The organism is Deinococcus yavapaiensis KR-236 (genome assembly GCF_003217515.1).
Taxonomy (GTDB): Bacteria; Deinococcota; Deinococci; order Deinococcales; family Deinococcaceae; genus Deinococcus_A; species Deinococcus_A yavapaiensis.
In genome coordinates, this window is sequence record NZ_QJSX01000002.1 from 21242 (window position 1) to 77698 (window position 56457).

General features: G+C 65.5%; 57 protein-coding genes (1 of these 57 running past the window's edge). 29 read left to right on the plus strand and 28 right to left on the minus strand.

Going from position 1 to position 56457, the window contains the following annotated elements:
- Both DES52_RS22770 and DES52_RS02535 read left to right on the plus strand, forming a co-directional pair.
- On the plus strand, positions 1-1322 hold a 1322-nt coding region (locus DES52_RS22770), incomplete at its 5' end, for a putative Ig domain-containing protein (protein ID WP_211317846.1).
- Positions 1323-1850: 528 nt separating this feature from the next.
- Complete coding sequence (locus DES52_RS02535) at positions 1851-2924, plus strand: mannose-1-phosphate guanylyltransferase (protein WP_245900595.1); 1074 nt, start codon at positions 1851-1853, stop codon at positions 2922-2924.
- Positions 2925-3065: 141 nt separating this feature from the next.
- On the opposite strand, the gene DES52_RS02540 is transcribed toward DES52_RS02535, so the two are convergent.
- From DES52_RS02540 to DES52_RS02550, 3 genes are read right to left on the minus strand one after another with little or no spacing between them, the layout of a single operon-like run.
- Complete coding sequence (locus tag DES52_RS02540; protein ID WP_110885226.1) at positions 3066-4184, minus strand: glycosyltransferase family 4 protein; 1119 nt, start codon at positions 4182-4184, stop codon at positions 3066-3068.
- Positions 4181-5317, minus strand: a complete 1137-nt coding sequence (locus DES52_RS02545; protein WP_110885227.1) for a glycosyltransferase family 4 protein — start codon at positions 5315-5317, stop codon at positions 4181-4183. Before DES52_RS02545 ends, DES52_RS02540 begins: the two co-directional genes overlap by 4 nt.
- Positions 5314-6603: an O-antigen ligase family protein gene (locus tag DES52_RS02550; RefSeq protein ID WP_110885228.1), complete on the minus strand. Its 1290-nt coding sequence runs from the start codon at positions 6601-6603 to the stop codon at positions 5314-5316. Before DES52_RS02550 ends, DES52_RS02545 begins: the two co-directional genes overlap by 4 nt.
- On the opposite strand from DES52_RS02550, the gene DES52_RS02555 reads away from it, so the two are divergent.
- On the plus strand, positions 6602-7042 hold the full coding sequence (locus tag DES52_RS02555) for a hypothetical protein (RefSeq protein ID WP_110885229.1): 441 nt from the start codon (positions 6602-6604) through the stop codon (positions 7040-7042). The two genes, DES52_RS02550 and DES52_RS02555, sit on opposite strands and share 2 nt — an antisense overlap.
- Before the next feature lie 67 nt (positions 7043-7109).
- Here the strand turns inward: DES52_RS02555 and DES52_RS02560 are convergent, their stop codons facing one another.
- The 3 genes from DES52_RS02560 to DES52_RS02570 form a co-directional block, all read right to left on the minus strand.
- A complete protein-coding gene (locus tag DES52_RS02560) occupies positions 7110-7664 on the minus strand; it encodes a hypothetical protein (RefSeq protein ID WP_110885230.1) in 555 nt (184 codons plus the stop codon).
- Positions 7665-7755: 91 nt separating this feature from the next.
- Positions 7756-8562, minus strand: a complete 807-nt coding sequence (locus DES52_RS02565) for a CPBP family intramembrane glutamic endopeptidase (RefSeq protein WP_110885231.1) — start codon at positions 8560-8562, stop codon at positions 7756-7758.
- Positions 8559-9335 (minus strand): DUF1616 domain-containing protein, encoded by a 777-nt coding sequence (locus tag DES52_RS02570; protein WP_110885232.1) that lies wholly within the window; start codon positions 9333-9335, stop codon positions 8559-8561. The genes DES52_RS02565 and DES52_RS02570 overlap by 4 nt, the downstream gene beginning before the upstream one ends.
- Positions 9336-9631: 296 nt before the next feature.
- On the opposite strand from DES52_RS02570, the gene DES52_RS02575 reads away from it, so the two are divergent.
- Positions 9632-10360: an MIP/aquaporin family protein gene (locus DES52_RS02575; RefSeq protein ID WP_110885233.1), complete on the plus strand. Its 729-nt coding sequence runs from the start codon at positions 9632-9634 to the stop codon at positions 10358-10360.
- Positions 10361-10363: 3 nt separating this feature from the next.
- Here the strand turns inward: DES52_RS02575 and DES52_RS02580 are convergent, their stop codons facing one another.
- On the minus strand, positions 10364-11185 hold the full coding sequence (locus tag DES52_RS02580; protein ID WP_110885234.1) for a class I SAM-dependent methyltransferase: 822 nt from the start codon (positions 11183-11185) through the stop codon (positions 10364-10366).
- Positions 11186-11263: 78 nt separating this feature from the next.
- Positions 11264-11950, minus strand: coding sequence for an ArsR/SmtB family transcription factor (locus DES52_RS02585; protein WP_110885235.1), 687 nt, complete (start codon positions 11948-11950; stop codon positions 11264-11266).
- A gap of 22 nt (positions 11951-11972) precedes the next feature.
- Here DES52_RS02585 and DES52_RS02590 point away from each other — a divergent pair, with 22 nt between their 5' ends.
- A complete protein-coding gene (locus DES52_RS02590; RefSeq protein WP_281268553.1) occupies positions 11973-13370 on the plus strand; it encodes an MFS transporter in 1398 nt (465 codons plus the stop codon).
- 9 nt (positions 13371-13379) lie between these two features.
- Here the strand turns inward: DES52_RS02590 and DES52_RS02595 are convergent, their stop codons facing one another.
- From DES52_RS02595 to DES52_RS02605, 3 genes are all read right to left on the minus strand, one after another.
- Positions 13380-14561 carry an MFS transporter gene (locus tag DES52_RS02595; protein WP_110885237.1) on the minus strand — a complete coding sequence of 394 codons (1182 nt, stop codon included), beginning with the start codon at positions 14559-14561 and terminating at the stop codon, positions 13380-13382.
- 123 nt (positions 14562-14684) lie between these two features.
- The gene (locus DES52_RS02600) at positions 14685-15398 is read right to left on the minus strand and encodes a hypothetical protein (RefSeq protein ID WP_110885238.1); all 714 of its coding nucleotides are present in this window, start codon (positions 15396-15398) and stop codon (positions 14685-14687) included.
- On the minus strand, positions 15395-16438 hold the full coding sequence (locus DES52_RS02605) for a hypothetical protein (RefSeq protein ID WP_110885239.1): 1044 nt from the start codon (positions 16436-16438) through the stop codon (positions 15395-15397). Before DES52_RS02605 ends, DES52_RS02600 begins: the two co-directional genes overlap by 4 nt.
- A 193-nt stretch (positions 16439-16631) precedes the next feature.
- Between DES52_RS02605 and DES52_RS02610 the strand changes: the two genes are divergently transcribed.
- On the plus strand, positions 16632-17453 hold the full coding sequence (locus DES52_RS02610; protein WP_245900597.1) for a GNAT family N-acetyltransferase: 822 nt from the start codon (positions 16632-16634) through the stop codon (positions 17451-17453).
- Here the strand turns inward: DES52_RS02610 and DES52_RS02615 are convergent.
- The 3 genes from DES52_RS02615 to DES52_RS02625 form a co-directional block, all read right to left on the minus strand.
- A complete protein-coding gene (locus DES52_RS02615) occupies positions 17435-18934 on the minus strand; it encodes a sensor histidine kinase (protein ID WP_211317847.1) in 1500 nt (499 codons plus the stop codon). The two genes, DES52_RS02610 and DES52_RS02615, sit on opposite strands and share 19 nt — an antisense overlap.
- Positions 18935-19160: 226 nt before the next feature.
- Positions 19161-19688, minus strand: coding sequence for an ankyrin repeat domain-containing protein (locus tag DES52_RS02620; protein ID WP_110885241.1), 528 nt, complete (start codon positions 19686-19688; stop codon positions 19161-19163).
- Positions 19689-19702: 14 nt separating this feature from the next.
- Positions 19703-19912, minus strand: a complete 210-nt coding sequence (locus DES52_RS02625) for a hypothetical protein (protein ID WP_110885242.1) — start codon at positions 19910-19912, stop codon at positions 19703-19705.
- Positions 19913-20007: 95 nt separating this feature from the next.
- On the opposite strand from DES52_RS02625, the gene DES52_RS02630 reads away from it, so the two are divergent.
- Complete coding sequence (locus DES52_RS02630; RefSeq protein ID WP_110885243.1) at positions 20008-20547, plus strand: macro domain-containing protein; 540 nt, start codon at positions 20008-20010, stop codon at positions 20545-20547.
- Between the two features lie 179 nt (positions 20548-20726).
- On the opposite strand, the gene DES52_RS02635 is transcribed toward DES52_RS02630, so the two are convergent.
- Positions 20727-21599 carry a hypothetical protein gene (locus DES52_RS02635; RefSeq protein ID WP_110885244.1) on the minus strand — a complete coding sequence of 291 codons (873 nt, stop codon included), beginning with the start codon at positions 21597-21599 and terminating at the stop codon, positions 20727-20729.
- A gap of 175 nt (positions 21600-21774) precedes the next feature.
- On the opposite strand from DES52_RS02635, the gene DES52_RS02640 reads away from it, so the two are divergent.
- Together DES52_RS02640 and DES52_RS02645 are read left to right on the plus strand one after the other, a co-directional pair.
- On the plus strand, positions 21775-22407 hold the full coding sequence (locus DES52_RS02640; RefSeq protein WP_110885245.1) for a LysE family translocator: 633 nt from the start codon (positions 21775-21777) through the stop codon (positions 22405-22407).
- Between the two features lie 81 nt (positions 22408-22488).
- Positions 22489-22989: a GNAT family N-acetyltransferase gene (locus tag DES52_RS02645; RefSeq protein WP_110885246.1), complete on the plus strand. Its 501-nt coding sequence runs from the start codon at positions 22489-22491 to the stop codon at positions 22987-22989.
- A gap of 153 nt (positions 22990-23142) precedes the next feature.
- On the opposite strand, the gene pulA is transcribed toward DES52_RS02645, so the two are convergent.
- Positions 23143-26841, minus strand: coding sequence for a pullulanase-type alpha-1,6-glucosidase (gene pulA / locus DES52_RS02650; protein WP_245900599.1), 3699 nt, complete (start codon positions 26839-26841; stop codon positions 23143-23145).
- A gap of 81 nt (positions 26842-26922) precedes the next feature.
- A complete protein-coding gene (locus tag DES52_RS02655; protein WP_146237169.1) occupies positions 26923-27954 on the minus strand; it encodes a phosphodiester glycosidase family protein in 1032 nt (343 codons plus the stop codon).
- Between the two features lie 46 nt (positions 27955-28000).
- On the opposite strand from DES52_RS02655, the gene DES52_RS02660 reads away from it, so the two are divergent.
- Positions 28001-28702, plus strand: coding sequence for a YqhA family protein (locus DES52_RS02660; protein ID WP_245900601.1), 702 nt, complete (start codon positions 28001-28003; stop codon positions 28700-28702).
- Here DES52_RS02660 and DES52_RS02665 read toward each other — a convergent pair.
- Positions 28668-29006: a hypothetical protein gene (locus DES52_RS02665; RefSeq protein ID WP_110885505.1), complete on the minus strand. Its 339-nt coding sequence runs from the start codon at positions 29004-29006 to the stop codon at positions 28668-28670. The two genes, DES52_RS02660 and DES52_RS02665, sit on opposite strands and share 35 nt — an antisense overlap.
- 74 nt (positions 29007-29080) lie before the next feature.
- Here DES52_RS02665 and ygfZ point away from each other — a divergent pair, with 74 nt between their 5' ends.
- From ygfZ to DES52_RS02680, 3 genes are all read left to right on the plus strand, one after another.
- Complete coding sequence (ygfZ, locus tag DES52_RS02670; RefSeq protein WP_110885249.1) at positions 29081-29950, plus strand: CAF17-like 4Fe-4S cluster assembly/insertion protein YgfZ; 870 nt, start codon at positions 29081-29083, stop codon at positions 29948-29950.
- Positions 29947-30399 carry a hypothetical protein gene (locus DES52_RS02675; RefSeq protein WP_110885250.1) on the plus strand — a complete coding sequence of 151 codons (453 nt, stop codon included), beginning with the start codon at positions 29947-29949 and terminating at the stop codon, positions 30397-30399. Before ygfZ ends, DES52_RS02675 begins: the two co-directional genes overlap by 4 nt.
- A 175-nt stretch (positions 30400-30574) precedes the next feature.
- Positions 30575-31675, plus strand: coding sequence for an acyltransferase family protein (locus DES52_RS02680; protein ID WP_110885251.1), 1101 nt, complete (start codon positions 30575-30577; stop codon positions 31673-31675).
- A gap of 109 nt (positions 31676-31784) precedes the next feature.
- On the opposite strand, the gene fmt is transcribed toward DES52_RS02680, so the two are convergent.
- The 4 genes from fmt to cdaA are packed head-to-tail and all read right to left on the minus strand — an operon-like array spanning position 31785 to position 35074.
- Positions 31785-32708, minus strand: a complete 924-nt coding sequence (gene fmt / locus DES52_RS02685) for a methionyl-tRNA formyltransferase (RefSeq protein ID WP_110885252.1) — start codon at positions 32706-32708, stop codon at positions 31785-31787.
- The gene (def, locus tag DES52_RS02690) at positions 32705-33328 is read right to left on the minus strand and encodes a peptide deformylase (RefSeq protein WP_110885253.1); all 624 of its coding nucleotides are present in this window, start codon (positions 33326-33328) and stop codon (positions 32705-32707) included. Before def ends, fmt begins: the two co-directional genes overlap by 4 nt.
- 49 nt (positions 33329-33377) lie before the next feature.
- Positions 33378-34322 (minus strand): CdaR family protein, encoded by a 945-nt coding sequence (locus tag DES52_RS02695; protein ID WP_110885254.1) that lies wholly within the window; start codon positions 34320-34322, stop codon positions 33378-33380.
- Positions 34319-35074 (minus strand): diadenylate cyclase CdaA, encoded by a 756-nt coding sequence (cdaA, locus tag DES52_RS02700; RefSeq protein WP_110885506.1) that lies wholly within the window; start codon positions 35072-35074, stop codon positions 34319-34321. The genes DES52_RS02695 and cdaA overlap by 4 nt, the downstream gene beginning before the upstream one ends.
- A 249-nt stretch (positions 35075-35323) precedes the next feature.
- Between cdaA and DES52_RS22775 the strand changes: the two genes are divergently transcribed.
- Complete coding sequence (locus tag DES52_RS22775) at positions 35324-36526, plus strand: hypothetical protein (RefSeq protein ID WP_110885507.1); 1203 nt, start codon at positions 35324-35326, stop codon at positions 36524-36526.
- 43 nt (positions 36527-36569) lie between these two features.
- Here the strand turns inward: DES52_RS22775 and tsaE are convergent, their stop codons facing one another.
- From tsaE to DES52_RS02735, 4 genes are read right to left on the minus strand one after another with little or no spacing between them, the layout of a single operon-like run.
- Complete coding sequence (gene tsaE, locus DES52_RS02710; RefSeq protein WP_110885255.1) at positions 36570-36989, minus strand: tRNA (adenosine(37)-N6)-threonylcarbamoyltransferase complex ATPase subunit type 1 TsaE; 420 nt, start codon at positions 36987-36989, stop codon at positions 36570-36572.
- Positions 36986-38959: a coiled-coil domain-containing protein gene (locus tag DES52_RS02715; RefSeq protein WP_110885256.1), complete on the minus strand. Its 1974-nt coding sequence runs from the start codon at positions 38957-38959 to the stop codon at positions 36986-36988. Before DES52_RS02715 ends, tsaE begins: the two co-directional genes overlap by 4 nt.
- 56 nt (positions 38960-39015) lie before the next feature.
- Positions 39016-40614 carry a hypothetical protein gene (locus DES52_RS22485; protein ID WP_146237170.1) on the minus strand — a complete coding sequence of 533 codons (1599 nt, stop codon included), beginning with the start codon at positions 40612-40614 and terminating at the stop codon, positions 39016-39018.
- Positions 40611-41396, minus strand: coding sequence for a roadblock/LC7 domain-containing protein (locus tag DES52_RS02735; protein ID WP_110885260.1), 786 nt, complete (start codon positions 41394-41396; stop codon positions 40611-40613). Before DES52_RS02735 ends, DES52_RS22485 begins: the two co-directional genes overlap by 4 nt.
- A gap of 92 nt (positions 41397-41488) precedes the next feature.
- On the opposite strand from DES52_RS02735, the gene DES52_RS02740 reads away from it, so the two are divergent.
- Positions 41489-42676 carry a glycine C-acetyltransferase gene (locus DES52_RS02740; RefSeq protein WP_110885261.1) on the plus strand — a complete coding sequence of 396 codons (1188 nt, stop codon included), beginning with the start codon at positions 41489-41491 and terminating at the stop codon, positions 42674-42676.
- Positions 42677-42738: 62 nt separating this feature from the next.
- Here DES52_RS02740 and DES52_RS02745 read toward each other — a convergent pair whose 3' ends face one another.
- Positions 42739-43206 (minus strand): universal stress protein, encoded by a 468-nt coding sequence (locus tag DES52_RS02745; protein WP_110885262.1) that lies wholly within the window; start codon positions 43204-43206, stop codon positions 42739-42741.
- Between the two features lie 67 nt (positions 43207-43273).
- Between DES52_RS02745 and DES52_RS02750 the strand changes: the two genes are divergently transcribed.
- Together DES52_RS02750 and DES52_RS02755 are read left to right on the plus strand one after the other, a co-directional pair.
- Entirely contained in the window at positions 43274-43720 is a 447-nt protein-coding gene (locus tag DES52_RS02750; RefSeq protein ID WP_110885263.1) for a MarR family winged helix-turn-helix transcriptional regulator, read from the plus strand.
- On the plus strand, positions 43721-45331 hold the full coding sequence (locus DES52_RS02755; protein ID WP_110885264.1) for an MDR family MFS transporter: 1611 nt from the start codon (positions 43721-43723) through the stop codon (positions 45329-45331). It begins immediately after the preceding gene.
- A 656-nt stretch (positions 45332-45987) separates the two neighbouring features.
- Here the strand turns inward: DES52_RS02755 and DES52_RS22490 are convergent.
- Positions 45988-46254 carry a hypothetical protein gene (locus DES52_RS22490; protein WP_146237171.1) on the minus strand — a complete coding sequence of 89 codons (267 nt, stop codon included), beginning with the start codon at positions 46252-46254 and terminating at the stop codon, positions 45988-45990.
- A gap of 195 nt (positions 46255-46449) precedes the next feature.
- Between DES52_RS22490 and DES52_RS02760 the strand changes: the two genes are divergently transcribed.
- From DES52_RS02760 to DES52_RS02815, 12 genes are all read left to right on the plus strand, one after another.
- On the plus strand, positions 46450-47481 hold the full coding sequence (locus tag DES52_RS02760; RefSeq protein WP_110885265.1) for an aminoglycoside phosphotransferase/kinase family protein: 1032 nt from the start codon (positions 46450-46452) through the stop codon (positions 47479-47481).
- A gap of 54 nt (positions 47482-47535) precedes the next feature.
- Complete coding sequence (locus DES52_RS02765; RefSeq protein ID WP_110885266.1) at positions 47536-49155, plus strand: stalk domain-containing protein; 1620 nt, start codon at positions 47536-47538, stop codon at positions 49153-49155.
- Between the two features lie 226 nt (positions 49156-49381).
- Positions 49382-49657 (plus strand): helix-turn-helix domain-containing protein, encoded by a 276-nt coding sequence (locus tag DES52_RS02770; protein ID WP_110885267.1) that lies wholly within the window; start codon positions 49382-49384, stop codon positions 49655-49657.
- A 248-nt stretch (positions 49658-49905) separates the two neighbouring features.
- Positions 49906-50553 carry a MarC family protein gene (locus DES52_RS02775; protein ID WP_110885268.1) on the plus strand — a complete coding sequence of 216 codons (648 nt, stop codon included), beginning with the start codon at positions 49906-49908 and terminating at the stop codon, positions 50551-50553.
- A 111-nt stretch (positions 50554-50664) separates the two neighbouring features.
- The gene (locus tag DES52_RS02780) at positions 50665-51210 is read left to right on the plus strand and encodes an HNH endonuclease (RefSeq protein WP_245900603.1); all 546 of its coding nucleotides are present in this window, start codon (positions 50665-50667) and stop codon (positions 51208-51210) included.
- A 40-nt stretch (positions 51211-51250) separates the two neighbouring features.
- A complete protein-coding gene (locus tag DES52_RS02785) occupies positions 51251-51901 on the plus strand; it encodes a peptidylprolyl isomerase (protein ID WP_245900605.1) in 651 nt (216 codons plus the stop codon).
- Positions 51898-52911, plus strand: a complete 1014-nt coding sequence (gene ltaE, locus DES52_RS02790) for a low-specificity L-threonine aldolase (protein ID WP_110885270.1) — start codon at positions 51898-51900, stop codon at positions 52909-52911. The genes DES52_RS02785 and ltaE overlap by 4 nt, the downstream gene beginning before the upstream one ends.
- Before the next feature lie 64 nt (positions 52912-52975).
- Positions 52976-53920 (plus strand): CPBP family intramembrane glutamic endopeptidase, encoded by a 945-nt coding sequence (locus tag DES52_RS02795; protein WP_110885271.1) that lies wholly within the window; start codon positions 52976-52978, stop codon positions 53918-53920.
- A complete protein-coding gene (locus DES52_RS02800; protein WP_110885272.1) occupies positions 53917-54339 on the plus strand; it encodes a YkvA family protein in 423 nt (140 codons plus the stop codon). The genes DES52_RS02795 and DES52_RS02800 overlap by 4 nt, the downstream gene beginning before the upstream one ends.
- Positions 54340-54351: 12 nt before the next feature.
- Positions 54352-55167, plus strand: a complete 816-nt coding sequence (locus DES52_RS02805) for an ABC transporter permease (RefSeq protein ID WP_110885273.1) — start codon at positions 54352-54354, stop codon at positions 55165-55167.
- A gap of 1 nt (position 55168) precedes the next feature.
- Positions 55169-55978, plus strand: coding sequence for an ABC transporter permease (locus DES52_RS02810; RefSeq protein WP_245900607.1), 810 nt, complete (start codon positions 55169-55171; stop codon positions 55976-55978).
- A 2-nt stretch (positions 55979-55980) separates the two neighbouring features.
- Positions 55981-56457, plus strand: partial view of an ABC transporter ATP-binding protein gene (locus DES52_RS02815; RefSeq protein ID WP_110885274.1) — the 5' end (the start) only. The gene runs 504 nt beyond the window's last position; the window shows 477 of its 981 coding nt (coding positions 1-477); it begins with the start codon at positions 55981-55983; its stop codon lies off the right edge, out of view.

Sequence of the window (56457 nt, forward strand, 5' to 3'; positions counted from 1 at the left end):
CGCCGTCGTTCACGCAATCCGGCTCGTACACCATCCGCTTCACGTCCAACGACGGCAAGACGAGCAGCCAAGCGCAAGACGTGACGATCAACGTCGCGAACGTGAACCAAGCGCCGACGCTCAACACCATCACCACCCCGCAAGCAGCGAACGAAGGCCAAGCGCTGAACTTCACGGTGAGCGGCAGCGACCCGGACGGCACGACGCCCACCTACACGGCGACGTACCTGATCGGTGGCGTGGCGCAAGCCAACCTGCCCACGGGTGCGTCGTTCAACACCACGACGGGCGCGTTCAACTGGACGCCGTCGTTCACGCAGTCCGGCTCGTACGTCATCCGCTTCCGTTCCACGGACGGTTCGTTGACCAGCCAAGCGCAAGACGTGACGATCAACGTCGCGAACGTGAACCAAGCGCCGACGCTCAACACCATCACCACCCCGCAAGCAGTGAACGAAGGCCAAGCGCTGAACTTCACGGTGAGCGGCAGCGATCCGGACGGCACGACCGTCTCGTACACCGCTGAGTACCTGATCGGCGGCGTGGCGCAAGCCAACCTGCCCACGGGCGCGTCGTTCAACACCACGACGGGCGCGTTCAACTGGACGCCGTCGTTCACGCAGTCCGGCTCGTACACCATCCGCTTCCGTTCCACGGACGGTTCGTTGACCAGCCAAGCGCAAGACGTGACGATCAACGTCGCGAACGTGAACCAAGCGCCGACGCTCAACACCATCACCACCCCGCAAGCAGTGAACGAAGGCCAAGCGCTGAACTTCACGGTGAGCGGCAGCGACCCGGACGGCACGACGCCCACCTACACGGCGACGTACCTGATCGGTGGCGTGGCGCAAGCCAACCTGCCCACGGGCGCGTCGTTCAACACCACGACGGGCGCGTTCAACTGGACGCCGTCGTTCACGCAGTCCGGCTCGTACGTCATCCGCTTCCGTTCCACGGACGGTTCGTTGACCAGCCAAGCGCAAGACGTGACGATCAACGTCACCGACGTCGCGGTCGTTGCGCCGCAATGGCGCCTGTACTCGGTCGGACAGAACATGAAGTCGGAAAGCTACGCGGGCGGCGTCGTCAAGGCAGGCATGGGCGCGTCTTACGCCAACTTGGTCATCAACCACTTCCTCAACCTTGCTGACTGCCAGGCCAACGCGAACGTATGGGATCCCCGGAGCTCCGTCATCCTGGATGCCACGGGTGCGTGGTCGACGAACATCAACAAGCCGGCTGGCACGACCCTGTGGGCGCGCTTCGTCGACAGCAACAACGTGGCTGTGAGCGCATGCTCGTCCGCAACCCTTCCGTAATCGTCCCTCAAGAGGGCTCAGCTTATATTGAAGTCGTTAGGAGAGTGAGGCCGTGGTAGAACAAGGAAGCGAAAACAAGACGGTGCGAACCGCATCTGTCGAGATGGAGTCGTACGAAGCGCCGAAGCTGGAGTTCCTGGGAACTTGGCATGACATGACGCGCGTTACGGGTGGAACCGGCTCTGGTGGCGCCGATACTGGAGACTTCGACTAAAAACTCGCCGAACCAAGAGGAAGGAAACTCCTTCCTCTTGGTTCGAAACGTTCTTGCTTTTCGAGGGAGGCCCCATCAACAGGGAGCGCCTCCCTCTTCACTATTCTGAGGTTATTGGGGCCGCCTCTCTTCGTCGAGCAAGTTCTTTCGAAATAGGCAAGCCCGTCCGCAGTTATAAATTTGCCGCGTCCGTAAAGTTTCCGAGATCCTCACTTTCTTGCTTCCACTACAATATGCTGTCGCACCCGTTAGCCGTGCCGAAGGAGCCTCATGATCTACGTTCTCCGCATTCTCCAACACAGCCGAAGGTTCGCGTGACTCGCGCGTTTTATCCAGTGATCCTCGCCGGAGGCAGCGGCGAGCGCTTTTGGCCCCTTTCTCGCAAGAACAAACCCAAGCAGTTCCTCTCTCTCGATGGAAGCGGCAAGAGTCTGCTGCAAGCCACGGCCGAACGCCTCGCCGATCCCGTTTACCAGTTGGAGCGAGTTCACGTCGTGACGGGCTCGGAGTACCGAGCTCAAGTCCTCGATCAACTTCCAGAGCTGCCCGCCGAGAACCTCATCGTCGAACCGATCGGCCGTGACACCGCACCCGCCGTGCTGTATGCTGCCCTTCGAATCGCACGAGAAGATCCGACGGCAGTCATGGGGGTCTTCGCCTCCGACCACCGAATCGGCGACCTGGACCTGTTTCGTCGCGTGATCCTGAGGGCGCGTGAGGCAGCCGAAAACTTCGGTTCCCTCGTCACGCTCGGCATCACCCCGACGTTTCCCTCGACCGGCTACGGATACGTGCAACGCGGAGAGCTCGCGCTCGATGGCGACATCCCGATTTACAGCGCGTCACGGTTCGTCGAGAAGCCGAACCGCGCGACAGCCGAGACGTACCTGGAAAGCGGCCTGTACAGTTGGAACAGCGGCATGTTCGTGTGGACCGTCGAAGCCATCCTCGAAGCCTTCCGCGCTTACCAACCCGTTTTGTACGACACGCTTGCCGACGCGGTGCAAGAGCGAGGCGGCGTCAAGAAAGTCTTCCCGCATCTGCAAAAGATCAGCATCGACTACGCCATCTTGGAGCAGGCTCAGAACGTTCAAGTCATTCCGGCGCAGTTCGATTGGGACGACTTGGGAGATTGGAACGCGTTGGAGCGTCTGCTGGGCGGGACGGCCGCCAACGTCACGGTCGGCCGACATCTCGGCTTGGACACGGACGGCGCCATCCTCTACACCAGCAATGGAAACGGGCTCGTCGCCACCATCGGCTTGGAGGATGTCGTGGTCGTTCAAACGCCGGAAGTGACGCTCGTGGTGCGCAAGGACCGCACGCAAGACATCAAGAAGGTCGTGCAGCAACTCAAGGCCCACCCGGAACTCGAGCGCTTTGTTTGAAGACGCGATCGAGGGGCCTGGTCACCTGTTCCAAGGGTGATCAGGTCCCTTGAACTGTCGAGGTGCTGAGAAAAGAGAAGCAGGAAGGCCCAGCGGCGAGGGAGAAATCGAGGCCCTCCGGTGCCAGGTCCGGCGGTCGATTCAGTGCCTACGATTCAAGACGGAGGCGTACACTTCCAGCGTCTGCCGCGCCGTTTGCTCCCACGTGAACAGGGTAGCCCGCTCGCATCCACGCCGACTCAACTCCGCTCGAAGTGCTGTCTGGGTCAGCAAGGATCGCATGGCGTTCACCAACGCTTCGACGTCGAGGGGATTCACGAGCAGCGCCGCGTCGCCAGCCACTTCCGGCATCGAGCTGACGCTCGACGTGATCACGGGCGTTCCGTACGTCATTGCCTCTAGGATCGGCAGACCGAAGCCTTCGTACAGCGAGGGAAACACGAGGGCCGTCGCTCCTTGGTACAACGCTGCCAAGTCGGCGTCGCTGACGAAACCTGTCAAACGAACGTTCCTCATGCCTTTCGCGCGCTCCACGATCGGAGTGGCTTGCCATCTCGCTCCGCCGACGATGACGAGTCGCGCGCTTGGCTGTTCGCGCTCGACGGCCGCGAACGCCTCCAGTACCCGCTGAAGGTTCTTGCGAGGATCGAGCGCTCCGACGTAGAGGAAGTAGGGTTCGTCGAGGTCGAGGGCGTCGAGAACCGCACGTACGTCCTGTTCGCTTCGAGCTACCGGGGGTGCGACGCCGTTCAAGGTGACGTGAAGCTTCTCGCGTGGCAGACGAAGGTGATGTTCGAGGTCGTGCGCGGCAGACTGACTGATCGTGATGATCGCGTCGGCTGTCCAGCGAGCCGCCGGAATCAGGGTTTTGAACACGGCACGCGTGAAAGGCGGCTGTACGCTGGGATCGATCACGGGAATGGCGTCATGCACCGTGACGACTCGGGCATGCCGTCCACGCGGCGCCACGAAGGGCGCGATGCCGCACGGGTCATGAAGCACGTCCAACTTCAAGCGGTCGGCGGCAAGGCGCAACTCCAAGTTGCCGAGGGTCGCGGCGAGCGGCGCCTTGGCCAAATGTGGAACGTCGTACGTCTCGAATTCCCGGTACCACGGCAAAGGTGACGCAGGATAGGGATTGAGGAGAACGACCTCGAGGGTCGGCTCGACCCGCCGCAAGGCCCGCGTGAGCTCGACGGTGTACCGCCCGATTCCCGTCAGGCGGTCCGCCATGCCGTAGGTGAACATTCCGACTTTCATGCGATCGACTCCAAGAACTCCAGGGTGCGGCGCGCCGTTTCGCTCCACGAAAAGCGCTGTGCGTGCGCCACTCCGGCCGCGCGAAGGCGACGCGCCGTTTCGGGTTCGTGCAGCACGCGTCGCATCGCCTCCGCGATCGACTTCACGTTGTGAGGGTCGACGAGTAACGCCGCATTTCCCGCCACTTCCGGAAGAGCCGAGGTGTTGGAGGTGATCACGACCGCGCCGCTCGCCATGGCTTCGAGCACTGGAAGGCCGAAGCCTTCCTCCAAAGAGGGAAACACGAACGCGGCGCTGTTGGCGTAGAGCCCCGGCAAGTCGTCGGAGGCTACGAAGCCCAGGTGCCGCACACGCTCGTGCAAGTTCAGGCGGGCTGTCTCCGCCTCGAGCCACACCAAGTCGCTTGGCATCCAGGGACCCGCGAAGTACAGGCGCACCGTCGGGTGTGTCCGAGCGACGAGAGCGAACGCCTCCAGGAGTCTCGCTTGATTTTTGTTGGAATTGCTCGCTCCGACGTGCATGAAGTAGGGCGGGTGGTCCGCGCTTGCCGTCTCGGCATGCGGCACTTTGAACCGCTCGTGGTCGACGCCGTGATGTACGACGTGAATTCTCGTCTCGGGAAGGCCCAGCCTGGACGCCGCATCGTGCTTCGCGTTTCCGCTGATCGCGAGGATTCGATCCGCCTGGCGCAACTTCTTGTGATACGCGTTCCAGCGCAGCATACTCAGACGCTCGCTCAAGCTCAAGCTCTTTTGCTGAGGCGGAACACCCATCGCCAAGTGATTGAGGTCGTGGAGCACCGCGACCGTCTTGCCGTACGGATTGCGAACCAACCCGTTGAAGTCGGGTGCCAGGAAGACGTGCGGGCGTACGTGCAGCAACGCGTGCCGCAAGGCCAGTTCGTTGTAGAACCAATACACCTGTGCGGGACGGTGTGGCCGGTACACGGCGATCGTGCGGTCCGTGGGAAGGCTGGCCGTGAAGCCGCGCTCGACGGTGGACACGAGGTAGTGGACTCGAACGCGAGGATGATCGAGCGCCTCAATGGCCCGAATCAGTTCGCGAACGTAGGCGCCGACGCCTCGCGCGCGATGCTCCGATTGAAGGGCGGTGGCGTCGATCAATACGTTCAAGAGCTTGTCCTTTCCGCTCGAATGAGGCCCGCGAAGCAAAAGGCGAGGAAGGCGCTGGCGGGCACGAGTGTCAGGGGATTGTCGAAGAACGCGTAGCAAAGCGTCGCCAGCAAGGCGACTCGAAGTCCCAGCGTCTCGGCACGTCGCCGTCCCGCGATCAGGACTGCCGACCAGAAGGCGATGAACAAGGCCAAGGCAATCAGGCCGAGTTCGCTCGCGATTTGAAGATAGTCGCTGTGGGCGTATCCGACGTAGGCGTGGGTGATCGCCGTGGCAAACGAGTTGTGCACGGGCGAGCGATGCAAGGGAAAGGTATACACGAAGTTCCCCGGTCCGACACCCAGCGCGGGCGCGTCGAGTGCGAGGCGAGCCGCTCCCCGCCAAATCAACACGCGCGATTCGACGCTGCGTGTCATCCAGGTCTCCACCAAGTTGGAGATGCGGGCTTGCGCGGTGCCGCCTTGCAACTGAGGTAGGACGCGAAGGGCGGCTACTCCCAAGCCGGACAAGCCCAACGTGATCCCGACCAGCGCCATGACGCTCAGTAAAGGTCGTTTCGCCGTGCGAAACACGATGAGCAACAAGCAGGCGATCGCCGTGGGTACGATCGCCCAGGAGAAACTGAAGGCGAGGTTGAACAGCAACACCAAGGTGAGCGCGTACAACAAGATGCTCGAGGGACCTTTGGAACGGAGGGCTGCCCAAAAGACAGCTGGAAGCACCAGGGCCAGGTACCCCCCGTAGTGGTTGCTGTTGAAAAAGAAGCTCGGAATGCGCGAAGCCATTTGCCGAGCCGTGAAGTCGTACCCCAGCCACTGCAGAACGCCGTACAACCCCAGAAGAGCCGCCGTCGCGAAGAGCACGAGTTGCCACCCGCGCCTGCGGGAGGCCGTACGAAGCGTCCCGAGGGCCAAAACAAACCCCGAAGCGTACGTGCTCAAATCGGCCATGGTTCGCCAGCTGCCGTACTGGTACGGACTGAAGGCGGCGCTTATCCCGGCGAGGAGGAGAAAGGCAAGGAGCAGGAGCGCGCCCAGAGACATTCGGATTGCAACGCCTCGTAGCACGGCAGAGGTCAGCAAGGCGGTCAGGCCGACGATGCAAGACATCCGGAGCCCGAAGGCACCTTCGGGAACGAAGCCTCCGTACGTGAGCGGCGTGTAGATGGTGGCAGCGAGCAGGCAGATGAAGGCGGCCCGGTTCGATAACCGCGCCGCCTTCTCGGTTCGATCAAGGGGCGGAGAGTCGGCGGAGAGCACGATCGAAGAGTGGGTCAGGTCGGACATGTTGGGCTCGAAGGTAGAAGGTGCGGGCACGGCGAAGTTGCCCTATGCGCTCGAAGTAGGCGGCGGCGTCGTACAAGATGGAAACGTTGTAAGGATCGAGGCGAGTCGCGGCAAGGAGTGGCGCCTGAGCTTCGGCGACGTGGCCTTGAGCCAGCAAGGCGGCGGCGTACGTGGACTGATTGCGGGCGTCCAAGGGATTGAGCTCGACGGCCTGCTTCGCCTTCTCCACGGCTCGACGACCATCTTGCTGATCGTGCGTGAACTGTGTATTCAGCAGGAAAGGCTTGGCGGAACGTCGCAGCGTATCGGCGTCACGGGGTTGATACCGCAACGAGGCGGCGTACAACCGTCGGGCGTTCGTCAAGTTCACCTGATCCAACTCGTTGCCGGCGAGGAAAGCAGTCCGTTGCGCCTGGAATTCCTGCCAAGACAAGTGTAATAAGGCACTTCCTGCGACAAGCACAGGAAGTGCCAATAGGGAACGTGCCCTCACCGCTCGCTTCACGTCAGTCGGTGCGCTCTCCAAGAGACGTACGCGTCGCGGAAGCGCCGTAAGACGCGATCAGCTCGTTCATGTTCTGTCCGATGAATTTCGCGATCGCGCAGTTGTTGACGAGCTCGTTTTTGGGAATGAACGCCTCGAGCATGTCGTAGCGGATAAAGCTGGCCTTCAGAACCCGTAGGGCGTCATCGACATTTCCTGAGAAGTCGGCTCGTCCGTTCGCGACGTCCGCAGCGAACGTCAAGACGGTCTTCGCGTCGATCGAACGACGATCGTACGCCAAAAGGAGCGCTTTGTTGATGGACGTCCCGATCAGGCGTTGCTGCGCCATCTCGCCGAGCAGGTCCTTCGGATCGCGTGCCTGAGCTCCACGAAGCCGTGAGACGTCGGCGAGTTTGCGAATGAGAAGCGCGACCGTCGCACTCTTCCGAAGATCTTGTTGGCACAAGGGATCGAATGCTTCGAAGTTCTTCGTGATTTTTGCTTGTTGAGCGGCGACCACGACCGAACCGCCGGTTACAACCGCGAACAAAATGCCCAAACCGAGGTTCTTCCTCATGATGCTTCCTCCGACGACGCTTTCTCAAATTCTTCGATGAGAATTTGTGAGACGAGATTGAAGATACTATAACACAAACGAGTGCACGAGCTTACTTCCCGAGCAAAGGCAGAACGACGAACAGCATGATGTTCGCGATGCCGTGAGCCACCGAAATTCCGACGATGCTTCTCGTCTTGTGTGCGAGCCAGCCGAAGTACAAGCCGACAAGTGTCACGTAGACGACGTCGAGCCAAGACTGCCACCCGAAGTGGAAGACACCGAACACCACGGAAATCAAGACGACGCCTACTCGCGGACCCAAGTGCCGAACGGCGGCATGCTGCATGACTCCTCGGAAGAGCAGTTCCTCGCTCAAGCCCGTGAACACCATCAAGCTCAACATCGGCCAAATCAACTGACGCGGCTCGAAGCCGGCGGCCAAGGCGGGCGGCTGAAGAATCAGGCGTTCTCCGTAGCCGATCAGGAAACCGCTCGAGGCGATGAGCAACTGAAGTGGCACGTCGCGCCAACTGAGCCGTAAGCCGACGTTCTTGGCTTTGAAGCTCAACACGCGGATGCCCAGGAGGGCAGCGAGGATCAATGGAAGATTCACGATGGGAAACACATTGATCGTGTCCAATCCGAGCTGTTGCGTCGGTATGGTCAAGGCCAGAAGACGAATGAGCGGCGCCAGCGAAAGCGCGATCAGAACCTCGGCGTGCTTGACCCGAAATAAAGTGGCGCGCACGGTCAGGACGATCAAGGTCAACGCATGAAGCCACAAGCCGAGCAACGGACTTGGGCCCGCCGCGAACGATTCTGCCGCGATCATCATCAGGATGTACAAGCTGAGTTCGAGCAGCAGCGCGAGAGACGATCGCTGCGCGTATTTTTCCGAGGTGTCGATTACGCTCACGGCTGTTCTCCAGTTCTCATGCTGAGCTTGAGGGTACGGTAAGGCTGTCGCTGGCCATCCACGAACAACGCCAACTGCAATTCGTCACCGGCGCTTCCGGCGGGAGCACGAAGACGAAGTGGGCGTTGCCACGTCCCACCGTTCGGAATCGTCACGGGCGCTCGTGCTCGGTCTTCCCAATTGACTTTGATGGCATACGTTCGATCTCTTCCCTCGGTATTACGAATCCCCACGTTGACGACGAACGTTTGGCCGGGCTGTACGTCGCGAGGGTAATTCCGCAACAACTGGCCCTCGCCCAGCACGTAGAACTCCGTCAACTTGGCGGTAGGCCGCAGCCACGAGACGAGCAGGACGACCGCGGCCACGCCGATCCAAATGCCGACGAGCAATTTTCCTCCCTGTCCGAACACGCGAGGCTGATTGCTGAGGGAGAACTGCAGGTGCTGAGGCACGAACAAGCGTCGGACGATCACGCCGACCGCCAAGAGCGCGCACCAACTTCCCATCCCGAACAGAATCGAGCCTGGACGGATGCCCCAAGGAGAGTAGTTCAACGCGAGACCGATCAGCGTCACGGACGCCACCGACAAGCCGAGCATGACCACGAACCGTTCCAACGGCGTGACGTCGCTCGTTTGCGCGAACAAGAGGGCCGACAACAGGTAACCTGGAATCAGTAGGACGACAGCGAATCCCAAGGCGATTCGGAGGGGTGCGAGGACTTCGATCGGCCATGAGGCAAGTGCCATGCTGACCAGCAGAGTCGCCATGGCAAGAAGAACATCGAGATGACGGCCGAGGGCTCTCTGCACTGGGAAATCCTAGCACCTCCCCCTTCACGCAGAAATGAACGAATACTCATCCGCATGACGCTCTGAAGGGCCGTCTAGACGACGCGACGTCCTTGCCCATCGCTTCTTCGAAGCCCCGGAAACATGACCGCTCGAACGTCGGAGACGACATCGCCGAGAGAACGACGGGCCTCCCCACAAAGCCAAATTTGAAACTCAAGGCCCCTGAAGCGTAGCCCAGGATACATCTCGGGTCGCTCTGTCAGCGTGATGTCATGACGTCCAAGCCCTCTCGAAGTCTCGAGCGTTCCACGGATCCTTCCCGCGTCGCTCGCCGCGTTGCCGCGGAAGTCGTCGGAACGTTCGCGCTCACCTTCGCGAGCCTCGGGGCGAGCGTACTCGCGCGGTCCGGCTTGCTGCCCGAAGCGGCGGCCTTCTCAATCGTTCCTGCCTTGACGGTCCTCGCCGTGATCTACGCCTTGAGCGACGTGTCGGGCGCGCACATCAACCCGGCCGTGACGCTGGCGTTCGCGGCGCGCGGCTCGTTTCCTTGGCGGCGCGTGCCGATGTACTGGGCGGCCCAACTGCTCGGAGCGGCGCTCGCGGCGGGCGTGGTACAGGCCGTGGCGTTCTTGCCCAGAGGGCACGAGCGGGTGCCGTGGGCCGGGGCGTTTGGGCTGGACGTGGCGTGTACGGCGTTCCTCGTGCTGGTGGTGCTGGCGACGGCGAAACGCAAGGCGACGGTCGGACCGGAGACGGGCTTGGTGGTAGGCGCCGTGGTGGCGCTGAACCACTTCACGACGAACGCCGTCTCGGAAGTCACGATGAATCCCGCGCGCATCGTCGGGCCGGCCCTGCTCGAAGCGCGGCTCGGAGAGGCGGCGCCGCACGTCCTCGGCGCGTTCGTGGGTGCGCTTCTCGGGGTGGCCTTGACATGGACGCTGCGCGGCCCTCGCAACGACGACGAGGAGAAGGCGGCGCGCGGCGACGCAGAGGGGGTCTGACGCTCACTTCTCGACGTGAACGACGAACGCGTTCATCTCACCTCGAATGGAGCCGTTCCCGAACTCACGAGCGAGCGCCTCGGTGACGACGTCGGTGATATCCACGAGGGCGACGCCACGGGGTTCGAGTTCGTGCCGCAGGGGCGTGCCTTGGCAGAAGGCGACGGCGGGCATCCGCGGCGAGTCGGCGTGGCTAACCTCCTGACGAAGCGCGAGGTGCGGCGTCTTCGTGAATCCCGCGTGCCGCAGATCCTCCGCGATTCGGTCGGGATCGTGGTAGCCGTGCGGAACGCGCGCCATGAATCGTGGCGGCGCGTCCGGAAACAGGTCTTCGAGGGCGCGCGTCACGCCGCTCGCGAACGCGTTGCGCTCCAAGCGGTCCCAAGTGTTGAAGACGAAGTGCCCGCCCGGCCGCAGGACGCGCCACGCTTGCGAGAACGCCTGCACCTTGTCGGGAAAGAACATCACGCCGAACTGACACGCCACCACGTCGAACGACGCGTCGGGAAACGGCAGGTGCAGCGCGTCGGCTTGCCGCCACTCGACGGGCCTCGGCGTGCCGATTCGCGCCGCCTCCTTCAACATCGCCTCGTTCAAGTCGGTCGCCACGAGCGCCACGTCCCGGGCCAATCGGCGCGCGAGCGCCCGCGTGAGGATGCCCGTGCCCGCCGCGACCTCGAGAACGCGGCGCGGCTTGAGATCGTCCACGCGCGCCGCGAGATGGCCCGCGTACGGCTCGAAGATCATCGGCCCCATGAATCGCTCGTACACCTCTGGAATGGAGCCCGCGAAGGCCGTATCGCCGCCCGAAAGATTGCCGTCCATGCCTGTTCCTCCCCGCTGCTCGACTCTGGAGGGTAAGGTGAATGCTCCTGCCGCTTCCGTACTGTAACGCGTGGCGCTTCACGTGGGCGTGAAGGTCAGGCGCAAGAGGTACTCCTCGCCGCCCTCGCTCAAGCGCCGCTCGTCGTACTTGTGCTTCAAAGCCGCGAGGTCCCGCTGAAAGGCCTTGGCGTCTTCTCGTGCGAGGCGGATCGGAACGGTGTTGTCCCACACGGCGGGCGCCTCGTCGCTGAGCAACCACGCTATGAACGTCTCGGGGCTCCTCTTCGGGTCGTCGGGCGGCACGGGCAGGACGACGTGAGACTGCAGGCCTTTCTCGTCGCCGTACGTGTACAACCCGAACCAGCGCGGATCGTCGGCGAGACTGCTCCACGTGCGGGTGAGCGCGCGCATGACGGCGCGGCGCGCTCCTTCCAAAGTCTCTTCGTACAACTCGGGAACGGTCTCGGCGGTGGTCGAGGAGAAGGGCACGAAGTACCCCCTGGACGTCGAGCGGTAGTAGCGAATCGCGCGTCCCGCCCTCGGTTCGATCCGCGTGACTTCCAGCAAGCCGAGACGCAGGAACTGCCGCACGCGGTACAAGACGGCGTTCACGGTCACGCCGAGTTCCTCGGCGACGTCCCCGACGCGCCGCTCGCGCCACACGAAAGGTGTGAAGAACGCCCGAGCGTCCGGATCGACGAGGACCCGGGCGGCGTCCGGATCTTCCAGACGCTGCCAAACGCTAGGTGACGATTCACGTGTCATTTTCACCAGCCTACATCGCACCGTGAGTTCAGGCGGACGGACGCTCGGGCCGCGCCCGCCGAACTTCACCTCCAGGCGCGCTCCGACGCGGGCCGCCCCTCGATTCACCAGGAGTTTTCCGCGAACTCCGGAAGGGACGCTTATGCTCGACGTTCTTCGAACTCGTGACGCCCGCTTTCTCCTCGTCGGAGAGCTGATTTCCCTCGTCGGAGATCGAGCCCTCATGGTCGCCTTGCCGTTCTTCGTGTACGACAAGACCGGCTCGACCCTCGCGACGGCCGCGCTGGTCCTCGCCTTCTACCTGCCCGGCCTGCTCTTCTCGTCCTTCTCGGGCGTGCTCGCCGACCGACTCGACCGCAAGCGCGTCCTCGTCGTGAGCCACTTGCTGCAGGCGGGCGTGATCCTGGCGTTGCTGCTCGTGCCGCATCCCGGCTGGATGTGGATCGCGTACGTCGTGATGTTCGCCGAACTCACGATCGCCACGCTCGTCACGCCAACTGCCGGAGCCTTGCTGCCCTCGCTCGTGAACGACGAGCACCTGCCGCAGGCGAACGCCTTGTTCGGAATGAGCGTGACGACCGCCCGCGTCGCGGGACCGCTCGTCGGCGCGGCCCTCGTCGGCTGGACGGGCTTGCACGGGGTGATCCTCTTCGACAGCGTGACCTTCCTGCTCGCCGCCCTGCTGTTCGCACGACTGACGCCCCGACCGCGTGCGCTTCGCGACGCGACCGACACGCGAGCGTCGTTGCTGACGTCGTGGCGGGACATGGGGCGCGAGTGGCGCCAAGGCGTTCGACACGTCACGGCGAGCCCCGCGCTGCGCGTCCTGTTCGTGACGATGAACGTCACGAGTCTCGGCGGCTGCCTCATCGACCCGTTCTTCGTGCCGTGGGTGAAAGACCGCCTCGGGGCGGGACCGCAAGAGATAGGCCTGCTCAGCACCACCCTCGCGGTCGGCGCCCTGCTGGGCGGCACGATGGCAGGACGAATCGCGAGGAAGTTGACGCCGAAGACGGCCGTGGGCCTCGTGACGATGCTCGTCGGCGCCATGATGATCGTGGTGTACCAGCAGACAAGGTTCGAGGTGGCGCTGGCGCTGCTGTTCTTCATGGGCTTGCCCCTCGTCGTGTCAAACGTCGCCGCGGCGACGTTGCTGCAACGCGTGACGCCCGACGCCTACCGAGGACGCGTCTACGGAGCGCTCGGCACCACGAACGCCTTGATGGGCGTCACGGCCGTCCTCGTGGGCGGCACGCTCGGCGAACTCGTGGGCGTCGTGCCCATGCTGACGGCGGCCGGGGCGATCACCGTCGTGGGCGGGTTGGTGGGCTACCGTTGGCTGCCGAGTTCGAGCGAGCAAGCGGCGCCCGCCGAGCGGGAAGTGCCGACTGCCAGCGAGGCCGCGCCGAGCACCTCCTGACCGGGCGCGTCACTCCAAGGCGTTCGACCAGCGAGGTCGGCGGGACGCGCGAGGCCCGAGTGCGAAGGCCAAGATCGCCGCGAGGACGGCGCACGCGACGACCAAAACGAGCGCGAGCCGAATGGACGACGCGTGCGCGACCGCGCCGATGACGGGCGGCCCGACGAGGTAACCGACGTAGAACAGCGCGGTGACGCGCGCGAGGGCGCCCGCCGCGTTCGAGCCGACGAGGCTGCCCACCGCGCTGAACGCGAGCGGCGCGAGGACGGACACGCCGAGTCCGAGCAGCGCGAACCCCAGCATCACGGGAAGGGGACGCGGAACGAGCAAGGCGAGCGCGAGTCCGCTCGCGGCGACGACCGCGCCGAAACGCCCGACGGCGAGGCGCCCGAAGCGATTCTCGAAGACGTGTCCGAGGCCGCGACCGCACGTCATGGTCACCGCGAACGCCCCGAACGTCAAGGCGGTCACGCTGCCCAAATCCGCAACGTGCTCGCGAACGTAAACGCCCGCCCAGTCACCCGCCGCGCCTTCGATGAGCGCGGCGAGGAACGCCAGCCCTCCAAGCGCCCACAGCGCGCGTCGCACGAGGTTGGCGCTTTCCGGCAAAGCGCTCGCTTCACCGATCGTCGCTTCGTCGCGCAACCGCCCGTCCAGGAAGCGCGTGGCGACGGCGGCGATCGTGGCGACGGCGACGGCGACGGCGGCGAGGTGCGCCGCCATGCCGACGTGGAACGCGAGTTGCCACGCGCCGAGCAAGGCGCCCACGACGCACCCGAGGCTGTACGAACCGTGCAGCATCGACAGCAAGGCCCGAGACGTCTGCTGTTCCAGCCGCACGCCTTGCGCGTTGAGGACGAGGTCGAGCGTTCCGAAGAACAACCCGAAGGCACCGAGGACACCCGCGAGGACTGCCAAGCTCGGCGCGACGGCGACGAGGGCGAGTGCAGCGGCGCCGCCGAGCGCCGAGGCGAGCGCGAGGCGCGCCAAGGAAACCCGGTCCGTGAGGCGCGTCGCGAGCGGCAGCGCGAGAACGCTGCCGCCGACCACGGCGAGCAGGGCGACGCTCAGCTCGAGGTCGGTGAAGCCGAACTTCGCCTTGACCTCGGCGACCTGCACGATCCACGACGAGAACATGACGCCGTTGAGCAGGAACAACAAGCTCGTCGCGCGAACGCAAGCGGCGGTCACGACGTTCCTCGCGTGAAGCGCGGCGAAAAGGAAACGAATCGGCCTGCCTTGCCACGACGTCCATCCATGAGGCTGCCTCCGCCTCTATTGTGCCACAGATGACCATTGCGCTTCGGTTGTCGTTCAGGGCGCTTCGGTTCGGCGTGTCCGAACGAGGGCGTACGAGGCATCACGGTCGATCGTCACCGTGCAACTCGAGCCGGATCGGGCGCACGCGAACTTTACGCTCGGGTTGTCGGGCGTGCCGAGCGCCGCCGCGCCCGTGACGGCCAACGCGCCCGTGGAAAGCTTCGAGAAGACGCTCTCGATCGTGAGCAGGCCGCGTTCCGCGCGAACGGTGAGGTCGAGAAGGCGCGAGTTCGCTTTCGGCTCGAAGCGCGCCCAGAGGCGCCCGACGGGCGAGACTGCGCTTCCAACGTCGTAATCGGCGATCGAGGCGAGATCTCCCCGATTCGCGGCGTCGCTCACGACGGCGCCGTGAAGACTCGGCTGCCACGCCACCCCGAGCCCGAGGCCGTTCGTGAAGCGCCTCAACGGCACGAAGGCGTTGCCCGCCTCGTCCGTCACGGGCAACTGCACGCTGACGTCGCCGAGGGTCGCGCGCAAGGTCAAGCTCTTGCGTTCGCACGTCGCTCCGACGAGCGCGCACGTCGTAGCGACGGGCACGAGCAGCGTGCCGCTCGCGTCGAGGCGTGGCAGACCGTCCTTGGCGTACACGAGGGCGAGTCCGCCGAAGTGCACGAGAACGGGCGCCTCGACGGACAGGAGGCGGGCAGGCGACGACGTGAGCAAGGCCGCCCCGAGGGTGAAGACGGCGAGACGCCCAGCGCTGCTCATTTGAGGGTCACCGAGTCGGTCTCCTCGGCGGCGCTGACCCACTGAACGCGCCACTTCGGCTGGGAAGGATCGTCGGCCCGCGCGCCCTCGGGCGTCTTCGGATCGGGAAACGAGCAGTAACCGCCCGTCTGCTCGGACGTCCACGGCCGCGCGTCGGCCTCCGTGCGGCCGATGGTGCAGCCGCGCCAATGCACGCCGTGCAAGTGCGAGCCGCTCGCGAGGTTCTCTTGGCCGAACGTCTGCCCGATGGTCGTCATTCGCTTCAAGACGTTGCGCCCCCCCCTCGGATCCCAAGCGTACGAATCGTCGATGGGAGCGCTGAGGGTGAGGGCGTCCTCCTTGCCGTCTTGGCTGGTCGTGCCGCCCACGAACAGGTGCAGCATCGTGCCTTGCGCGTCGCGCGTCACCCAGAACTTGAGCTTCGCGTTCGTGCCGCCCGCCAGACGCCACGGAGCGCCGCCGTCTTGGCGCTCGGGCGAGACGATGCTCGCCGAGGGCCCGCCCGGCTGCTGCACGAGGAAGAATGGCGCCCAGTCGTCCGAGGAGCTCTTCGCCGAGCGTCCGTGCTGAAAGCCCGCGTCGACCGCGCCTCCGCGCGTACCCCACCCGCCGACGTACACGAAGCTCGTGTCGCCGTGCCCCGCGTCCTTGTTCTCGAAGACGCCTCCGTCCTCGGCGCTCGGCAAGAACACGTCGGCGCCCAGGAAGGAGAAGCCGGGCTTGCTGTACACGCGGCGGTACGGCCCGGATTTTTCCGAGTGACACGACGCGCCTTGCCCGTCGAACACCGTCGGCAAGACCGACCGCAGCAAGCCGCCGAGATCGAAGCCCGCCGCGAGCCGCTCGCGCGGCGTCCAGAACTTCGCGTGAAACGCTCCTTCGAGGTCGCGGCGACTCGTGTACACCCGCCCGTCCGGCGCGAGCGTCACGACGCCGAAATCGGCGAGGTCGCCGATCGCCTTCTCGGCGCGGTACACGTCGGGATGCAGAATCGGGCGGGGAAAGGCGAGGGGCGAGAAGGCAAGCGGGCTCGGCGGCATGACGTCAGCCTACGGGCCCACCTCCTCGTGTCCGTGAGCCGCACCTTCAGGCGATCTCAGCGCAGCACGACTCGACTCGCGTTCGCCTTCGTTCGCAAGAGGACGCATGGCGTGTTGTTCGCCGGGGAAGCCTCAGGCTCGCTCCGCCATTATGTGGAGGCGTCGCGCCGGAAGGAGCCGTTAAGCTGGCTCGGTGACTCATTCGAACGAACACGCTCAAGAACTCGAGATGAAGCGCCGCCTGCTGAACGCGTACGACGCGCAATTACGAGAGCAAGCCGAAGTGATGGCCTCCACGAGCTTCGACCGTGACGGACCTTTGTGGCGCGCCAAGTACGACGATCGCGGCTTCGTGACGTACCGCGACCTCAGCGGCCTCACGGGCGCGGCCCTCGACGACCTCGTCGCGCGAACCGTGGCGCACTTCGCGTCGGACGAGCGCATCACCCACTTCGAGTGGAAGACGCGCGGGCACGACGCTCCCGAGGACTTGCCCGCGCGTCTCGTCGCGCACGGCTTTCAAGCCGAGGAGCGTGAGACCGTGATGCTCGGCGAGGCGCGCCTGCTCGCCGGGAACGTGCCCTTGCCCGACGGAATTCGCTTGCGCCGCATCGACGACCAGCCCGACCCGATGCCGGACATCGAGCGGGCCGCGCGCGCCCAGGACCGCGCGTTCGGCTTCGCGTTCGGCGTGGACGACTTCGTGCGCCGCCTCGAATCGAAGCGAGACTTCCTAGAGATCTGGGTGGCCGAGACGGACGACGAGGTCGTGTGCACGGGCCGCCTCGAAGTCGTACCGAACAGCGAGTTCGCGGGATTGTGGGGTGGCGGGACCTTGCCGCAGTGGCGCGGGAAAGGCATCTACCGCGCCTTGACCGCCGAGCGCGCCAAGTCCGCCTTGCGCCGCGGCGTGCGTTACTTGCACAGCGACTCGACGGAGTTCTCTCGCCCGATCCTGCAACGCAGCGGCTTTCTGCCGATCACGACGACCACGCCTTACATCTGGCGCCGCTGAAGCGCGGATTCGCTGCGGGCGGGCGCGACGGGAAACGTGAAGTGGAAGGTGGTACCCACGCCCACCTCCGACTTCACCCAGATGCGCCCTCCGTGCTCTTCCACCACGCGCTTCACGATCGCGAGGCCCACACCGCTTCCCAAGAAGTCCTCACGGCGGTGCAGACGCTGAAACACCTGGAAGATCTTGTCGAAGTACGCCCCGTCGATGCCGATGCCGTTGTCGGCCACCTCGAAGTGCGCCATGCCGTCCTCCACCGAGGCCGAGACGTGCACGACCGGCGCGCGCGTCTCGGAGCGGAACTTCAAGGCGTTCTCGACGAGGTTCTGCATCATCTGCCGAAATTGGGTCTCGTCTGCCAGAATGGTCGGCAGGGCGGCCACCTCGACCCTTCCGCCGCTTTGCCGCAAGCTGTCCTGCAAGCTTTCGACGACGTTGCCCAACACGACCTGAGCGTCGACCGGTTCGGCTTTGCGCTCCCGACCGATGCGGGCGTACGCGAGCAGGTCGTCGATGAGGACGTTCATCCACTCTGCGGCGGCCACGCTGAAGGTGATGTACATGTCCGCCTTCTCGTCCAGCCTTCCCTCGTAGCGAAGTTGCAGCAACTGCAGGTAACTCGTGATCGTCCTCAGGGGCGCCTTGAGGTCGTGTGACGCGACGTACGCGAACTGCTCCAACTCCTGATTCGAGCGCGCGAGTTGCGCCGTGCGCTCCCGCACGCGTTCCTCGAGCTCGGCGTTGAGGCGCCGCAGCGCTTCTTGCGCTTCGTGTCGCTCCGTGACGTCGAACTGAACGCCGTCCCACACCTGCCGCCCGCCGGGAAGCGTGCGAACGGACGACGAGATGTGAAACCAGCGCACGCTGCCGTTCGAGTGCCGCATCGGCACTTCCACCTCGAACGGGGTGCCCGTCCGCACGCAGTGCTCCTCCGCTTCCAGCAAGCTCGGCAGGTACGAAGGAAGAATGGCGCCGTACAAGGCGTTCGCGTCCGCGTACACGTCGTGCGGCGTCACGCCGTTGAGGCGCTCCACGTTCGCGCTGACGTACAAAAAGCGTGACGCCCCGTTCGGTTCGCGTTCGACTTGGTACGTCATGGCGCCCGGCAAATTGTCGGTGAGGCTGCGCAGTTGCAATTCACGCTCGCGAAGCGCCTCGGCCGTCTCGCGCAGTTGCTCGAACACCTTCAGGCGCGCGCCGCCCAGCCATGCGATGCTGGCCCCGACGAGCACGAACAGCACGAACCCCACCATGTCTGACGTGGACATGGCGAAGTTGAGCCGGAACACCGGCGCCATGATGAAGTAGTTCACCCCGACCGCGCTGACGACCGTCGCCAGCAATGCCGGGTAGAATCCCGCGAAGATGGCCGTCGCCATGACGGCGAAGAACGACACGAGGTACGGAACGTTCATGTCCAGCACGAACGACAAGAGCAGCCGAACGAGCAAGGCCAGCATGGTCAAGCCGACGGCCAGCATGTAGCCCGCGGTAGGCGAGAGGCTCGCTCCGCGAGGTCGGGCAAGCTGACCACTCGCATTCGATCGAGTGAAGTCGGACGTCGAAGGAGAATGCATCAGGCAAGACAAGTTTATGGGTTTTGCCTTGCCGTACGTGAAGAAGGCCCAACGAGCGTCGCGTCAGGAGTGGAACTGCCGACTCGGCCTCCTGACGCGGACCCTTTGGAACAACGCCCCCGAGGTGTTCTCATCCCTCCTGCATCCGACGTCGTAACTTCGCCGCCGTGTCGTCCGCGCCCATCAACGAGGCGGCGTCCGAGACGCTCATGCCGCGAGCGTCACGTGCGTGGAGGTCCGCGCCGTGCGCGAGCAACACGTCGACGATCTCGTCGCGCCCGAACATCGCTGCCATGAACAGCGTCGTCTTGCCGTCCGGCATGGTGCTTTCCACGTTCGCGCCGTGCGCGAGCAGCAACCTCGTCATCTCCACGTCGCCCTTGAAGGCCGCCGCGAGGATCGAAGTTTGACCCGCGTCGTTGCGAAGCTCCGGGTCCGCTCCGTGCTCCAAGAGGACTCGCGCGGCGGCGTGATGTCCGTGATAGCTGGCGAGCATCAGCAAGCTGTCGCCCTTCTGGTTGAGCAGATTGGCCGGCAAACCTCGGCGCAGCAAGTTCGCGAGCCGCTCGGCGTCGCCCGCACGAACGAGGTCGAACACCGCTTGTACGTACGCCAGGGTCTCGTCGTCGAGACTCGGCGGATGGCGATCACAGGTCATGTCGCCGCGCCGTCTCAACTCGGGGTGCTGGTGCCCGCCGTGTCGTCGATGTCCGTCACGGCCCCGCCGCCCTCGCCTCCGACAGAATCGTTGCCGACGGTGGTGTTTCCCGGGGTGTTCGTGCTGCCCGCCCCGCCCGCCCCGCTGCGGCCGTGGTCCTGCTGGCGCGCGAGGCCTTCTTGCATGCGCTCGGCTTCGTTGCGTTGATCGCGTTCGTCGTTCATTCCTCGCCTCCTTCGTCCTCTCACCTTGCACGGGAAGGCCGCGCGGAAGGCTTTCGGTTCGCTGAACGTCACTTCACGCTGGGTAGACTGCGAGCATGCCGATCACTTTGCTGCAAGGCAATATCGTAGAACAGCGCACGGACGCTCTCGTGACGGCCGCGAACAAGGGACTCCTCGGTGGGGGAGGCGTCGACGGCGTCATTCACCGCGCGGCCGGACCCGAGTTGCTGCGCTTCATTCGAACCCTCGGCGGATGTCCGACCGGCTCGGCGGTGATTTCGCCCGCCTTCGACCTCGAACGGCAAGGAGTGAAGTACGTTATCCACGCGGTCGGCCCGATTTGGCGAGGAGGTCGCGCGGGCGAAGACGAGTTGCTGGCGGGAGCGTATCGGCACAGCGTGGAACTGGCCGTTCGGCACGCGTGCCAAAGCGTCGCCTTTCCGTCCATCAGCACGGGCGTGTACGGGTATCCCGCGCGAGAAGCGGCGCGCGTCGCTCTTCGCGCGCTCGAGCAAGCGACGGCGAATCTCGACTTGGACGTGCGAGTCGTGCTCTTCGACGCCGAGACGCTGCACGAGTTCGAGGGGGCGCGCCGAGAACTGGCCGAAGAAGGCGCTTCTTCGAATTCGTCATGAACGTGAAAGCGGCGCCACCTTTCTGGGGATCGGGCCCGATTCCAAGATCTGTTCACGGCGATGGCTCGAAGGCGCCTCGGCCTGCCGGAAACGCGATCGGCAACGTCCTTCCAGCGTGGAGCACGGTCCGGTCATCGGGAAAGGCGGGACGAGGTCGGGCCCGACTCGTCGTGGGGCGATCAGGGAAGGGCGGCTCGCCACTCGTCGGCCGTCCACGTCGACGAATGGCGACGCCGAACGTCGGCGGAAGCGGCCGGACGGGCGAAGCGTACGAAGTCGAATCGAGCGAGAAGCTCCTGCCTGCCCGTGTTGAGCGCGAGCGAGTTGAACGCCGCGAAGGGCGCTTCCTGCGAAAGTCCCGCGTACTCACGCATAATGGTCGGCCAATCCGTCATGGCCGTCACACCGACTTGCAACGTCTCGGGAAGGTCGGGACGTTCGACGCTCACGCTCGAAGCGGGCATGTCGCCGTACTCGCCGAGCTTCTCGCCCTCGGTGCGGGTGAATGCCCAGGGGCCGTCGTGAAAGCGGTGCGTGCACACGACGCTGGTCCCGACGCGTGCGATGCCCAGGTCCACGGCTTGAGCGCGGCTCGTGAACCATTCGATGCCCGAGCGCCCGCGTGTCGTCGTCGTGACTTCCATGCTCGGTCCGCGTCCGCCCGGACCCGACGCGAGACCCGTCGTGAGAGAGAGCCATCGCTCGTCGGTCGGCCGCCAAGTGGCGGCCGACCCGGAAGCGGGAGCGCGGACGAGCAGGCCCGCCAACGAGCCCGAGTCGATTCGCTCGGGAAACGCGGTCGACAATCCGTGAATGTTCACCCGCGTCGTGACGACGAAATCGCCCGTGACCTCCTTGAACCAGAAGGGGGCGTGGAAAGCCGCCCACCAGATGCTGGTCAGGGGACGGAATTCCAGCGCGCCGTCTCGAACCTCGCCGACTTCCAAGCGGTTCGGCCATCCTTCCTCGAAGTCGTGGCGTCGCCAGCGAGTCGTGTCGTCGTCGGTGAAGTTCTCGTCGAGACGGCTGAGTTCAAGCGTAGGCTCGTTCATGCCGTCATCTTAAGAAAGCAAGCGTGATCCTCGGATGGCGAGGAGGCACGCTCGCCGCACGAGTCTCCTTCTCGTTGCCTCCGCGTGGATTCTTCGGTCGTCCGCGTCCGAGAGGACGCGTTTTTCGTTTAGACACCCGGGTTGCCTCGCCTGGACGCGCCGTTCAAGCTGAGTCATGCCGGACCTCGCCACACTCGAAGTGTTCTCGCTCGCCGCGCTCGCCTTGCTGATCGTGCCGGGACCCGCCGTGATGTACATCGTGACGCGCAGCGCGCATCAGGGACGTCGCGCGGGTCTCGCGTCCGCGCTCGGCGTGCAAATCGGGACGCTCGTGCACGTCGTTGCCGCCGCGATCGGTCTTTCGGCGCTCGTGCTGTCGAGCGCCGTCGCGTTCACGGTCGTGAAGTGGGCGGGCGCCGCGTACCTCGTGTACTTGGGACTTCGCACCTTGCTCGCCCGCTCGGAAGCGTTTGCCGTCGTCACGCCCGAGCCGCGTCCGCTCGCGCGCATCTTTTGGCAAGGCGCGCTCGTGAACGTCCTCAACCCGAAGACGGCGTTGTTTTTCTTCGCGTTCCTGCCGCAGTTCGTGCGTCCCGAGCGCGGTCCGGTCGCGCCGCAGGTTCTGGTGCTCGGCGCGCTCTTCGCGCTGCTGGCCACGTGTACGGACAGCACGTACGCCTTGCTCGCGGGGACGCTCGGAGACAAGTTACGCGAACGGCGGGCGTTCGCGCGCCGACAAAAGTACGTGACGGGCGGCGTTTACGTCGCGCTCGGCGTGGGAACCGCCTTGACGGAGCGAACGCCGTGAATTTCATGATTCTCACTGCATACCCTGGTAACTTGTATTTATCAGCGTCCGAAAGGGCGCGTTTTTCGTTGAAGGCGCGCCATGACTTCTCGCTTTGAAGTTCGAGTTGCCACGAACGACGACGTGCGCGCCGCGAGCGACGTTTTACAAGCCGCCGCTCGCTTCCTTATCGAACGTGGCGAGCCGTTGTGGGATCCCCGAGACTTCCGGTGCGAGCGCCTCGCGCGTTTCGTCACGTCCGGGGAGTTGCACGTCACTCGGGAGGACGGAGAAGTCGTGGGAGCGTTTCTGCTGCAGCGTGAAGACGAGTTGTTCTGGCCGCACGCTCTCAGAGGAGAGGCGCTCTACGTCCACAAGCTCGCGACGCACCCCGACCGCGCGGGTCGCGGAGCCGCGTCCGCCGCCTTGCGGTTCGCGCTGAAGCGGGCTCGAGACGCGAACTGCTCGTTCGTACGCCTCGATTGCGCGCCTCACCCGAGGCTGTGCGCTTTTTACGAACGCTTCGGTTTTCGTCGGTACGGAACGGACTTGTGGCGCGTCGGCTCGTTCGAGGCCGCGCGCTACGAGCTTCGCGTCTCGTAGAAGGAACGCCGCGCCACCGCCGGCCGAGATCGTCAGATCAACGCGCAGCGTGAGGCCATGGACGCTTGAAGGAGCGTCTTTTTTGTTCTTCGCGTCGCGACCATGAAAAGCCCCTCTCCTCGCGCGAGGAGAGGGGCTCGAAAGGGGGGAAGCTCAGCGGCCCACGAAGACGGCCGTCGTGAGGCCCGGCACGCTCGCCGTGCCGTTGGCGAAGCGGCTTTGCTTCACGATGGCGTCGGTGGACTTCGCGAAGATCGGGTGCAATTCGAGGTTCAAGTCGCGCAAGGAGGCGTCGCTGAAGTTCACGGCCGCTGCGCCCGCGTTGAACACCACGAGGACGTTGCGGTAGGGATTCGTGGCGCTCGTCTGACCCGTGAGGCGCATGACGATCAAGCCGGGCGTGGCGCTCGGGCCGTTGTTGAGGAACGTCAGGCCCTGCTGCACCTGCTGCGCGGTCTCCATGCGGAAGAGGCTGCTGGACGCGCGAATCCCGAGGATTTCACGCATGTGGTCCGTGGCGCGCGTGACGTCGGCGACCGTGGGCTTCAAGGCGGCGTTGCCGAGCAGGGGACGGTACAGATCCCAGTTCGAGCCGTTCTTCTCGGCGGGCGGCAAGCCGCGACCGAAGCCGTTGTCCTTGCCCGTCCAATCGATGGCGTTGAACCAATCGCCGGAGTTGTACGAGTCGGTGTCGAAGCTCTTGGAGCGCAGCATCTCCTCGCCCGCGTGGAAGAAGGGAATGCCTTGCCCGAACGCGACGACGCTCATGGCGAGGTCGTTCATGCGAACGCGCTGCGCCGTCGTGGCGTTCGCCGGAGCCTTGAGCAAAATCGCGTCGAAGAGGGTCTGGTTGTCGTGCGCCGACGAGTAGTTGATCGACTCGCGCGGGCTGGCGGCGTACCCGGCGGGCGCGCCGTTGTAGTCGATTTGCCCGCCCGTCACGGTCTGGCCTTGGCCGTTGACCAGGCGGTAGTCGCGCAGGTTGCCGGTCAGGCCGATCTTGATCCAGTCCGTGAGGCGCGCGAGGCGGGTACGGTCGGTGTTCGCCGCTTGCCCATTCGGAATCGTCACGAGGCCCGTCGCGAATCCTTGCTCTTGGAGACCGCCGAAGGGGCTGCCACCGCGAATCGCGTCACGGATGCGGTCGTTGAAGGTCCCGATGCCTTGACCGAACAGGCGAACTTGCGTGGCGTTCGCGCCGCGCTTGCCGCCTTGCACTTCGCCGAAGTCCCAGCCCTCGCCGTACACGTAGATCTTCTTGCCGTCCACGCCGTCCTTGTCGAGGGTGAGGGCGTCGAGGGCGCGGCGCACGGCTTGCATGTTGCTGACCATGTGGTGACCCATGAGGTCGAAGCGGAAGCCGTCGATCTTGTAGCTCTTCGCCCAGAACACGACGGAGTCCACCATGAGCTTTTCCATCATGCGGTTCTCGGACGCGGTGTTCGAGCAGCACGTGGAGTTTTCGACGACGCCGTTGAGGTTGAGGCGCTGGTAGTACGACGGCACGATCTTGTCGAGGACGCTGCGGTCGGCTTGGCCCGACGCGTTCGTGTGGTTGTACACGACGTCCTGCACGACGCGCAGACCCGCTCCGTTGAGCGCCGCGACCATGGTGCGGTACTCCAAGGTGCGCTGGTCGGGATTGACGGCGTAGCTGCCTTCGGGGACGTTGTAGTGGTAAGGATCGTAGCCCCAGTTGAAGGCGTCCTGGTCGCGCACGGCGTTGGCCGCCGCTTGCTGAGCGTCGGAGTTCGCCGGAAGCTTCGCGAGGTCGCCGGGCGACTTCCAATTCGCCTTGTTCTCCTCGATCGTGGCGATGTCGAAGGTCGGCAGCAAGTGCACGGCCTTGAGGCCCGCTTGCGCGAGGGCCTTGAGGTGCTTCATGCCGTTGGCGCCTTGCTGCGTGAACGCGAGGTAGGTGCCGCGCTGATTGGCCGGGACGGTCGTGTCGATGGCGCTGAAGTCGCGCACGTGCAACTCGTACAGCGTGAGGTCGCTCACCGAGCGCAGTTCGGGCTTCTTGAGGGCGTCCCAGCCGTTCGGCTTGAACGCGGCGTCACTCAGGTTCACGAGCTGGCTGCGCGCCGAGTTCAGCGAAAGGGCCACCGAGTACGGATCCGTGACGAGGTTGCGCTCGACCTTCTGGGTGTACGGCGAGTACACGTTGACTTCGTACAGGTAGTACTTGCCCTTCCAGTCGTTGGCGCCCGTGATCGTCCACGTGCCGCCGTCACGGCGCATGTCCGTCACGCGGGCCGTGCCGCCCGTCGCGGCGTCGAACAAGTGCAGCTTCACGCTTTGCGCGGTCGGCGCCCACAGGCGCAGGCTCGGAACGTTGCCTTGCCAAGTGGCGCCGAGTTGCCCGCCGTAGAAGTACAAGTCGTCGAGCGCCCCGGCGATCTGGGTGCCCGTCACGTCCACGAGCTTGTCGTCGAGGCCCGTGGACGACACGGCGGTTTGCGAGCGCAGGATCTCGGGAAGCTTGGCGGCGTCCTCGGATCGCACGCGCACGGCGGCGTACCCGGCGAGGTGGGGGAAGCGGGCGCGCTGCGCCGCCGTCAATCCGCCGTCGACGGGGAGGAGGGGAACGCTCTGCCCGCCCGTGACGCCCGTCGGCGTGAGCTTGAGGCCCGCGGCGGGCGCGTAGTACAAGTTCACGAGGGCGCCGTTGGCGAGCAGTTCGGGCTTCACGGCGAGCGTGTCGCGGCTCACCCAAATCGCCTGCATCTTCGTGAGGTCGCCGACGGTGCGCACCGACGTGTCGGGCCGTTGCTTGTAGATGGTGCTTTGACCGCTCACGATCCAGACTTGATTGCCGTCCGCCTTGTTGACGAACATGTCGGGGCCGGGGTCCTTGTCGTCACCCTTGTGGATGAGGAACCCGAGCTTCGCCCAGTCCGTCTTCATCGGCACGTCCCAGTACACGCCGAAGTCGGTCGTGCCGGTGGGATTGAGCGGCTTGGTCCACTCGACTTGCGCGGTGGTGTCCTCCCACGCGTGCAGACCCCACCCCGTGTAGTTGCCGTCGGGGCGGAAGTAGTTCACGCGGACGGCGTTCGCGGGCACGGCAGGCGCGCTGGGACGCGGATTTTGATACGCGAACTCGGCCTTGCCGCTCGTAACGTACACTTCGCGGCCCTTCGAGAGGTCGATGAACAGGTCGGCGCCCGGGTCCTTGTCGTCGCCCTTGTGGACGATGAAGCCGACCTTCTTCGCCGCGTCCTTGAGGGGCACGTCCCAGTACACGCCGCTTTCGTTCTTGCCGGTCGGCGTGAGCGGCTTGGCCCAGTCGACGCTCACCGTGATGTCTTCCCACGCGTGCAGGCCCCACCCGTCGTAGTTGCCGTCGGGACGGAAATAGTAGATGCGCGCGAAGCCTTCCTTGACGGGCGTCTGGGTCGCCGTGCTCGCCGCCGCGCTGGCGGCGGGCGCCGCTTGCGCGACCGTCTGCGCCTCGGGTTTCTTCGTGGCATCCACGCCCGCCGCGCCCTTGGCGTAGCTCACGAGGGTCGAGCCGGACTTGATCCACAACTCGCGGCCCTTCGAGAGGTCGGCCCACAAGTCGGCGCCGGGGTCCTTGTCGTCGCCCTTGTGAACGATCAGGCCCAGCGCCTTCGCGTTCGGCTTGAGCTTCACGTCGAAGAATACGCTGTCGGCGTCCTTGCCGCTCGCCGCGAGCGGCTTGTCCCACGCCACGTTCTCGGTGGTGTCTTCCCAAACGTGCAGACCCCACCCCGTGTAGTTGCCGTCGGCACGTTGGTAGTGAACACGCGCCACTCCTTCGGGAATGGCTGTTTGCGCCACCGCCGAGGCGGCGAGCGCGAGCGTCGCGAGCATCGCAAATTTTCTCACAATTTCTCCTTCGAGGTCATTTTATCGGAATTGCTTCCACGTAGACAAACCTCCGATGAATGAACGAAACGTCAAGCTTCCTCACGGCTTCGCCTTCACCACGATCGCGTTCGCGAGGGCGCGTCCCGACGGCGTCACGACGCGCCCGCCGCACACGAGACCGCTCGACGCGCCTCCGTCGAGGTTCATCGCGTCGATCGCGCCGAGCGACCGCAGTACGCTCGCCGTCTGCGCGATCGACGCGTTCGCCATCGTCACGAGGAGCAACTCGCCGCTCGCCGTCAAGCCCACCGCCGACCTCGCCGTGCGCGCCGTCAACACCTTCGCGTCCCGAAATCCCTCGGCGGCGGGATTCGCCACGACTCGCCCGCCCGACACCAACAGCGGCCCCGCGCCGACGCCGAACCGAACGTTCAACTCGCCGTTCGCCGCGTCCACGACGCGGTACGTCACGCTCGCCCCGACCGAAAAGCGATGGGCGAGTTGCGCGACCTCCACGCCGTCGAGCGCGATCACGAAGCCGTCCGCGGGCACGAAGACGGCTTCTCGCCGCGTCACACGCGTCACGACGCCGCCGCGAACGACCACGGCGGCGTCGGGGGCGAAGGTCAAACGCGGACCGAAGTCCGGCGTGAAGACGTAACTGTAGTTCGAAGTCCTCGGGGTGACGTTGAGGTTGTACGCGTACCACGACGACGATCCGACCGCGCCGCGAATGCGCAAGTCCTCGCGTACGAACCGCATCCGCCCGTCGAACCCGACGTCCAAGCGCGTCCCGCTCGAACCGAGGTGCAAGGCCCGCCCTTCCACGACCACCGTGCCGTACGGCTCGCCCGTCTCACCCGCGTACGCCGCGAGAAACGTTCCGTTGATCGCGCATTCCGCTTTCGCCGCCGTCGCGATGCTCAGCAGGGACGCGTTCGAGTGCACGCGCGACCCCGCCGTCGCAACCCGCACCTCGTACTGCGAAAGCGGCACGCGCACGACCGTCGCCGAGACGCTCACGCCGTTCGCTTGCACGACTCGACGTTGCGGCGCGAGCGTCGCGAACGCCAGCGAGCCGAGCGCCGACAACGCCAAAGCCGCCCACTTCCTCCCGACGGTCGGATTCACACGGCCATTGTGATCCTTCGCCGCCCGATCATGCGACCTTCAGAGTGTGCCGGGTCCTCGTGCGCGGCCCGCGCAACTCGCGTACCAAGAAGACATGACCCGCCCCGAATCGCGCCCCGCCGCGCGCAACGCCGGAACGCCCCCGACGGCGCTCAGCCACATTATCGGACGGTCGCGCTTCATCGTGATTGTGGCCGTCGTCGCCGTGATGCTCGTCGCCGTGTCCCTCTTCCTGCTCGGCGTCGTTCAAGCCGCGCAAGGCGTGTGGGGCGCGTGGCGAGAAGTGCTGAGCGGCAACTTCCAAGCGACGACGCTCACCGTGGAGTTCCTGGAGATCGTCTCCACGATGCTCAAGGCCGTCGTGTTCTACATCATCGGCGTGGGCCTCTACTCGCTGTTCATCGCGCCCCTCAACCTCACGCTCAGCCTCGGCGTCGAGACCCTGTCCGACCTCGAAAGCAAGGTCGTGAGCGTCGTCATCGTGATTCTCGCCGTGACTTTCCTGGAGCACTTCATTCGCTGGGAAGAACCGCTCGAGACGCTGCAGTTCGGCGGTGCGCTCGCGTCGGTCGTGTTCGCCCTCGTGTTCTTTCAGCGCTACAGCCACAAAGTCAAGGAGGAGCAGCAAACTCACAATCCCGACGCGCAAGCCCGCGCCCAAAAGGAACTGTTCGAGAAGGACAACGAGGAGCGCGTCATTCGCGACGACGAGATCAAGCCGACTCGTTCCGGGCCGACCCCGGATTGAGTTCGCGCCAGTCCTCGTACGCCAGATACGGAAGCAACGCGAACGAACCGACGAACAGGCTCGCCAAGGCGGCCGGGAAGCGCGCCCTCGACTTTCCGGCGAGGACCGCGTACAAGGCCCCGAGGGTCGACAACGCACCGACGTCCATGAACATCACGCGGGCGAAGCGCGACTTCTTCAGCGTCGCCACCGTTCCGAGATCTTGCCCCTCGGGCTTCCACACGCTCGTGAGCACGAGCATCGCCCACAGGCCGAGGTACAACCGAATGCGCTTCTTGCCGGGCCGTCGATACGCTTCGAACATGCCTTCACGGTAAGCTTCGCGCAAGGGCAAACCAGCATTCTTTCCCACGACTTCACAGGCACTACCCTGAGGTCATGCGTTTCACCCACCTTCCTTCCAGCTCACTGCGCCTCACCGGAGCCGACCGCGTGGACTTCGTGCAAGGGCAGATGACGAACGACTTGAAGCGCGCCTCCGTGCCCGGCATGGTCGAGGCGTGCTTCTTGAACGTGCGAGGACAAATCGAATTTCACGCTCGCGTGTACAAGCGTACGGACGACGTGTACCTGCACCTCGCTTCAGGGGAAGCCCCGAAACTCGCCGAGCGACTCCGAAAGTACGTCATCTTCGATCAAGTCGAACTCGAAGACTTGTCGGACACGCTGAGCACCCTGCACGTGTGGACCGAGGACTTGCCCGGCTGGCAAGCCAACGGACCGGACACGCGAAGCTTCGACCTCGAAGGCACGGCGGCGCTCGCCTCTCGCGTGAACCGCACCGGCCGCCCTGGACTGGACGTGCACGTCCTGACGCGTCACCTCGAGCGCGTCGTGCCTCACCTCGGCGAGCCCGTCTCGCTCGACGAACTCAACCGCGCGCGCGTCCTCGCCGGAATTCCCGACGTTCACGAGGACCGTTTGCAAGGAAACCTCTTGCAGGAAGTCGGGCTCGAGCCCGCCATCTCTTACCGAAAAGGTTGTTACGTGGGGCAAGAGATCATGGCCCGCCTCGAAGCGCGCGGCAACACGCGCTTCCGACTCGCCGCGCTGCAAGGCGCGGACCTTCCCTCGTTCGCGGACGTCACGTCGAACGGCAAATCGGTCGGTACGACGGGCGCGTCCATCGGCGAGCGCGTCCTCGTGAAGCTTCGCAAGGAAGTCGAGGTCGGCGCGACCGTCGACGTGGGCGGCGTGACCGCGGTCGTCGTGGAGGCGCGGCCCGTGCCGCACACGGCCGAAGGATGAAGCTCTTTTCCCGCTCGCGCGCCCTCGGCAAGCATCCGACGCTCGGCGAACTCGCCCTCGCCTTGCGAGAAGCGTACTTCACGACCCTCGCCTTGTACGCCGTGCCGGGCTTGCTGCTCGGCGCGGTCCTCGGGCGTGGGGACGTCGGCGCGGTCGGCCTCGTCGGTCTCGTCGTGATCGCCTTGCTGCTCGCGGTCGTGACCTGGTTTCTCGCCGACCGCACGCGGCGTGACGAGCAGTCCCCGCTTCAAGGCGCGATTCGCGCGAGTATTCAAGCCGCCTCGTCGCCCGCCGTGCCTTTCTTGCTCGCGTGCGCCGTGTGGCGAGACGCGGCGGCGTTCCTGAGCCTGCTCGCAGTCGCCGCCGTCGCGTTCGTCGTGCTGGGATGGGTGAGCTTGCCGAGTTGGGCGACCTTGAAGTGGAAGCAGTCCGCCAAGCTGCCCTTCTGACGAGCGCCGTCGTGTCAGAAGAGCGGGAATTCCAGGAGGGCCGCGTTCACTTCCCGATGCCGAGGCGACCTTTCGCCCATCCTTGTCGAGTCGTCGATCGGGCGCGCTCGAATCTTTGGATTCGTTCACGTACACTCCACCCGTCGAATCGCGCCCGTTCGTAAAGTGAACGCGCATGGAGCGACCGGCGAACGTGCTGCCCGCCCGCCCTCTCCGCGCCGCCGAAAGGCAAGCCGATGGCCCCGAAATCGAGCGCTTGGAGGCCGTCGACGTGACACGCGGCCTCGCCATCGTCGCGGTCGTCGTGCATCACGTCAGCGGGCTCGCTTTGCCGCTCGCGGCGCCCGGAGTGGCGCACACCGCGTTGGCCGTGCTGAACCGTTCGCTGCTGTTCGTCGTGCCGACCTTCCTGCTCGTGACGGCGCTCGTGCTGACGCGCTCAGCCCTGCACGCCTTCGATGCGCGCCGCTACTACGCGGCGCGCGCCCGCACGGCGCTCGGACCGTACCTCGTGTGGACGGTCTTGTACGTTCTTTTCCGCGTTGCCACGCGTCAGGACGCGCCCGATGTGCTTCTCGACGCCAAGCGCTGGTGGATCTGGCTGCGTTACGGAAAGGGGTACTTTCACCTGTACTTCCTGCTGATCGCCTTGCAGTTCTACCTCGTGCTGCCGCTCGCGCTGCCACTCGCCCGCAAGCGGCCCTCTCTCCGGGTGACGCTCGGCGTGGCGCTCGCCGTGCAACTCGCCGTGTTCGCCCTCAATCGCCAAGTGCTTCACCTTCGCTTTCCCGGCACGATGGTCGCGTGGTACCTTCCGGCGCTCGCGCTCGGCGTGGCGCTCGGCGCGCAGAACGTCGACGTCGCGGCGTGGTGGCGTCGCACGTGGCGGCCCGTGTCACTCGCGGCGCTCGTGACGTTCTTGTGGTTCGTGCCGCTCGCCGTGACTCTCCTCGATGGTGAGCGAGTCGGGACGTTGGCGTACGCGGCCGCCAACACCGCGTATACGGTTTCTGCGGCCCTTGTGGTGTTCGGCTTGTCGCACGCGCTCGTCAAGACGCGCGGTGGGCGCGCGCTCTCGTTTCTCGGAACGGTGAGCTTGCAAGTGTACTTGCTTCACCCCGCGTTGCTGACCTTGCTCAAGGCGCACCTGCCGACGGGAGGGACGACGCTGGCCGGGGCCGCGATAGGGTTGGCCATCGTCGCGCTCGGCGTCCCGGTCCTCGTGGCGTGGATGTTGAGGGGCACGCTGCTGTCACGGGTGCTGTTCGGACGTTGAAGGCGGCACGGCGGCGAGTGTTTTGCCGTAGATCGGCGTGCTCGCCGCCTTTCGCGAGAAGCTTCGAGCGCGGCGCTTGGAAACCGGGTCTCGACGAGCGGGAAGGAAGTTACGAGGAGAACTCGAAGCGGTCCCCGAGCTTGCCGCCCGCACCGTTCCACCAATCGCGGGCGTTCATCGGCTTCTTGCCTTCGGGCTGCACGGTGAGGAGTTCCACCGCGCCTTCCCCGCACGCGACGACGAGACCGTCGCCGAGCGTCAGGACTTCACCCGGCTCGCCTCGACCGCTCGCGGGCCTCAGCGTGTTCACCTTGAGGCTCTTGCCTTTCCAGGCCGTGAAGCTGCCCGGCCAACCGAAGGTGCCTCGGTAGCGGTCGTACACGCGTTGGGCGGCGTCCGTCCAGCGAAGCTCGCCGTCGGCCTTTTCCAGCATGCGCGCGTGCGTCGCCAGCGCGTCGTCTTGCGCGGTGGGGGAGAGGTGGTCGAGGTCGCGCAAGGCCCGCACGATGAGGCGGCTCGCCTGCTCGCTCAAGGCGCCCGCGAGCTCCACGTTCGTCCAGTTCGGCTCGATCGCGAGGGCTTCTTGCAGCAGAATCGGCCCGGTGTCCATGCCTTCGTCCGTCTGCATGATCGTCGTGCCCGTGACGGTCTCGCCTTCGATGAGGGCCCATTGGATGGGCGCCGCGCCTCGGTACTTCGGCAGAAGGCTCGTGTGCGTGTTGAGGAAGCCGTGCGGTGGCAACCGCAAAAGGGAGCCCGGCAAGATCTTGCCGTACGCGCACGTCACGGCGACGTCGGCGCCGCTGCTTTGCAGAACCTCTTCGAACTCGGCGTTTTTCCGCAGCTTTTGTGGTTGAGCGAGCGACAAGCCGAGTTCGCGCGCGCGAGCGGCGATCGGAGGCGGCGTGAGCTTCAAGCCGCGTCCGACGGGCTTGTCGGGCTGGGCGACGACGAGGACGACGTCGAACTCGGCGCGCACCGCTTCGAAGACGGGGAGCGCGAAGGCCGGCGAGCCGAAAAACGCGACTTTCAAGACGCGCGGCCTTCGAGTTCGCGCAGCTTCGCCTTCGCTTTGCGCTGCATCTCGGCGAGGGCTTTGCGGTGGCTGTCCGTCACGGCTTGCGGCAGGTAGTCGAGGAAGAGCTTGCCGCTCAGGTGATCCGTTTCGTGTTGAAAGACCCTGGCGAGGTAGTCCTCGGCTTCGCCCATCCACTCCTTGCCGTCGAGATCGGTGTAGCGAATGCGAACTTCCCGGAAGCGCGGCACGTCCTCCTCGTAGATGCCGGGAATGGACAGACAGCCTTCCTGCCCGAGTTCCTTGCGCTTGTCGAGCACTTCGAGCACGGGATTGATCATCACGTACTCGTGCAGCACGCGCGACTTGAGCGGCGGCTCCTTGCCTTCGTGCTCCTCTTCGTCGTCCTCGTATTCGGCGGCGACGAACATTCGCACGCCGAGGCCGATTTGCGGCGCGGCGAGGCCCACGCCGCGCGCTTCGTACATCGTCTCCAGCATGTTGCGCGCGACGTCACGCAAACTCGTGGCCGTGAAGCCCGGAACGACGACGGGCGCGTTCACATCCGCGATCGGCCTCGCTTTGCCGCGCAGGATCGGGTCGCCATACAAACGAATAGGGTAGATGGTGTTCGGCACAGTATTCCCAATTGTATCGAGCGTGAAGGCGGCTGGACAGTGAGACCTGTCAGGGATTGGCGCCCCTTCTGCGAACGTCGAGCGTGACCGTCACCATGTCGAGGCTTCGCGCGCCCGTCGGCAAGGCGAGATTCGCGCGCGTCGTGTACTGCCCTTCGCGGTACTGCACGCGGGCGACGACCCGCGTGAGGCGCGCCAAGGTCGCATCGTCGGCGAGGACGCGTACGCTCGGCGGGTCGACTTCGGCGCTCACGACTTCGAATTCGCGCGGAGAATCGGCGAGGGTGACGCTCAAGGTCTTGATGGGCAAGTCGCTTTCGTCGGTGCGCGTGACGCTGACGGTGGCGGGATTGAGGCGCAGATTCGTGATGGGACGCCCGCTGGCGTCGAGCGCGACGAGGCGCGCTTCGATCGTCGTGCCGCGCGCCAAGCTCAAGGGCACGGTGTAGACGTTGGCGACGCTTTCGGCGACGCGTTGGGGACCCGTGACTTGCACGGCGTTCGGCGTGACGCCGTACGTGGGAAGGGCGCGGTCGGGAGGCGTGGTGACGGACAGGCGCACGGGAAGCGTGCGCGTGATGGTGGTGTCGATGAAGCCGCTGGCGACCGTGGGCGAGAAGCGCACGACGCGCAGATCGTCGGGTGCTCGCACGCGAATCGTCGCTTGGAAGTCTCCTTCGCCGGCGTTCGTGACGTTGATGGTGGAGTCGATCGCCGTCGGGTCGAGGTTTCGCAAGGTGGAGTTCGGCCCGCTGAGCGTGACGCGCACGGTGCGGCTCGGGACGGTGACGCTGCGCCGCTCGCTGCCGAGCGTGGTGGGCGTGTCGTCCACGATTTGGAGTTGCGTCGTGAAGGAGCGCTCGACGATTTCACGTCGATCGGCGGTCGCGCCGAACCACAAGGCGACGGCGACGCCGAGCGCGGCGAGCTTTTGCGGCAAGTTGTGCAAGGTTCGGCGCGTAGCGTACGCCAGCCAGGAGCGCGGTTGCTTCACGGGCGATCCTCGTACACGAGTTCGCGCAGGCGCTCGCGAAGCTCGCCGCTCGACAGTTCGGGCGAGAGGCGACCGGCCATCGCGATGCGAATGGAGCCGCGCTCTTCGCTGACGACGACGACGACGGCGTCCGTGAGCTCGGACAAGCCGAGGGCGGCGCGGTGGCGCGTTCCGTAGCGGCGGTACAAGCCGTCACTGGATTGCAGGGGAAAGAGGCAGGCGGCGGCGACGACCCGCGTGCCTTGCACGATGACGCCGCCGTCGTGCAAGGGAGCGTTGCGCGCGAAGAGCGCTTCGAGGAACGGGGTGGAGAGGCGCGCGTCGAGCGTGACGCCCGTCGCGGCGTATTCGCCGAGCGGCGTGCGTCGTTCGATGGCGATGAGGGCGCCCGTCTTGCGCTCGGACATGCGCTCGGTGGCGCGCGCCAGTTCTTGCAAGGTGGGGCCGAGTCCGCCGGGCTCGCGCAACCTGGGGCGTCCGATACGCTCCAAGGCGGCGCGCAACTCGGGCTGGAAGACGACGACGAGGGCGAAGAGGCCGACGGTACCGACGCGGCTGAGGATGGAGTTGAGCGTCGTGAGGTTCAAGAGATCGGAGGCGAGCCAAGCGGCGCCGAAGATGACGACGCCGCGCAAGACGTTCACGGCCCGCGTGCCGCTGACCAGCACGTACCCTTGGTAGATGATGGTCGCGACGAGGGCGATGTCGAAGATGTCTTTGGGCCCGAACGCGCCGTTTGCGCCGAATAACACTCCTTGAATCTCCTTCTTGCGGCTCTGCCTGGCTTTCACTATAGCGACGGAAGCGCAATGTCGTACTTCGAGTCACCTTCGTTACGCTGAGTGCGAAATGATAAAGGAAGTTCTGCCAAATCAAAACGCACGAGAAGAAGTAAAGCCGTCGCTATTGACGCACGAAAGTCTGCTATCGTAATGAGAGCTTGACTTAGTTCTCATCGTGGAGTGGTCGTCGGCTGCTCCTCGTTGCAATGGGGGATTCGGATGAAAGGTTCTGTGCGCTACATCATCACCCGCCCTTGCCTCTCGGAAGGCAGCGTTCGCTTGCTCAAATACCTGGAGGCCGTCTTCCCGCTCGACGGATCCGTCACCCTTCTCGATGATCGCGGGCAGGAGTACGCGGCCCGCGTGGACCGTAAGCAAGGCCGCGTGTACGGTCTGCGCGACCTCTACAGTGCGCATAATCTCGGCGTGAACGACGTGCTGCTCGTCACGCCCCTCGCCGAAGCTCGCTACCAAGTGGAATGCGTAGTCAAACCCTTGCAAGAGCGCAGCGTGACGAGCGCGCGTCCGCGCCCTCCCGAGCCGCCGCAACGCGTGGTCGTCAGCGAAAGCCCCTATGTTCGCGAAGTGCGCTTCGAGCGCCGTTCGACGCCTGACGTGACGGCCGAGCCCGCGCCACGCGCCACCGAACGACCCGCCCCCATCGCTTCGCCCGTCGCCGTGCCCGCGGCCGTCGCGGTCGCCCCCGTCGCCGTCGCTCCCCGCCCGCTCGAACGATCCGAAGAGTCCACCGCTTCGGCGGGCTCTCCCGAGGATTTGCTTCGCGAGTTCGCCAGCCTCGTCGGCTACCGCTTCGAATGGCGCGCCCCGAACCTCGCGCGTCTGCGCGCCGAACTCGGCGCGCAGGGATACACGGTCCTCATCGCCACGGCGAGCGACATCACCACGACGCCCGCGTGGCAAGAAGACGCCGAGTACCGCGCCCTGCTCGTGCCCGAAGGCGAGCGTACCGTCGGCGCACGCCTCACGCACGAAGCCCTCGTGTCCCTCGTGGAAAGCGCGCGCCTCGCGCCCCTCACGCCGCTCGAACTCCGCGGCTACTGGAACACCGGCAACTTCGACCTCGAGAGCGCCGCGTCCGTCGCCGAACTCGTCAGCGCGCAGCTCAGCGCGCGCGGCGTGTTCTCCTTCGTGCTGATGACCCTCTCGCAGCACCCGGCGCACAGCGTCGTATCGAGCGCCCGCCTCGCCGAACGCCTCGGCAGCGGCGTGAACGGCGCCGAACTCGCCCGCGTCCTCGACACGCTGAGCGCCCCGCCGTTCGCGGCCCTCAGCCCGCTCGGAGGCGGTCAGTACTACCTGCGCGCGGACATTCCCGACGTGCTGCGCTCGCTGTGCGACTACGCCGACGGCTTGCGCACGCGCATCAACGCGGAAGCTCGCGTCGCCGCCCTCGCCCGCTGAAGACGCGAGCGCGAGCAAGGGCTGAAGATGCCCTTGCTCGCGCTCAACGCACTCTCGTCGCTCGCCGCGCGTCTCCGTCGTACGTCAAGCGCAGCAGCCAAGCTTGCGGAAAATCGTCGTAGTACAGCTGTCCCCACTCCATGATGCTAAGGCGGCTGTCGTCCACGAGGCGTTCCAAGTCCATGCTGTACAACTCGTCCGGATGCTTCACACGGTACGCGTCGACGTGCACGACGTCTCCCTCGGCGGTCGGGTAAATCTGCATGAGGGCGTAAGTCGGGCTCGACACCTCACCTGAAAATTTCAGGCTCGTCATCAAGCCGGTCGTCAAGGTCGTCTTGCCGCTTCCAAGCTCACCTTCCAAGAAGAGCAGGCCGCCGCGCGGCAAGGCCGACGCGAGGGACGCGCCGAGCGCGCGCGTCTCCTCCGCGTCTTGCAAGAACAAGGACTCCCCGATTTTCATCCCGCTCGTAAAACGTTCTTCGAGGTCAGGAGGTGATCGCGCCACGCCGCCACGTCACCCTCGCTCGGAATGTGGGCGACGAGCGCCGCACCGTCGAGCGGCAGCACGAACAGGCAGCCGTGCTCGAAGTCGAGGCTTCCGAGTTGCGCGCCGCTGGAGCGCGCGACGAGCGCGGCGAGGTCACGCGCCGCCTTCAGCAAACGGTCTTCGAGTTGCCCCCACGTGACGCGCTCACCGCGCAACAAGGCCAACTCGCCGCCCGGTGCCCGCAAGCCTTCCAGCGCGTTCGCCAGGGGATCGGCGGGCGGGGGCGTCGGCTCGCCGAACAAACCGCCTCCACTCGCGTCGAACACGCCGAGCAAGTCCGACAAAGCGTCCGCACCGAAAGTGCTCGTGAGTTCACGGGCCGCTTGAAATTCCGCGCGCGCCTCGCCGAGCAGCGCTTCGGCTTGCACAATCGCTTTTTCGTACTTCGCGCGCGCCTCGATCGACAACTGGCCGAGGCGGCGCGAGCGCCGCAGAAAGTCGGCGAGTCGTCCGAGCTTCACGATCGTCTCGCCCGCGAGGTTGCGGTACTCGTCGTACTCCTGCACGACTTTTTCCGCGCGCTCGTCGAGCTCGTCGCGCTCGCGCGCCAAGGCGGCCATGCGCTGATCGAGCTCGGCCCACAAGTCGTCGAGCGACACGACCTCGCCGCGCTCCAAGGCCGCTCGGGCTTCCACGATGCGTGGTGCGAGCGCTTCCGAAGCCCCGCGTACGGCGCGCGCCGCGCTTTCGAGCTCGTACGTGTCGCGCGTGAGCGCCAAGAGGCGCTCGGTGCGCTCGGCGTCCTGAATGACTTGCGTCGCGCTGGCTTCCAACGTCCCGATGATGCTTTCGAGGCGGGCGAGTTCGTCCGGAGCGAGCGCGCCGCCTTCCAGCGTGCCGCGCGCCACTTGAAGCGCCAGTCGAGCGTCCGAACGCGCGGCGCCGAAGGAACCGCTTTCCCCGAGCGCTTCGAGACGCCGCCCGAGGTCCGAGAGCCGCTCGCGCTCGTGCGCGAGGACCACCGCGTGTTCTCTCGCGAACGCCTCTCTCAAGGCGGGCAAGGCGGGCCCGAGCACTTGGCCTTCCGCCGCTCGCTGCGCGAGCCCTTCGAATTGACGCGCGAGGTCGGCGCGCACGCGCAGCAGCACCGCCTGGTCGCGCGCGAGGTCGGCGAGATCGCGCGCCTCGCTTTCCCGGTCGAGCTCCCGAAGGCGCTCGGCGGTTTCGGGAGCGAGCAAGCTCGCGTCGGGCAACTCGTTCGCCGGAACCGTTCCGAGGTCGGCGACGACGCTCGACTCGACGAGCTTTCGCAAGTCCAGCGCGAGGCGCCGCGCCCGCTCCACTTCGGCAGGCGACAAGGTGTCTTGCACCTGCGCTTCCTCCACCTGCGCGATGAGACCTTCGAGACGTCGCAGCTTCGGTCCGCCGATGCCCGAGAAGCGCTTGAGTTCCGACTTCAGCTCGGCGATGTCCTGCGCTTGGGTCACGAGGCCTTCACTGAGACGGCGCTCCAGCGTCGCGACGAGTCCCATGCCTTCGTCGAGCAAGCCCGGCACGCTCTTGCCCGCGTCCATCTCGTTGCGCGCCACGTTCAAAAGCGCACGCAACTTCTGGACTTCGGGCCAGTCGAAGTACAGCGAGAAACGCCTCGCCGACCCTTCCAAGGCAACGAGGATCGAGTCCTCGTTGCGAATCGCGGTGTTCTTGTTGCTGTCTTGGTCGAGCGCGTCGAGAACGTCTTGCACGCGCTTTTTCGCGAGGGGCGCGGGCACGCTGAGCTGCAGGCGTTTGAACACGTCGCGCTTGAGAAGGTCGGCGATGTCCGTGTGGTTGAGGTCGGCGAGCGTCTTGCCGCGCGCGCGGGCGCCGCTGTCGAAGATGCGTTCCAGGGCTTTGGGCGACACGAGGTCGCTCAGCATTCGTAAGGGCGTACGGTACAGCATCGTCTACCTCCTCTCGAGGCCTTCACGTTCGAGTGTGGTCGAGGCGAGCGGCGAAATCAAAGTTCCTCGTCCCACTCGACGGCCGCTTGGGCACGGGCGGGCTCGGCAGGACCGCGCCGGGCGAGCAAGCCGAACTGCATGCAAATGCCGCGCAAGCCCCACGTGGACAAGCCGATCGCGAAAGCGAGCGAAAGCGCCCACACGAACTGGCCGAGCGGATGTTGAAACAAGCTCAAGTTCGTCAGGAATCCGAAGAATCCCGCGCCGGTGAGGCCGTGCAGTAGCGAGCCGATGCTGGCCACGCCTTCCAGCATCGCGGGCAGCAGCAGCAAGGTGAGGGCCGCCCCGATCGCGCGCCAATACGGATTGCGTCCGCCGAACGCGAGGTTGAGCAGGTACAGCGGATAGAACGCCAAGAGCGCCAGAACGATGAATACCAAGCCGGACAGCCATCCGGTCCATACGCGCGCGACGCCGGACGACGTCGCGTCAAGCGCGCTCGGAGCGGCGTTCGTCGCGGCGCGCTGCAGGTTGGAGGCGCTCCCGAGCAGGGCGCGCACATCGTTCACCCGAATCGGGGCGCTTGCGGAGAAGCGCTCCAAATCCTGCGCGAGCGCGGTCGCTTCCGGGGTACTCCGCACGTTCGCGGGCAACGCGTTGAGGACGCGAAACGCCTCGGTGATTTGCTCGCGCGCCCCCGATAGATCGCCGTGGCCGCTCGCCGTGAGAGCAAGACCGAGCGGCGCGAACAGCGCGTCGACGCTCGAAGGGCTCGCGGCGGGAGCGGTCGGGGTGGCGGGGGCGGTGGGCGCCGCCGGAGTGGTCGCGGCAGGCGCCGTCGAAGGCGGTGAAGCGGCGGGCTCCGTGCTCGGCTGGGCGGGCACCGTGACAGGCTGGGCGGTATTCGAGCGCTGCGCGGCTTGGGTGAAGCGCGCGACGCTCGCGCGCAAGTCGCTCAGTTGACGCGTGAAGGCCGCCGTGTCACCTGCCGTGAGGCTTTGCAGGGCCGCCACGAAGTCGCGGCTGTTCAAGTCGCCCGCGCGCGGCGAGTCTTGCACGAGGCTGAACCAGCTCGTGGCGCGCGCCGTTTCCAAGTACGCCGCCGCGCGCGACGCCGGGTTGACCGCGTCGAGCGACGATCGAATCTTGTTCAAGGCGACGCGTTCGAAGAGCAGGCGTACACGATCGACGTCATTGGCGCGCGCCGCCGACACGACCCGCGCACGCGCGGCGCCCTTCATTCCGACGTCGTCGGCGAGCACGCCGACACCCACGACGCCGCTTGTCTCGGCGCGGCCGAGCGCTTCGAGGCTTTCGTCGTGCAACGCCTTGCGCAGGAGGCCGCGTACTTGCGTCGTCTGCGCTTCCAAGTCCACCGGCGAACGGGCGATGGCGATGCGCGCGTTTTGCAAGGCGTCGCGGATGCCGCCCGCGAGAGGGGACGTGCCGAGCGTGGGCGCGACATTGGCGAAAAGTGCGCGGGCGCGGTCGATGTCGGCCAAGCTGCGCTTCGGGTCCGACCGCTGGTCGGCGAGCGCCGAACTCAGCGCGGACGTGATGTCCGGGTACTGCCGTGCGAACGCGTCGACGCCCTGCGCCTGCGCCAGCGGCGCGGTCAGCAACGCCAGCGTCCAAAGGTGACGGGCCTTGGTCATACGGTCTCCTTGAGAGCGGACAATTCAACGATGAGACGTCCGAGGTTGGTGCTGCCGCTCGCGAGGACGCCCACGAGGTGAACGTCGAGGGTCTTGACGCACACGGTGTGTGCACCGAGGTCCGCGCAGATCAGGCGGGTGGGGCGGTCCGCCGTGATGACCGGGAGGTGCGCGACGAGCCGCGCGAGGGTGTCCGAGCCGCGAGGTACGCGCGACCGCACGACCTTGCCGGTGTGGTCGCACACCACGACGCCCACGACACCTTCGAAGCGCGCGAGGTCGGACAACAGCTCGTCTTGCCCCGACGGGTGGGAAAGCACGTACGACTTGCCGCCGCCCGCGTCCTCCGGATCGTCGAGGAGGAAGTCGTCGAGATCGAACTCGAACTCCTCGTCGACTTCGTCGTCGGAGGTGGCGGGCGTGGGCGTGGCGCTCGCCTCTACGGGCGCGCTCGACATCGGGGCGGACGAGGCGCTTTGCAAGGTGGCGTCGTCCCACACGGGACCGCTCGCTTCGGGAAAGAGGGTGGGCGCCTTGGGATACGAGGCTTGCAGACGTGACGCGAGCAGGGTGAGCTCCGCACTCGCCCGGGCGGGCGGCATGACTGCTATGAGGCGCTGCTGAAGGGGACCGACGATGACGCGCTGCATCTCCTCGGCGGTCACGTCGTCGGGCGTGAGGCCCGAGTCATGCAAGGCGGCCCGCAGCATATGATCCGCCGCCCGCTCGGACACTACGCGCGCCAACGCCTCACTCACCATGCTGTATACGAAGTTCGACATCAAAACAAGGTTATTATAAGCGGTTTCTCATGACGCTCTTGTTAAATAACCGCCTCATTCGCCTCACTCACGGACGCTCGTTAGACTGAAGCGTGACCTCTTTGACTTCTCGCATCGGCGCCGAACTCGATCGGCTTCGCTCCAGCGGTCTGCACATCTCGCCCCGAGTTCTCGAAGCTCCACAGCGCGCCCGCACGCGCGTCGCGGGCCGTGACGTCGTGAACTTGGCGAGCAACAACTACCTCGGCTTCTCCGACCACCCCTTCCTCAAGGAGCGCGCCGAGGCGTTCGTGCGCACGTGGGGTGTCGGCGCGGGCGCCGTTCGCACGATCGCCGGAACGCTCTCGATTCACGAGGAACTCGAAGAGAAGCTCGCGGCCTTCAAAGGAACCGGAAGCGCCCTCGTGTTCGGAAGCGGCTTCACCACCAATCAAGGAGTGCTCGGCAGCTTGTTGCAAGAAGGCGATCTCGTCGTCTCGGACGAGCTCAACCACGCCTCGATCATCGACGGACTGCGCCTCGCGAAGGCCACGAAGAAGGTCTTCAAGCACAAGGACATGCAAGATCTCGAGCGCGTCTTGGCCGAGCATCCCACCGACGGCCTCAAGCTCGTCGTGACCGACGGTGTGTTCTCGATGGACGGCGACATCGCGCCTCTCGACGAGATCGTGGCGGTCGCGCGACGTCACGGCGCCGTGACGTACGTCGACGACGCGCACGGTTCGGGCGTCCTCGGTGAGGCGGGACGCGGCACCGTCCACCACTTCGGCTTCGAGCACGACGACGACGTCATCCAGATTGGCACTCTCAGCAAGGCGTGGGGCGTCGTCGGCGGCTACGCGGCGGGCACGCACGACCTGCGCGACCTGCTCATCAACAAGGCGCGGCCCTTTCTGTTCAGCACGGGCCATCCCCCGGCCGTCGTCGGCGCCCTTCTCGCCGCGATCGAACTCGTGCAACGCGAGCCGCAGATCATGGAGCGCTTGTGGGAGAACACCCGCTACTTCAAGGCGGAGTTGCGGCGCCTCGGTTTCGACACCTTCGGTTCGCAAACGCCCATCACGCCCGTCATCTTTGGCGAGGCGGCGGCGGCGTTCGCGGCGAGTCGAATGCTGCTCGAACGCGGCGTGTTCGCCGTCGGCATCGGTTTCCCCACCGTACCCAAGGGCTTGGCGCGCATTCGCAATATCGTCACGGCCGATCACACGCGTGACGACCTCGACCTCGCGCTGGCCGCCTACGAATTCGTCGGGCGCGAACTCGGCGTCGTCGCGGGCTGACGTCCGCGCGAAGCGAACGGCGGAACCCTTGCAAGGGTTCCGCCGTTCGCCGTGGGGCTCTCTCAGCGCACCACGAGGACGTCGACGGGCGCCGCATGGCTGACCGCGTCGGCGGTGCTGCCAACGAGGGCGCCGCCGAGCACACCCTTCGTGCGACGCCCGATCACGACGAGGTCGGCTCCAACCTCGCTCGCGACACGCACGATGGCGTCGGCGGGCCGAGCCGCCTGCACGAGGTGCTCGCTGACGGTCAGGCCGCGCGCACGCGCCTGGGCGGCGACACTTCCCAAGTGACGTTCCCGTACGACGCGTTCGTTCTCTAGGGCGTCGGCTTCGAGCATCTCGCTGCCCGGCAGGGAAGCCGCCATGTTCAAGAGCGGGCTCGCCGTCACCGGTACGACCGTCACGACGTGCAGGGGCGCGTCGAAGGCGGCGGCGAGGGCAATGGCCCGCTCCACGGCGCGCTGCGAGTGCGGCGCGCCGCCGGTCGCGACGAGGATACGGCGATAGAGCGTGTCAGGACGGGTCATGCCGCATCATACCTCAATCATTCCAAAACAAATAATTCCAAATGGAATCATCTGATAGAGTGCCTTCATGGACGTCCTCTCCGATATCGACTCGCTCGCGTTCATGCGACGCGTCGGACGACTCTACCGCCACTTGCACGTGGCGCTTCAACCCCGCCTCGAACAGACCCTGGGACTGCATCCCAAGGAAGTCCAAGCGCTGAGCGCCGTCGCCCTCGGCCAAGACTCGCCGAGCGCCATCAGCGCTCGCCTCGGCAGCCCGCCGCCCTCCACGAGCCGCCTCATCGACCGTCTCGTGGAGGCCAACCTCTTGGAACGCCACGGGCATCCCGACGACTTGCGCCGTTTTCGCCTCGTCCTCACCGAACGCGGCGCACACACCCTCGAAGAAGCGCGCGCGCTCGCCCGAACTCGGCTGAACGAACTGCTCGGCGGCGTCCCCACCGAAGAACTCGCCGACGCCGACCGAGCCCTCGCACGCCTCGAAACTCGCCTCGGCTGGGAAAACGACTGAATGACACACCGTGACAAGATGCAAGCCTTCGCGGGCGTCCTGCTCGTGCTGTTCCTCGCCTCTCTCAACACCACCGTCGTCGGCACCGCCTTGCCACGGATCATCGCCGACCTTGGCGGAATGAACGTCTACACCTGGGCCTTCACCGCCTACACCCTCGCGCAAACCGTCTCCATCCCCGTGTACGGCAAGCTCAGCGACTTGTACGGCCGCAAACCCGTCTTGCTGTTCGGCATCGCCTTGTTCACGCTCGCGTCCGCCCTCGGCGGGTTGTCGCAAAGCATGGGCTTCCTCATCGCTTGCCGCGCGTTGCAAGGCCTCGGCGGCGGCGCCCTCATGAGCATGGCCTTCGCCGCCATCGGCGACTTGTTCACCCTCACGGAGCGCGGCAAGTACCAAGGACTCAACGGCGCGGTCTTCGGAGTATCGAGCGTCCTCGGCCCGTTGCTCGGCGGCTTCCTCACCGACCACCTGTCGTGGCACTGGGTCTTCTTCGTCAACGTGCCCGTCGCCGTCCTCGCCTTCTGGTTCATCGCCCGCTTCTTCCCGGCCAAGCGCGAGCGAGGCGAAGCGCGCATCGACGTGCTCGGCGCCTTGCTGCTGACGGCGGCCGTCGTGCCTTTGCTGCTCGCCTTGACCTGGGGCGGCACGACCGATCCGTGGACCTCCCCGAAGATCCTCGGCCTGCTCGCCTTCGCCGCCGCGTGCACGGCCGCCTTCGTCACCTGGCAGGCGCGGACGCCCAGCCCTATTCTCGCGCTGAACTTGTTTCGCAACCCCACCTTCACCTTCGCGAACATCGCCGGATTCTTCAGCACCGCCGGTTTGTACGCCGCCATCTTGTACCTGCCGCTCTTCATGCAAGGCGTGCGGGGCGTGTCCGCCTCGAATTCCGGCATCGTCCTCGCGCCCCTCATGCTCGGCATGATCGTCACGAGCACCGTGGCGGGCTTCATCGTGAGCCGCGTCGGCCGCTACAAGCCGGCTATTCTCGCGGGCCTCGTCGTCATGACGGGCGCGTTGTTCTTCGGCACCCGTCTCACGCCTGACACGGCCACGAGCGTCGTCGTCGGCCTCATGATCGTGCTGGGGCTCGGCCTCGGGCCGACGGGCAGCCTGTTCACGCTCGCGGTGCAGACCAGCAGTCCCAGGGCGCAACTCGGCATGGCGACGAGCGCCAACCAGTTCTTTCGCAACATGGGCGGCACGATCGGCGCGGCCGTCTTCGGCGCCGTGCAAGCCAACCACCTGCACGCCCTGCCGACGCTTCTCGCGAGCAGCACCCGCGCGTTGCCGAGCTCGCTCGCAGTGGCCGTCGCCGATCCCAACATCCTCAGCAACCCCTCGGCCCTCGCCAAGCTCCACGCTGCCGTCGCGCCCCTCGTCGGCGAGGCTGGCTTCGCACGAATCCTCGCGACGATGCGCGGCGTTCTGACCGACGCGGTCACGAACGTGTTCCTCCTCGCCGGGTTGGGCATGACGGTCGCGCTGCTCGTGACCCTCGCGTTGCCGAACCTCAACTTGAAGAGCGTTCGTCCTCAACCCGAGACGCCGCGTGCCCCCGAAGTCGAAGCGAAACCGCTTGCGGGCGTTGGCGTTCGGGAACGCTGAGCGCGAGCGGCCCTTCCCCTGCGGACCGTCCTGCCTCGTTCGTCTCGATTTGGCCCAACAATTCCGACTCCACGAAGATGGTGGGTGAAGACGCGCTCGGTCGTTTCTGCGGCCGAGCGCGCTGACGTCTCTCGGCGCGTCGCCACCAAGAGAAGACGAGGTCGGGACATTGTCGTCGAGCAAGCCGACGTGCCCCTCCTCCAAGTCGCGTGGTGGGCTTTGGCATTGCACCGAGTCGATTCTTGGCGCTTCTGTCCTGTCGGAACTCGTGCTCGTGCTGACAGGGAATTCGATTTTGACCGCTCGACGGCTCGCTCGAGGTTCGAGAAGACGGTCGGCTCGAAGTCGAAAGGAGGAGCGCGTCTGCCATCTCACGTGGAGGTGCAGTGTTCTCTTTCGTCTATCCCGGCTCCGGTCACTGCTAAACTCACTAGATAGAAAAGCGTAATTGACAATCTATATATCATGGGTTTACAGTCATTGCAGATGGTTGAAGCGCGATTCCCGTGCCGAGACAGGTAGAGCCCTCCTGAGTCCAACGGGCCGTCCGTTTTCCGAATCCTTTCGCCGCCGAGACGACCCTGACGATTCAGCCCAACGCCCGAGTCCGCGTCGAACTCTGATCGACAGCACGAGCAACGTTCCACGTCCGTACGTCAAGCACGATAGACGCCGATCCGATCGGCACTGGAGAAGGGAGAATGAGCATGCGCCCCGAGGAACTTCTGGAAGCCACGAAAGAACACCTTCGCCACCTCCACGCCGAAGCCGATCTCGAACGGAGGCTGAGCCCGCTCGAGCGACCGAAAACGATCCTGAAGTGGCGCAGATTCTTCATTCCCGTGCTCCTGCCGACCGTCGAACGATTGGCTCCCTGAAGACCCGACCGCCGCTCCGCCGAACGGCAGAAGTTTTGCGCGCACTCGGTGGTCACGGTGACATCGGCACATGACGCACGAAGCGGGTGATGCGGGGAGGAGTGGCCTTCCACAAGATGCCGCCATCAGAAAATCGGCGACGCGATGACGAATTGTCGACAGCCTTTACACTGAAAGCCCCATGCTGCCAGCACGTCACTTTCCTGAGAGGACCTTCGCCACTCGGATCACGAGGCGCTCGTGACGGCACCGTCGCCCGCCGACTCGGTGGCCCGCGAAGTTCTCGGTGCGGTGAATTCCCGTGACGTTCTGATGCGCGTCAGCCTCCTGTGCGAACGCTTCCTGGGTGCGCGCGTCACGACGCGGTTGTTTCACCGCGTGAGTGTGGGAAGCGTGCATGGAGTCCGCCTCAGTGACGGCCGCGAAGTCGTGGTGAAGTTGCACCGAGCGTTCGCGCCCTTCAGGTACCTGAAGGCGCTCAACGAACTGCAAGCGCACGTGGCGGACGCGGGCTTCCCGGCGCCGAAGCCGCTCGCGCCGCCCGCCAGGCTGCCAAACGGAAGCGCCACGTTCGAAGCCTCCCTCGCACGAGGCGACCCGCCCGATCCGGACCGCCCCGAGCACCTCGCGTTGATGGCGAGCGGCTTGGCGTGGCTCGTGGAGTTGTGCGAGCCCTTCGCGTCGCGGGCAGAATTCGAGCCTTGGCTCGCGCGGCGTCGTGACGGCTTGTGGCCGATTCCGCACGACGCGCGCTTCGATTTCGTCGCCACCGCGCAGGGAGCGGCGTGGATCGACACGCTGGCGCGGCGAGCGCGAGCGCTCCTCGACGCGGATCCAGGCAGACGGGTGATAGGGCATCACGACTGGCGCCGCGAGCACTTGCGAGTACGGCAAGGACGGTTGTGCGCCGTGTACGACTGGGACAGCGTGGGCCGCTTCGCCGAGCCCGTGCTCGTGGCTGGCGCGGCGAGAACCTTCACGGTGGACTGGTCTCGCGTGGGGCAACGCCAGTACCCGACGCTCGAGCAGATGCACGAGTTCCTGGATGCGTACGAAACCGCGCGTGGACGACCTTTCTCTCGTGACGAACGCGCGCACTTCCGCGCGGCGTTGGTGTACGGCGCGGCGTACACGGCGAGGTGCGAACACTCCGACGACCGCACGAACTTCGGGCGCGGCCCGCTCGCGCCACCTCCCGACTTCGTACCAACCGAGAGCATGCGTGCGTTTCTGCAGGAGCACGGCGAAACCTTGCTGGCGGGCGAGGACTGACGCGAACTTCGCCCCCTCACGTGTCGTCAGCGCGCCGCGTGTAGGGTGACCGGCATGCTCTTCCGCTCGATCAAGGTCGCGTTGACGCTTCTGCTGCTTGGCTCCGGCGCTGGGTTCGCGCTCACCACGCGGCAACTCGTCGTCACGCCCGGCACGCCGACCGCCACGCTCGACGGCCGTTCCCTGACGCTGCAAAACGCACCGCGAATCGATGGCGGGCGCGTCCTCGTGCCGCTCGTCGAGACGCTCACCCTGCTCGGACTGCCCGCCGTGAATGTGAATGACGTCCCCCTGGAGGAATCCGGCGCGGTCCTCGTCGACAGCCAAACGTTCGTCGATCTTCGATGGCTCGGCACCGCGTCGAAGTTGACGTTCGACATTTCGCCCGACAACGCCCGCGTCACGATCACGACGCAGAACGCGCCGACCCTCGATCCTGGAGCGCCACAAGCGCGGTTCGCACCCGAGAAAAGCACGTACGCGCCCGGAGAGCGCGTCACGTACGTCGAGTACTCCTTCGATCCCGAGGGACAGGCGATCACGAAACGCGAGTGGACCGGACGGCAAGACGCCTTCTTCGCGCCGGGCGACTACGTGGTGTCACTGCAAGTGACGAACGCCCAAGGCAAGATGAGCGCGCCGCACACGCGTGTCGTCAAGGTGCGGGGCGCGGCGGTGGCGACACCGCTTCAATTCGCCCTTCGACACACCGCGCTCGGAGACACGTTTTCGGATTCGCTCGTGGCCAGCTATCCTTCGCTGCCGATTCGCGGCGACGCCAACGAGAACTTCCCGTTGCTGTTCAGCGACTCTCCCGAAAAGCCGTCGACGGCGGGCGTGTTGTACCGAGACGTGGTGTCGGGGCGCGCGCGTCTGCTCGCGTATCACGTCAACGGCCTCTCCGTGCCGGCGCGCGTGCAGGTGATAGCGCGAAACGTGGATGCACGGCCCGTCACGATCCGCTCGCTCGGCAAGGGTGAAACGGCACCTTCTCGCACCGAGGGCACGCTCGGGCAAGTCGCCTTGCTGGACTACTTCACGTCCGAGGCTTCCCCGCAGTTCGAACTTTTGCCAGGACGATTCTCGGCGGTGTACATCTCGCCGTCCCTGCCGATCGGGGCAGGCGTGAACCTCGTGCAGGACATCGAAGCCGACGGCCGGGTGGAGTTATCGTTCGTGATCTTGCCCGACGATGCGGTCCCCACGCCGGAAACGCTCGGGGCTTTGCCGATCTTGCCGCTGGACGCCCTGCATCAACGTGGCACCTTCCTCGGAGCGGTACGGCGCGTCCAAGTGACGCTCGGCACGCTTCCGGCTCGGTTGAACATCGGAGATGGCGTGACCGACACCGGCTTGGTCGGCACCGACGTCCTGACGGGAACACCGATGCGTCTCGCCGGGAATTACGGCGTTTTGTACGACGTGGAGGTGCTGGGTGCGGCGAACACCGTGATGGCGTTGTCGCCGCGTGGCGGCCTGTACCGAGGAGCGCTGCAAGTCTTCGACGCTGACGTGACGTCCACGGTGCGCGTGCCGCGTTCGGGCGTCTTGACGAATCCTGAGCGTCCGCTGTTGTTGTGGCGTTCGCAATCGGAGCGGTTGAACTTCAAGTTCGTGCCCGCCAACGGCTCGAACCTGCCGGTGTCCCTCGTGTTCTACCGTGCGCGACCGTGATCGTCTGAGCGTACGCTCGGACGATCACGGTCGCGCCTGAAGTGGAACGTCGAGCGAGCGTGTTGCCTTGCCGAAAGAGCCGGACCATGCGCCGCGGAGCCCTCTGACTTCAGACTCGTTCGACCGCGAGGACACACGTTCACTGCTTGGCCGTTCGTCTCATCTTCTGGAAGCGAGAAGCACGCACTCCATTTTGAAGCTATGGCCTGACAGGTAGGATGAGGGCATGAAGCTCGACGAACTTCGAGCCACGCTCAACGAGCACATCAACCGCCAGCCACGCGGTTTCAAAGCGCAGCTCGCCCACGAACTCGATGTCACTCCCACCTATATCAACCAAGTCCTCAGCGGACGCTTGCCCCTGCAGCTCGACCATCTCGCCATGATCCTCGAACGCCTCGAGCTCGAGTTGGTCGTCGCTCCGAAGGGCACCAACGAGCGCCTTCGCGCCGTCTTCAGCGATCCTTTCGTGCAACCGAAAGTCGAACGGAATGACACTTGAACTTCCCTCGGAGCTGGACGAGGTCCGAGCGGAGGTGCGCTCGTCGCCTTGCCGCCACGCTGCCGAGGCACCAAGGTTCTGAAATGCTGGACGAACGACGGTGGAGCTCTCCGGCCACGATAGGGGCGCGTCCGGTGACGTGACGCGCGGCGCGACACCCGACCCGCCGTCCTGGCAAAAGGCACCGCCGTTCGGCATTCACGCGGGCAGGTAAATCGGAGATCGGCCCATCCGGTACACTCCTTGAGATGGACACCGCCCAAATCGCGATCCTGGGATACAAGACGTTCCTGACGATGCTGGTCGTCATGGATCCCATAGGTCTCGCGCCGATCTTCATGGCGCTCGCCGGTGGCCGTCCCAGCTTCGAGCGCCGCTCGATCGCCGTGAAGGCGACGGTCGTCGCGGGCCTCATCATCCTCGCCTTCGGGTTGGCGGGGCGGCCCCTGCTCGAGCATCTCGGCATCAGCCTCGACGCGTTTCGTGTGGCGGGCGGTGTGCTGCTGTTCCTGATCGCCCTCGACATGGTCTTCGCGCGCACGAGCGGCACGAGGGAAACGCCCGCCGAGGAAGCCGAAGCGCAAACGCGCGAGGACATCTCCGTCTTCCCGATCGCGATTCCCCTCATCGCGGGACCCGGAACCTTGGCGAGCGTCATGATTCTCGTGGGGGACGCGCACGGCGCGCCCCTGCTGGTGGGCGTCGTGCTGATCGTGACCTTCGTGGTGCTCGCCTTGTGCTATCTCACGCTGCGTCTCTCGACGGTCATCGCGCGCCTCATCGGCCTCACGGGAGTGAACGTCGTGACGCGCGTTCTCGGGGTGTTGCTCGGCGCGCTCGCCGTGCAGTACATCGCCGACGGCATTCTCGGATTTCTGCGCGAGTTGCGCGTGTGATAAGCACGTTGGTACGAGCCTTTACGCCTAATGATCGATGAAGCTAAAAATAAAAGCCTGAAACGGGTGAGTCGAACAGTTTCACGGTTATACGCGTTTTAAACTGTGACCGTGAATGCCAACCTGACCGGGCCTATCCCCGACGTGGCGCACAAGCTCGGTGCGCCGCGCGTGCTGGTGCTCAACGCTTCTTATGAGCCGTTGCATGTGGCGTCCGCTAAACGTGCGATCACCCTCGTGCAATTCGGCATCGCCGAGGTGCTCGAAGAGAGTGAGGACGTCGTGCGTTCGCCCAGCACCACCATCTTCATTCCGAGCGTGATTCGCCTCAAGAGGTACGTGCGGCGCCCACGAGCGCATCCCGTTCCCTTCAATCGGCGCAACGTGTTGCGCCGAGACTTTTACACCTGCCAGTACTGCGGCTCGCGGCAAGAGCTCACGATCGACCACGTGCATCCGCGTTCTCGTGGCGGTCGGCACGCTTGGGAGAACGTCGTCGCGGCGTGCCGTGAGTGCAATCAGCGCAAAGGCAACCGCACACCCGAGGAAGCGGGATTGCACCTCAGCATGCCGCCGCGCGCTCCCACCTTCGGGTTGTACGTCGCCGGGTACTTCTCGGCGTTCCACGAAAACTGGAGCAAGTACCTTTACGGCTGAACTTCGTTCACGCACGGGGGAGGGCGCTAGAATGACCGTCATGCGCCTTCCTCTTCTTTTGGCGGCGTCGCTCGCGACCTTCGCGGCGTCGGCGTCGGCGGCGTTCGTGCCCGTTCCCTTTCTCTCTGAGACGCCCGTGCGCAAGTTCACCGCGCCTCAGTGGGTGATCGATCCCGCCAAGACGTACCGCGCGGAAATCGAGACGACGAAAGGCAAGGTCACGATCGAGTTCTACGCACAGCAAGCGCCGAAGACCGTCAATTCCTTCGTTTTCCTTACCCTCAACCGCTACTACGAGGGCGTGAAGTTCCACCGCGTCCTCGACGGATTCGTCGCGCAAGTCGGCGATCCGAACACGGTCACGGGTCCGCGCGCCACTTGGGGCCAGGGCGGTCCCGGCTACGGTTACTACTTGGAACTCGACCGCGCCTTGAAGTTCGACAAGGCGGGCGTCCTCGGCATGGCGAGAACGCAAGATCCTTATACCAACGGGTCGCAGTTCTACATCACCCTCGCGCCCACGCCGAGCCTCGACGGGCAGTACACCGTCTTCGGGCGGGTCGTGGAAGGCCTCGACGTCGTGCAGAGCTTGCAGAAGATCGATCCTTCGTCGCCTGCGGGCGAGAACGTGACGCCCGACGAGATCAAGACCGTCACCATTCTTGTGGACGACGGAAAGGCGACGCCGTGATCGTCGATCTTCGCTCCGATACCGTGACCGTGCCGGACGAGGCCATGCGCCGCGCCATGATCGAAGCGCCCGTGGGTGACGACGTGTACGGCGAGGACCCCAGCGTGAACGAGTTGCAGCAGGAAGCGGCGCGCCTGCTGGGCTTCGAGGCGGGCTTGTTCATGCCGTCGGGCACCATGACGAATCAAGTCGCGATCGCGGTGCATACTCGACGCGGCGAGGAAGTCATCGTGCCCGAGGGCGCGCACGTGTACGAGTGGGAGCTCGGCATGATGGCGACGTTCTCGGGCGTCGTGCCGCGCTTCGTGCACGCGCCTCTCGGCGTGCCCGATCCTGCCGACCTTCGCGCGGCGATTCGCCGCTCCATCCACCAAAGCCCGACGGGCCTCATCTCCTTGGAGAACACGCACAACAAGGCGGGCGGCACCGTGTTGCCACTCGACGTCATCGCGGGCGCGCGAGAAGTCGCGACGTCCGAAGGGTTGCCTCTGCACCTCGACGGAGCGCGCGTCATGAACGCGGCCGCCGCGCTGAACGTGCCCGTGTCGGACATCACGCGTCATTTCGACTCGGTGAGCCTGTGCCTCTCGAAGGGCCTGGGCGCGCCCGTCGGCAGCGTTCTGGTGGGCAGCAAGAAGTTCGTCGGCCAAGCGCACCGGTACCGCAAGATGATGGGCGGCGGAATGCGGCAAGCGGGCGTGCTCGCCGCCGCCGGACTCGTCGCCCTGCGCGACGGTCCCAAGCGCCTTGGCGAAGACCACCGCCGCGCCCGCGCACTCGCGTCGTCGCTCGTAAACGCCGGGTACGCCGTCGACCTCGCGTCCGTGCAGACGAACATGGTGTACGCGACCGTTCCCGACGCCGCGCGCCGCGCGAGCGAGTGGGCCGAGCGGGGCGTGAAGGCCAACGCCTTGTCCGAGAACTCGGTGCGTTTCGTGCTGCACCACCAGATCACCGACGAGATGCTCGCTCGCGCTATCGAGGTCGTGACGGCGCCCGTGCCCGCTTGAGGATTTCCCTTCTTTGCGAAGGCTCGCACGCTCGAAGGTGCGAGCCTTCCTGTAGGCTCACGAGATGACCGCGCCTTCCTCTTCCGAAGCGCCCGCCGCGCCGTCGGCCCTCACGCCTCTGACCGCGAATCGCGCGATCCTCACGTACGTCGTCGGCGCGTTCGGCGGGCAGTTGCTCGTCGGGGCCTTGCTGCCGAGTCGCATCGGCCTCGCGCTGCTCACGGGCGGCGTGCTGTCGCTCGTGCTGTTCACGCTGCTGTTCCGACCCGCGCTGCGTGAATTCACGGCCACGCCTCGTTGGCGCACCGCGCCCGACGTTCTCACGGCCCTCGGCGCGTTCGGCCTCGGCTTCGTCGCGTCACGCGGCCTCGCCGTGTTCATGCAGGCGGTTCTGCCCGGCAGCAGCGAGGCTCTGCAAAACTACAACTTGCAGTTTTCCTCGTCGGGGCCCGACTTGTGGTTGCTGCTCTTCGCGGGCGGTCTGTTCATTCCTTTCGTGGAGGAGCTCGTCTTTCGCGGATTCGGTCTCGCGGGCTACGAGAAGTACCGGGGCGTGTTGAGCGGCGCGCTGCTCACGAGCCTGCTGTTCGCGCTCGTACACGGCGTGCCCGCCCAAGCGATCGCGGTGTTTCCCCTGGGCCTCGTCATCGCGCGGGCCGTGCAGTTCACGCGGTCGTTCTGGACGGGCGTGATCATCCACGCCCTCAACAACTCCCTGTCGCTTGGCGCGGCGGCCTTGCTGCTCGGCAACGAGACGTTCAGCGACTTGTTGCAAGGCGGCGCGGCCTCGAACGTCCGCATCGGCTTGGGAGCGGGCTTCGCCGGGCTGCTGATCGGCGGCTTGGCCCTCTTCGGCGCGTTCTCGTGGCTGAGGGTGCGTGGCGTTCCTGCCTTGCAGCGCGGCCCCGTGTGGTCGGCGAGTCTTGTCGTGCCGATCCTGCTGTTCGTTCTGGCCGCCATCGGAACGGGCCTTGGCGACCTCCTGCGTCCCTTGCTGCCGACGTCATGATCGCCAAGCTCAAGACCGCCGCGCGCCTCTTGAAGCGAGACGTCCTCGCCTTGTCCATCGCGGCGCGCGATCCGCGCACGCCCGCGCATGCCAAGCTGTTCGCCCTCTTCGTCGTCGCGTACGCCCTGAGCCCCATCGACCTCATTCCCGACTTCATCCCCGTGCTGGGGTATCTCGACGACGTCATCCTCGTGCCGCTCGGCCTCTGGTTGGCGTTGCGCATGATTCCGGGCGACGTCATGACCGACGCCCGAGCGAAGGCCGCGACCATGACACGGCGCGGCAAGAGCGTCGTCGGGGCCTTGATCGTCGTGCTGCTTTGGGGCGTGCTCGTTGCCGTGGCGTGGTGGGCTTGGTCGAACCACGCCAAGTCGCCGTCTGCCATTGTGCCTATACACACAAGTGGGGCCGTGACGTAGCATTCTTGCCCAATGTCAAGCGCCTCCTCCATGACGCCGATCCTCTTCGCCGAAATCGCTCGGCGCTCGGTGAGACGGCACTTCGCGTATCGTGCGGCCGCCGTCGCGGGGCTCGTCACGAACGTGTTCTTCGGTTTGCTGCGGGCGTCCGTGCTGCTCGCCTTGCTGGGCGACCGAGGCAGCGTGGACGGCCTCGACGCCAAAGCGCTCGTTACCTACACGGGGCTCACGCAAGCGATGATCACGTACCTCTCGATCTTCGGATGGTACGACCTCATGAACACGGTGTCGCGCGGCGAGGTCGCCTCGGACCTTCTGCGGCCCGTGAGCTTCCTCGGCTTCTGGCTCGCGCAGGACGTCGGGCGGGCCGTCGCGGGCCTCGTGTTGCGCGGCGCGACCCTCATGGCGATTTATGCCTTGCTGTTCGATATTTTCGTGCCGACCGACCTTCGCGCGTGGGCGGCCTTGCTGTTGTCGCTGGGCCTTGCCTTGCTGGTGTCCTTCGGCTTTCGCTTTCTCGTGAACCTCGCCGCGTTCTGGTCGCCGGACGCGCGCGGCATCGGACGCTTCGCGTTCACGCTCGGCATGTTCTTGTCGGGCTTTCTGATGCCGCTTCGCTTTTTTCCCGAGTGGTTGCAGACGGCGGCGAAGTTCACGCCCTTTCCGTCGATGTTGAACACGCCCGTCGAAGTCTACCTCGGCGTGCTGAAGGGCCGCGACCTGACGCTCGCGTTGCTCACCCAAGCCCTGTGGGCGGCCGCCTTGCTGCTGCTCGCCCGCCTCGTTTTATCTCGAGCGACTCGCAAGCTCGTTTTGCAAGGAGGTTGACGTGCGGCACGCCTGGTCCACGTACCGTCGCCTGATCGGCGCCCAAGTGCGCTCCCAGTTGCAGTACCGCGTGTCGTTCGCGCTCGACGTGCTGTCCACGATGATGTTCACGGCGACGGAATTCGGAGCGTTCGCGCTCGTTCTCAACCGCTTCGGAAGCGTCGGCGGCTGGTCGCTCGGCGAGGTGGCGTTTCTGTACGGCCTCGTCGAGATCTCCTTCGCCTCCATGGACATGCTGTTCGGCGGATTCGACGCGCCCTCGTTCGGGCAGCAGATTCGCAAAGGCACCTTGGATCAACTGCTGCTGCGGCCCGTGAGCCTCACGCTGCAAGTGTTCGGCTCGGATTTCGCGTTGCGCCGACTCGGCCGCGTCGCGTCGGGCGTCGTGGTGTTCGGCTTCGCGCTCGCCCTCTCGCCGATCGATTGGACGCTATTCAAAGTCTTGTACCTGCCGCTCGTCGCCCTCGGGATGATTCTCTTCTTCGGAGGGGTGTTCGTCATCGGGGGCACGCTGACCTTCTGGACGGTGGAGGGCACGGAAGCCGTGAACGTCCTGACGTACGGCGGCAGCAACCTCATCGTGTACCCCATGAGCATCTACGAGGAGTGGTTGCGCCGACTGTTCACCTTCGTGATTCCGGCGGCCTTCTTGAACTACTATCCCGCCTTGTATTTTCTCGACAAGCCCGATCCGTTCGGCCTGCCCGAATTCGCGTCCTTCGTCGCACCCCTCGCGGGCGGCCTCGTCTTCCTCGCCGCCCTACTGTTTTGGAGGTTCGGTTTGAAGCACTATCAAAGCACGGGAACTTGACGATGATCGAAGTCGAACATCTCAGCAAGCACTTCACGGTGCCCAAACGTCACGGTGGACGCCTCGGCGCCTTACGAACCTTCCTGTCGAGAGAACACGACGTCGTGCGCGCCGTGTCCGACGTGTCGTTCAAGGTGGAGCGCGGCGAGATCGTCGGGTACCTCGGTCCGAACGGGGCCGGGAAGAGCACCACCATCAAAATGCTCGCGGGCCTGCTCGTGCCGACGTCGGGCACGTTGCAGGTGAACGGCGTCGTGCCGTGGCGCAGTCGGCGCGCCTTCGTCGCGAACGTCGGCGTCGTCTTCGGGCAGCGGACGACCTTGTGGTGGGACTTGCCCGTCATCGAGTCGCTCGAGTTGCTCGGACACATCTACCGCGTTCCGAAGCCGCGCTTCGAGGAGAACTTGAAGACGTTCACGGAGCTGCTGGCCCTCGACGGCTTCCTGAATTCGCCCGTGCGCTCCTTGTCGCTCGGGCAG

Excerpts from the sequence above, each read along its gene's own strand:
- DES52_RS02540 (WP_110885226.1), bottom strand. The coding sequence starts at position 4,184 with ATGAAAGTCGGAATGTTCACCTACGGCATGGCGGACCGCCTGACGGGA.
- DES52_RS02555 (WP_110885229.1), top strand. The coding sequence starts at position 6,602 with ATGTTGGGCTCGAAGGTAGAAGGTGCGGGCACGGCGAAGTTGCCCTAT.
- DES52_RS02550 (WP_110885228.1), bottom strand. The coding sequence starts at position 6,603 with ATGTCCGACCTGACCCACTCTTCGATCGTGCTCTCCGCCGACTCTCCG.
- DES52_RS02560 (WP_110885230.1), bottom strand. The coding sequence starts at position 7,664 with ATGAGGAAGAACCTCGGTTTGGGCATTTTGTTCGCGGTTGTAACCGGC.
- DES52_RS02570 (WP_110885232.1), bottom strand. The coding sequence starts at position 9,335 with ATGGCGACTCTGCTGGTCAGCATGGCACTTGCCTCATGGCCGATCGAA.
- DES52_RS02575 (WP_110885233.1), top strand. The coding sequence starts at position 9,632 with ATGACGTCCAAGCCCTCTCGAAGTCTCGAGCGTTCCACGGATCCTTCC.
- DES52_RS02580 (WP_110885234.1), bottom strand. The coding sequence starts at position 11,185 with ATGGACGGCAATCTTTCGGGCGGCGATACGGCCTTCGCGGGCTCCATT.
- DES52_RS02585 (WP_110885235.1), bottom strand. The coding sequence starts at position 11,950 with ATGACACGTGAATCGTCACCTAGCGTTTGGCAGCGTCTGGAAGATCCG.
- DES52_RS02600 (WP_110885238.1), bottom strand. The coding sequence starts at position 15,398 with ATGAGCAGCGCTGGGCGTCTCGCCGTCTTCACCCTCGGGGCGGCCTTG.
- DES52_RS02605 (WP_110885239.1), bottom strand. The coding sequence starts at position 16,438 with ATGCCGCCGAGCCCGCTTGCCTTCTCGCCCCTCGCCTTTCCCCGCCCG.
- DES52_RS02615 (WP_211317847.1), bottom strand. The coding sequence starts at position 18,934 with ATGCTGGCCGTCGGCTTGACCATGCTGGCCTTGCTCGTTCGGCTGCTC.
- DES52_RS02620 (WP_110885241.1), bottom strand. The coding sequence starts at position 19,688 with ATGACCTGTGATCGCCATCCGCCGAGTCTCGACGACGAGACCCTGGCG.
- DES52_RS02625 (WP_110885242.1), bottom strand. The coding sequence starts at position 19,912 with ATGAACGACGAACGCGATCAACGCAACGAAGCCGAGCGCATGCAAGAA.
- DES52_RS02630 (WP_110885243.1), top strand. The coding sequence starts at position 20,008 with ATGCCGATCACTTTGCTGCAAGGCAATATCGTAGAACAGCGCACGGAC.
- DES52_RS02635 (WP_110885244.1), bottom strand. The coding sequence starts at position 21,599 with ATGAACGAGCCTACGCTTGAACTCAGCCGTCTCGACGAGAACTTCACC.
- DES52_RS02640 (WP_110885245.1), top strand. The coding sequence starts at position 21,775 with ATGCCGGACCTCGCCACACTCGAAGTGTTCTCGCTCGCCGCGCTCGCC.
- DES52_RS02645 (WP_110885246.1), top strand. The coding sequence starts at position 22,489 with ATGACTTCTCGCTTTGAAGTTCGAGTTGCCACGAACGACGACGTGCGC.
- DES52_RS02665 (WP_110885505.1), bottom strand. The coding sequence starts at position 29,006 with ATGTTCGAAGCGTATCGACGGCCCGGCAAGAAGCGCATTCGGTTGTAC.
- ygfZ (WP_110885249.1), top strand. The coding sequence starts at position 29,081 with ATGCGTTTCACCCACCTTCCTTCCAGCTCACTGCGCCTCACCGGAGCC.
- DES52_RS02675 (WP_110885250.1), top strand. The coding sequence starts at position 29,947 with ATGAAGCTCTTTTCCCGCTCGCGCGCCCTCGGCAAGCATCCGACGCTC.
- DES52_RS02680 (WP_110885251.1), top strand. The coding sequence starts at position 30,575 with ATGGAGCGACCGGCGAACGTGCTGCCCGCCCGCCCTCTCCGCGCCGCC.
- DES52_RS22775 (WP_110885507.1), top strand. The coding sequence starts at position 35,324 with ATGAAAGGTTCTGTGCGCTACATCATCACCCGCCCTTGCCTCTCGGAA.
- tsaE (WP_110885255.1), bottom strand. The coding sequence starts at position 36,989 with ATGAAAATCGGGGAGTCCTTGTTCTTGCAAGACGCGGAGGAGACGCGC.
- DES52_RS02715 (WP_110885256.1), bottom strand. The coding sequence starts at position 38,959 with ATGCTGTACCGTACGCCCTTACGAATGCTGAGCGACCTCGTGTCGCCC.
- DES52_RS22485 (WP_146237170.1), bottom strand. The coding sequence starts at position 40,614 with ATGACCAAGGCCCGTCACCTTTGGACGCTGGCGTTGCTGACCGCGCCG.
- DES52_RS02735 (WP_110885260.1), bottom strand. The coding sequence starts at position 41,396 with ATGTCGAACTTCGTATACAGCATGGTGAGTGAGGCGTTGGCGCGCGTA.
- DES52_RS02745 (WP_110885262.1), bottom strand. The coding sequence starts at position 43,206 with ATGACCCGTCCTGACACGCTCTATCGCCGTATCCTCGTCGCGACCGGC.
- DES52_RS02750 (WP_110885263.1), top strand. The coding sequence starts at position 43,274 with ATGGACGTCCTCTCCGATATCGACTCGCTCGCGTTCATGCGACGCGTC.
- DES52_RS02755 (WP_110885264.1), top strand. The coding sequence starts at position 43,721 with ATGACACACCGTGACAAGATGCAAGCCTTCGCGGGCGTCCTGCTCGTG.
- DES52_RS02765 (WP_110885266.1), top strand. The coding sequence starts at position 47,536 with ATGCTCTTCCGCTCGATCAAGGTCGCGTTGACGCTTCTGCTGCTTGGC.
- DES52_RS02770 (WP_110885267.1), top strand. The coding sequence starts at position 49,382 with ATGAAGCTCGACGAACTTCGAGCCACGCTCAACGAGCACATCAACCGC.
- DES52_RS02775 (WP_110885268.1), top strand. The coding sequence starts at position 49,906 with ATGGACACCGCCCAAATCGCGATCCTGGGATACAAGACGTTCCTGACG.
- DES52_RS02785 (WP_245900605.1), top strand. The coding sequence starts at position 51,251 with ATGCGCCTTCCTCTTCTTTTGGCGGCGTCGCTCGCGACCTTCGCGGCG.
- DES52_RS02795 (WP_110885271.1), top strand. The coding sequence starts at position 52,976 with ATGACCGCGCCTTCCTCTTCCGAAGCGCCCGCCGCGCCGTCGGCCCTC.
- DES52_RS02800 (WP_110885272.1), top strand. The coding sequence starts at position 53,917 with ATGATCGCCAAGCTCAAGACCGCCGCGCGCCTCTTGAAGCGAGACGTC.
- DES52_RS02805 (WP_110885273.1), top strand. The coding sequence starts at position 54,352 with ATGTCAAGCGCCTCCTCCATGACGCCGATCCTCTTCGCCGAAATCGCT.